Raw genomic sequence first — 57,671 nt, forward strand, 5'->3', positions numbered from 1 at the left:
GATGTTACTGAAGTAGTCGTTGAGAAAACCGCCAGTGCACTTAAGTCAACAGAATCTTTTCAAAAATATTTAGTATACATAGTAGATATTTTAACTATTGCAAAAAATATTTTTTCAACTAAAAAGTAGGAGAACTCCTGCTTTTTTTTTATACAAAATTATGTAAACGGAGGAATTGATATGATATGGAGTTTAAACGAGCTTTACACGTCCTTTGAGAGCAAAGAATTTAAAGATGATATGATTTCTTTTGAAAATTCCATAGAATATATAAAAGAATGGACACTAGAGAATTGTAAAACTTCAAATAATCCTAAAGAAAAAATAGAATCTTATATTGATTTCGAAAATAAATTTAATGATCTTGTTAATAAACTATATAATTATGCAGAGTTATCCACAAGTGTAGATACAAAAAATGAGGTTGCAAGCAAGATATCAGAAAAAATAGCTTTTAAACTGTCGGAGCTAGCTAGACCTTCTACTATATTTTCAAAATGGTTAAATTCAATAGAAGATTTAAATTCTATAATTGAAGATTCCCCTCTTTTAAAATCACATAGTTATTATTTAAAAGAATTAGCTAAAAACGCAAAGTTTTTGCTTAGTGATACCGAGGAAGAACTCATAGCTAAAATGAAAAATAGTGGATCAGATGCCTGTTCTAAACTTCAAAACGTGTTATCCTCAAATCTGCTAGTTGATATTACTATAAATGGTGAAGATAAAAAACTTCCGCTATCTATAGTTAGAAATATGGCCTATGACAAAGATAAGAATATACGCAAAAATGCCTATGAATCAGAACTTAAGTCTTATGATAAAATAGCAGAATCCTCTGCTTCCGCCTTAAATTCCATCAAAGGTGAAGTTATTACATTAAGTTATGCTCGTGGATATGAATCAGTTCTGCAAAATACACTTGAAGATTCTAGAATGGATAAGGAAACCTTAGACGTTATGCTAAGCGTTATGATGGAAAGCCTTCCTTCTTTTCAAAAGTATTTTAAAAAGAAAGCGGAACTATTAGGACATTCGAGTGGTCTTCCTTTTTATGAATTATTTGCACCGTTAGGAAACGTCAATATGCACTTTACCTTAGACGAGGCAAGAGTGTTCATAGTTAAAAACTTTAGAGCCTTTAGCGATAAGCTGGCGAATTATGCTGATAATGCCTTTGAGCATAACTGGATTGACTCTGCTCCAAAGGAAGGTAAAGTAGGTGGTGCATTTTGTGAAAACTTGCATAGCATTAAAGAGAGCAGAATTTTGTCTAACTTCACTGGAAGTTTTAATGACGTATCAACTCTTGCACATGAACTAGGTCACGGGTATCATGGTTTATGTTTATCTAAAGAATCTGCATTAAACAGTGATTATCCTATGCCTATTGCAGAAACTGCCTCAATTTTTTGTGAAACACTTATAAGTAATGCAGCAATAGCTACTGCCACGAGTGAAGAATCCTTTGTAATACTTGAAAATGATATATCTAGTAGTGCTCAAGTTATTGTAGATATTTTAAGTCGTTACCTATTTGAAACCGAACTTTTTAAACGCCGCGCGAATGGTTCACTCTCTGTAAATGAATTAAAAGAAATTATGTTAAAAGCTCAAAAGGATGCTTATGGCTCGAGTCTTGATGAAAACTTTTTACATCCATATATGTGGGTATGTAAACCTCACTATTACGATGCTTCCAGTAATTTCTACAACTTTCCTTATGCCTTTGGCTTATTGTTCTCAAAAGGTTTATATGCAAAATATCTAAAAACAGGAGACTCATTTATTCGTGATTACAATGCTTTACTTTCAGCTACTGGGAAAAACAATTTAGTAGATGTGGCAAAAATAATGAATATAGATCTTCATTCCATTGAATTTTGGAGAAGTTCTCTAAAACTTATTGAGTTAGATATAGAAAAATTTATTAATATGAAGTAACAAAAATAAAGTAGGTAATATAAATATCGTTTATATTACCTACTTTATTTTTATTTATCTTTCAACATAATAAGCCGATCTTTAATTTTTTTCTCATATCCATTTTCAGAAGGCTTATAATAGCAGGCCTCAAGTAGATCATCAGGCAAATATTGCTGCTTCACATAATTTCCTTCATAGGAATGTGGATACAAATATCCTACTCCAGCCCCCAGCTTCTTTGCACCTTTATAGTTTTGGTCCCTTAAATAAGAAGGAATACTTCCTATATTTTTTTCTCCTATATCTTTAAGCGCATTGTTAATAGCCATGTAAGAAGCATTACTCTTTGGCGCTGATGCTACATAAATTGCAGCTTGTGCAAGTATTATTCTTGCTTCTGGCATTCCAACAAACTGAACTGCCTGCGCTGCGTTATTTGCAACAACCATAGCAATAGGATCTGCATTCCCCACATCCTCAGATGCAGCTATTACGATTCTCCTTGCAATAAATTTAGGATCTTCACCTGCATATATCATTCTAGCAAGATAATGCACGGCAGCATCAGGATCAGAACCTCTCATACTTTTAATGAAAGCAGATATTACATCGTAATGTTCATCTCTATTCTTATCATACTGTATATGCTTCTTTTGTAAACATTCCTCTGCAACATCAAGGGTTATGTTTATTATCCCATCAATATCTCTATCTGTTGTTAGTACCGATAATTCCAGGGCATTAAGCGCACGTCTTGCATCCCCATTTGCCATGCTAGCAATATAATTTTTTGCATCTTCTTTCAAACAAATATTAGTATTCCCGAAGCCAGCTACTTTATCAACAAGCGCCCTTGAAATAATACATTTAACATTATCTTCATTTAATGGTTCTAATTTAAACAACATAGACCTAGATATTAATGCATTATTAACTTCATAGTATGGATTCTCTGTGGTCGCTCCAATTAAAATTAATGTACCCTTCTCAACGAAGGGCAATAACGCATCCTGTTGGGCTTTATTAAATCTATGAATCTCATCTATAAATAATATTGTCTTAACGTTGTACATTCCTAAATTATTCTTAGCCTGAGTTACCACTTCTCTTAATTCCTTTAATCCGTCTGTTACTGCATTAAGTCTAACAAAATTAGATTTTGTAGAATTCGCAATAACCTTAGCTAAACTAGTTTTGCCAGTACCTGGTGGTCCATAAAGTAGTAAAGAGGTTACTTTATCAGCTTTTATAGCTCTCCATAAAAGTTTTCCCTTTCCTAAAATATGCTCTTGACCAACATAATCTTCTAATTTACCTGGTTTTAATCTTTCTGCAAGTGGTGCTTCTTTTAATAAGTTCTTTTCCGCTTGTAATTCAAATAAATCCACATAATCACCTTCAATTTTTTCGTTTTGTTTATTCTACTTTCTTATATCCTTCATCATTAACTTAAGGATTTCTGTTTTATTTTTTCTGTCATCTCATGTATTTTTACTATTCCAACTTCTCTTAATTTTTTATTTTCATCTTCAATGCTCTTTGTTTCCTCAATACCCTGCATAATAGTATTCCAAGTTTTCTCGAGTGTTTCAATTTTTACGCTTGTTCCTCCTGCAAGTTTTGCTATATCAACACTTTGCATTCTTATATTTTCAGCATTTTTCATTAATAATTCATTGGTAGTTCTATCAAGCTCTGCTAATGAATCTGATACTAACCTTTGCTTTTTTAGAGCAATAGCTTGAATTATTCCATTTTTAAATACAGGGATAGTTATTATAAAAGCAGAATGTACTTTAGATATCAATTTATAATTTCCCCTTTGAATCATTTTAATTTGAGGCGCCGTCTGTAGTGATACCATCTTAGCCATTTCCAAATCATATATCCTCTGTTTTAACATTTCAACAGTTTCTTTAGCATTTTGATAATTTATCACATTTATTTGTTCCCCACCCGCAGCTAGTGATTCAAGCTTTGGAATATCCTCGCTCTCATATTTCTCAGCGACCATATTACCTGCAGTGATGTATTTTTCTAATTCTCCATAATAGTCAAAGTTTTGATTATACAAGTTTTCAAGTAATAAGTTAGAGCTATTTATTTCCCTCTTATATACACTAAGCTGCGTATAAATCTTGTCTATCTCTCCACCAATGGTTTTATATTTTCCCATCATTTTGTCAATTGCCTGACTTGGTTTACTAAATATCTTAGCAAAAAATCCAGTTTTTTCTTCCTCAAAATCTTGCTTATCAAACTTTTTCATTATACTTGTAAGTTCTTTTATCATAACACCCGAGTTTTCAATGCTATTGGTTTTGATAGAATTTAATATTTGATCTGCAAATTTTGATATTTGTAGTGCTGGTTCATTACCAAATTCTAATACAGCATTTGCATCTTTAATATTTATTTTAGATGCAATTTGAATAACTTCTGGTGATGTTTTAAGCTGCTGCATTATGCTTGTGGCCCTTTTCTCTATTAAATCATTTTCAATGCTCTCATCTTCTATTGTAAGTACTTGATCGACTTTTTCCATAATTTCACTCCTCTTATATATTGGGACTTATTTTACACCTTATATATTTTTAAAATTAACTGATTATATATATTCACTAAGAATTAAATAAATTTTTAAAAAATCCTTTTTTCTTATCACTATTTTTTTTAAAATGTAACTTAAAACTAATATTCTCAAGTCTATGAATGTCATACTGCTCAGGATCAATAAAATTTTCTATGTCATTATATCCTGAAGGGTTATAAATAATAATATCTACCCCCATGGAATCCATAAAAGAAAGCATAATACAATCTTCAAAAGATAATTTTCCATTTTCTTCATTATTATAAATCACAATCTTTGGAACCTCTTCTGGGTAATCGAATGATTGCAAGAGTTCTAAAATTTTCTTATCTAAATTTATTAATACTGAAAAAATATCCACTTGTAAATCCCTTAAGTCTTCATGTTCAACATTTTTTATTATAGGATTAAGGCACAAATCTTTAATTTTTTCTGCCATATTCCTCTGAAGTCCAGACCTAAGATCTTTATATTTCCACCAAGATGAATTAATCATTTCCGTAGTATTAAACTTTGAAAAAACATTATCGGGATATACTTGATCAAACTTTCCATATTCTAAATGTACAACATCCATTATAGGTAATTCATTATAGAATTTAGTAAACTTCTGGGTTATTACCCCGTTAATCTCTTTCCAATAGATATCAATGTTTTCATGTATACCACAAATTTTAGAGAAAATATTTGGTATAACCACAGTTGATCCTTTAACATTAAATCCTTCCCTTAAGTTTGCTTTTTCCTTAATCCATATATATATTTCCTCATAGGTAGTATTAAGGGTAACTGCCTCAACATTATAATCTGCAAACTGCCAAGGTCTGTAAAACCCACAATCATCTGTATATAAAGTCTTATCAAGCTCCTCCTTCGCACTAAATGCAGTAGTTTTAATCCTATCATCCATATTACTTGGGAAAGGTTTTATCTCGGCCTTTACATTATAGACAATCTCCCTAGAAAAGGAATTGAATTTATCGATTTCTTTAAATGTCCCAGAATTTTCAGGATTAAAATATAAAATATCACAACCGAGTGTTGATAATAATATCAAATAAAATACCTCTGCTTTTGAAATATCACCATAAAAAATTATCTTAGGATTAATCCTAGTATAATCAAATTTTTCGAATAATTCTTTAGAATAAGTATACAACCAATGCATATTATAATTTACAATTAATTTAATATCATCATTATTAATTAACTCATTACTCTTAATATAATATTCTATAAGACCCTTCAAATTATTCTCAATTTGCCTGAGCAAAACTTTGCTCTCAATCTGAGGGAAAAATCCATTATCACTTATTAAATTTATAATTAAAGAAACATCTATAACTTCCGCCGAAAATACCTTTATCCAGATATCATTTAATACATTTTGTAATCTTATACTAATGTCCTTATTAAGCCCTTCACTAAATCTAATGTAAGATGGACCAACCTTCCTTAATTCTTTATCTAACCTATATAAATTTTCATAATACTCTTTCTCACTATTTTTTATACCAATAAACCTATAAAAGTAATTAGGCACAGTAACAACATTAGAATTATATTTAAACCCATTCCTTTTATATATTTCTGTTTTTAAACTACTTATTATATCTTCATTAATCTCTAAATTTACGCTATTAATCTCTAAGTTATTCAAACTATTCTTTTCCATATTCACCTAACCTTTTCAATATGCATTTCCTTGCAAATATAGTTTATTCATCAATAATAATTATACCATATTAAGCTCAAGATTTTTCAATCAAATATACTGTATGGGAAATAATATACCTAATGCACTAGTTGACTTGGAAAAAGTTATAAAAATACAATTATGTATTAACCTATTGTAAATAAAGTAATTATTTGTTAAACTGCCTAAGTGAGCTGTTACAACTTAGAACGGCTCATAAATATTATAATTTAATTTTGGGAGGTAACAAGTATATAATAAAGTGTTTCGTAGACTAAGTGATATTATAAATAATTGAATTTAGTTTCTATAAATTATAACAAACAGGAGAAAATATGAATAGTAAAGGTAAATTTATTAAAAATTCTGCAATATATACTATCGGAGATTTATTACCAAGATTAATCTCAGTGTTTATGATTTCAATATATACAAATGTGAATTACTTAAGTGCGGACCAAAAGGGAATAGTAGATTCAATAATGCCTATTACATCTATATTTTCCACATTATATTTATTAGGATTAAATGGAGCGCTAAATAGATTTTATTATAGCGATAAAGATGAGGAAAAGAGAAAGGTACTTATTAGTACTTTATGGATATTTTTATTTGCGTATACTTTGATATTAAGTGTTGGTCTAATTCTATTTGGACGAGGACTTAGCAATTTAATATTCAAGGATATACCATATAACCCATTTTTTAAATTAATGATTGTAAATTGTTTTTTTTCTACTTTTACTATAATGCCGTTAACTCTTTTTAGGATGAAAGAACAGGCAATTAGATTTGGTGTTTTTAACATACTAATGACACTTTTAAATGTGGGTTTTTGTATTTATTTTATTGTTTTCTTAAAACAAGGAGCAGCAGGAAATTTAAACGGGTATATATGGTGTAATTTTGTGTTTGCGCTTGTATATTTAGTAGTAACATTTAAAGATCTAAGTTTTAAATTTTCTTTACCTATTTTAAAAGAAAGCTTAAAGTATGGTATTCCTCTCATTCCGCATGCTATTGGTGGATGGATTATTAATGCTTCAGATAGGTGGTTTCTCCAACAATACAAAGGACTTTCAGAGGTGGCTATTTATTCATTAGCATATCAAATAGGCTCAATATTGGATTTCTTAGTTGGAGCAATAAACAAAGCATATGTACCGTTCTTCTTTAAGACTATAGCTGATGATAAAAATAATGCTAGAACAATATTTGAGGATATATTAAAATATTATTCAGTCTTAATACTTTCATTAGGTTTAGGACTAGCTATATTTGCGAAAGAAGCAATTTTAATATTTGCTCACAGTAATATTTATATCGTAGCATATAAAATAGTCCCTCTAATTGCAGTAGTATCAATTGTACATGGATATTACTATATGAGCGTAAACAGTATTTTTTATACAAAGAAGACTAATTTTCTAGCAACGGTAACAGCTATATCAGCAATTATTAACGTAGTACTTAACCTCATATTAGTCCCCAAGTATGGGATGTACGCAGCCGCATTTACAACACTAATAGCTTATTTATTTTCTTCTATAGCCACATATATTGTTGCACAAAAATGTTATTATATAAAATGGCATTGGGAAACTATTATTATGAACATGGCAGTATGTTTGGGTGCGTATGTTATAAGCACAATAGATTTTGGTAATATATTTATAAATATAACTTATAAAATTGTTATATATTTAGTGTATATTTCCATATTGTTTATGTTTAAGATACTTTCTTTTAATAAGTTATTATACTATAAAAATAAGATTTTAAAAAAATAAGCAAGAATTTATGCTTCATGAAAAAGACAACCTTTATTCAAATAAAATACATATTCTATGTGCTCGACACAAAAATACACGCTAAAATATGTTAGAATTAAAAATAATATAGTATTAATATACGATAAAAAAGGTTCTATTTTGAACCTTTTTTATTTTTTATAGTTATATTTACTTTAACAACATTTATAAACGGGGCAATATTTTTTCTAATCTACTTATTAATACACTAGATAAAATCCCAATAAAGTATCCTGTAACAATCGCTGCAATTAATAACACTGGTAAATACACATATATTCTTAAGTCATTAATTATAAATCCCGCTACTAATAACTGGCCTATATTATGAAATACAGCCCCACAAACACTAATTGTAGGTATACTTATGTATTTTTTTAGATACTTATAAAGTAGTATCATTATTATATTACTAAGTATTCCTCCAGCAAGACTAAACATAAATGCTGGCATACCTCCTCCAAATATAGAACCTAATAAGGTTCTTAAAAACATTATTAGAAATGCCTCTCTCCATCCAAGTAAAATCAATGCAACTAAGGATATTGAATTAGCAAGACCTAATTTTATACCTGGGAATAGAACCGGTATCTGGGCTTCTATTAAATAAATAACTAAAGCTATTGCAACTAATGTACTAAGCAAAACCATTCTTTTAGTTTTTGTCATATTTACACCTACATCTTTTTAATTTTAAAATGTCCCACCATCTATGCCATCATTTTTTTCTGCCTGAATATTAATTATAAGTTTATAAGGCAAGCATACAATTATCTCACCTGGCTTTGAAATCCATCCACTTTTAACACATTCCTTATGAGGACAATCAGCATCTTTTACACTAATACTATTATGTTTAACCGCTATAACATTATAATGACCATTATCCGTTTTTAAAGTAAATTCTTGTGGCTCTACTACCTTACTTAAATCAATAGTTTTAATTACCGAGCCTGCACGCTTAATAACTGCAATATTTTCCGAACCTTTAATTGAGTTTTTGTATATTAAAGTAGCACCTGTTGTTATTAACACAATAATTAAAAGTACTATTCCAACTATCTTATCGCCCTTTTTCATAAGTAAACCCCTTGCTTGTTAATTTAAAATTGTCTTTAAGTCCTGGAGTAACGTATACTTTTTTATCCTTTGTTACAAAAATAGCCTCTACACCTTTAATAGACTCTACCAATTTAAGACCTTTATCGAGCCCCATGATATAAGTACTTGTAGACAGCGCATCTCCATCTACTGACTTATCTGATACTATAGTTGTACTTATAAGACTTTGCTGAGCTGGATATCCAGTCTTTGGATCAAATATGTGATGATACCTTATGCCATCCTTTATAAAAAATCTTTCATAGTTGCCTGATGTAACTATTGATTTATCAGTAACACTAATCGTTCCCAAGTATTCACCACGTGTACTTAATGGATTTTGTATTCCCACATTCCAATCTTTCCCTTTGGCGTTTTTTCCTATAGCATAAACATTACCACCTAAATTTATGATAGCACTACTAATTTTATTATTTAATAAAACCTTTTTAACCTCATCAGCAGTATATCCCTTTGCTATAGCACCGAGGTCTATCGCTTGATTTGTTCGTTTTAACTTAACTGTTGAATTTTTCTTATCTAAAACAATATCTTTATAATTAACTAACTTTAATTTATCATCAATTTCAGTTTTTGAAGGTAGTCTCTCCTTATCTGTTCCTATACCCCAAAGCCCTACAATTGGCTCTATTGTTGCATCAAGAGCACCACCAGTTAATTTACTATATTGAACTGATTTTTCTATTACCGAATATGTGTCTTCACTAAGTTTTTGTCCTGAAATTCCAGCTTTCGCATTTAATTTAGAAATTTCAGAAGTTTTAATGTTAACAGACATTTTACTTTCTATATTACTTATTCTTTTTAAAACCAACGCTGTTGCTGTTCCCGCATTTTTACCATATATCTTAAAGTTCATAATTGTCCCCATCATATATGTTTCTTTTTCAACTGGTTCATCATTTGTTTCACAAGATATTAAGAATGTTGGAATAATTAATAGTAGAAGTAAACAACTAATTTTATGTAATTTTTTTATGTTAACTCACCGCCTCAAACTTGTCTTTAAATATATTATACCATATATATAATTCAAATAATCTCTCTCTATTTTTTGAATTATATATGATATAAACTAAACTTAAAAACGCTGAAACAAAGTTCCAACGTTTTTTTTTGATAATTATAAAGACATAATAATTCGTACTATTTTTTTCATTTAGACCTAATTATCCCTTTGATTTTCATTTAAAATATTTTCAATTTCTACTGCTATTTCACGCCCCTTTTTATAAGAATTAAATCTATCTTTTGATATAGAGTCTCTATATGTGTCCTCACCAGAAAGAAAATCAATAATTCCTTTTTTTGCACTAGACACATCGCAAACATAACCTATTCCAATAACCTCTTCTAGCTTTGAATAATCCATTAATATTCCTCCTTATATATCTTTATACACTAAGTATTATAGTTATAAACTTCCCAATTTATAACTTTTAATGTATTAATATTGAGACCTTTATAAAATATACTCCTTTTAACGCCTTAATATGTTATAAATTGCATATATAAAAAACATGTGTTATACTAATTTAAAATTTACAGTATTTAAGTACTTTTGAAGTACAAGTTTTCTATATATAATGTACTAATTTATGGGAGGTACTTATGGAAAATAACCTTAAGAATAATTTAAGAATAAACATGCTTAATATAAGAAAGAATATGCCTGATCATAATGTATCCGCTTTTAGTCTAAAAATTATGAACAAAATTATGGAACTACCTCAATTTATAAATTGTAAAAACATAATGTTGTACATAAGTTTTAATAATGAGGTGGATACATACAAACTGGCTACCTGGTGCCTTAACAATAATAAAACGGTGATTGCACCATATTGCATAAAATCCAGTCATAAAATAGTACCTTTTATAATAAATAACCTTACAACTGATCTTACTAAATCTACCTTTGGTGTTATGGAGCCAAAATGTGATATATTAATGAAGGCAAATATTGAAAATATAGATTTAATAATAGTTCCTGGTGTAGTATTTGACGAAGATTGCAATAGAATTGGTTTCGGTGCTGGCTATTATGATAGATTTCTATCTATGAAAGCAAAAAACACGATTACTATTGGTATAGCTTATGACTATCAAATAATTGATAAAGTTCCAATTGATGAGTATGATGTGCCACTCAATTTCATAATAACTGAAAAAAGAATAATATCTTTGAAATAGAAAATTATAGACATTCTTGTAACATAATTACTATATTTAATTATACTGATGTTGGAGGTGATCCCTTTGGGAAAAAAAATAGCTGCTTTTTTTGATATTGATGGCACCCTTTATAGGGAAAGTTTAATGACAGAGGTATTCAAAAAATTAATTAAAAGCGAACTAATAGAAAATGATAAATGGTACAAAGAAGTAAAACCCTATTATATTAAATGGGATAAACGAATAGGAAATTATGATAATTACCTACTTAAAATGGCTGATATTTATACAGAAGCTATAATTGGACTTCATAGGTCTCAAATCGAGTTTATCGCTAGTCAAATTATAAAACAAAAAGGAGACAGGGTTTATACCTATACCCGTGATAGAATTAAGTGGCATAAGAGTCAAGGCCATATAATTATCACCATATCAGGTAGTCCCATCGAGCTCGTACGTGAAATGTCTATAAAATATGGATTTGATGATTACGTGGGAACAAAATATGAATTAAACGAACATAATATGTATACTGGTGGCATTGTTCCTATGTGGGACAGCGTTAGTAAAAAAGCTTCAATAGAATACTTTGTGGATAAGTATAATATTGATTTGAATAAAAGTTATGCTTATGGAGATACTTCAGGAGATTTCACAATGTTAAACTTAATTCGTCACCCTGTAGCTGTAAACCCTACCAAAGAACTTCTAATAAAAATTCTAGACAATAATGAGTTAAAAGAAAAGATTAATATAATGGTAGAAAGAAAAGATGTGGTTTATAGGCTGCTTCCAGAACATATCCACATATAAATTTTTTTCTTATAATGCCCTAATATTACAATTTTTAAGAGAAGCTAAATGACTTCTCTTAATTCATAAGTTATTTTCTCATAATAAATACTTCCTTATAATTTATATCCTTGTATACTCTTTCCAATTCATTAATAAGCTTTGTGTCTTTATAGTCATAGATTGATATAGTAGTGTCTGTACCCCTTTCATACAAACAAAGCTGATTTTTAGATACTTGAATTGAATATATATATTTACCCTTGTCATCTCTTAACCGAATATCATAATCGCCACCATTTGCTTTTTGAGTACTTTTTGTACAACTTAGAGTTTTAATATACTTCACTATACTTTCCATATCTTGTTTTTTCGTGACTGTTTTTGTCCTACCTAATTCTTTATTTTCACTTCGTATAGTGTAATTGGAAAATTCAATACTTTTAGCTGAGGCCATTGGAATATTCTCAAATGGCGTTACCATTTGTTTACTCTCTTGTTTCGCACATGCAGTAAGTAAAAAAATTAACCAAACACCAATTATAATAAGTGTATACCTCTTTTTCAAAACAGTATCCCCCTCCATTTTATATTTTTCAGTAACCTTACTTAATCCTTTTTTTCCTCTTTAACCTGCACATAAAAAGATAATACTGCCGCTACTAGTATGACGAGGCATACTAAGTCATAAAGAATAGAAAACATTGCAGATTTAGGTCTATTATCAAAAACAAGATTAAACATAAGCATAAAATTAAGGCATAAACTTAGAATCAAAGCTAAGTTTATATTAGATTTCTTTTTAAACATAAGTTGCACCTCCATACCTATTAGTTAAATTATATCATCATATGGAATCTTATGTATATATTTTGAAAAATGGAATAGATAATTTAAGTCTAATTTCAAAATTTAAAGTAGTATATTGTATATACAGATACTTCAAATCAACTTAGGGGCACATAACAATGTTATGTACCCCTAAGTGTCTTTTTGATGCCTATTTAAAATCGTATTTATATCAGTATGTAATTTCTCCGAAGAACTTGCAATACAAGACGCCGAAGCTATTAAAATTTGATTTAGTAATTCTTCATTTGCATATATAAAATTATCGTAAGCTTGCCAGGACAGATAACAATTAATAATTGTTATTTCCCCCAGAGAACTACCCAGAGGTCCAGGCTAGCGAACCTGAGGCAGGACGCCGAATGTGAGCACGTAACAATTAATAATTGTTACGCCCCCCAGAGAACTACCCAGAGGTTGATAATATTATATTTGTAAATGATTAGAATTACTTAACCAAATTTCCTAGTTTCAAGTTCGTTTGCAAGGTCATAGGAGAAATTTAATACTTTTACCTTATATCTCTTTTAATAAATTCGCCATTTCTATTGCAGTCACTGCAGCATCATAACCTTTGTTTCCTGCCTTAGTACCAGCTCTTTCAATAGCCTGCTCAATATTTTCAGTAGTAAGCACACCAAAAATAACTGGAACTCCTGTCTCAAGTGTTACACTTGCAATTCCCTTAGTAACCTCACCAGATACATATTCATAATGAGATGTTGCTCCCCTTATTACTGCTCCTAAACATATTACAGCATCATACTTACCAGACTTCGCCATTCTTTTTGCAACTAGAGGAATTTCAAAAGCTCCAGGTACCCATGCAATTTCAATTTCTTCCTCTAAAGCGCCATGTCTCTTTAAACCGTCTAGTGCTCCTGATAATAATTTTCCACCTATAAATTCATTAAATCTTGCTACGATAACTCCAAATTTTAAACCTTGTGCTACTAATTGACCTTCATAAACTTTCATTTGTATTCCTCCGATTAATTTATTATTTTATATATTATGTTTTAATTTATTGATTATTACTTCATTATGTTTTTTAGCTACTAATATAAATGTCCCATTTTTTCTTTTTTAGTTCGTAAATAAAATTCATCTTTTTCATTATGATTCATAACGATAGGTACTCTTTCAACTATATTAATACCGTAACCTGAAATGCCTGTTATTTTATCAGGATTATTAGTCATAAGTCTTATCTTTGTAGCACCTAATAGTTCTAATATTTGAGAACCTATACCATAATCTCTCATGTCAACAGGGAACCCTAAAGCCAAATTTGCCTCTGCTGTATCCATTCCTTTGTCTTGAAGATTATATGCCTTAAGCTTATTAATTAATCCTATTCCACGACCCTCTTGTCTCATGTAAAGCATAATTCCACAATCCTCTTTTGAGATAGCTTTCATTGCTGCATCATATTGTTCTCCACAATCACATCTCATAGATCCAAGCGCATCGCCAGTAAGACATTCAGAATGTACCCTAACAAGTACTGAATCACTCTTTTTCACATCACCTTTAACTAATGCTACATGATGTTCTCCATTTATCTTATTTACAAATCCGTATATAGTAAATTGTCCATATCTAGTTGGCATATCTGCCTGTGTAACCATTTCCACAAGGCATTCAGTTTTTCTTCTATAAGCAATTAAATCTACTATTGTAATTATCTTTAAATCATGTATTTTTACATAATCCATAAGCTGTGGAACCCTAGCCATTGATCCATCTTCATTCATTATTTCACAAATTACACCTGCAGGATATAACCCAGCAAGCCTTGCTAAGTCCACTGCGGCTTCTGTATGACCACCTCTTTCTAGTACTCCACCATCTTTAGATGCCAAAGGAAATACATGACCAGGACTATTAAAATCTCTCGAAGTTGCATTAGGGTCAATTACCTTTAATATAGTAGATGCTCTTTCTGCGGCAGATATCCCTGTAGTTGCAGTTACTTCATCGATAGACACAGAAAAAGCAGTTCCATGTACATCAGTATTGTTTGCAACCATTGGATTTATATTTAATTTATCTAGCCTTTCTCTAACTATAGGCATACATATAAGTCCACGTGCATAACTTGCCATGAAATTTATATTTGCCTGAGTAGCTTTCTCGGCAGCTATTATTATATCTCCTTCATTTTCTCTGTCCTCATCATCTACAACAACAACCATTTTACCATTTTTAATATCCTCTAATGCTTCTTCAATAGTACTAAATTTATACATTTCTCCACCCCTTATTCATTATCATCTGCGATGCTATTATCATTTTCAATGCTGCTATCATTTTCAATACTGTAATATCAACTATCTCTATACTAATAAAATTTATGAAAATCCATTTTTCTCAAGGAAATCCATACCAATAGAACTCTTCTCTTTTGGTGTTTCTCTATATTGTAATAGTTTCTCAACATATTTTGCCATCATATCGCTTTCTAAGTTAACCACTTCTCCTATCTTCTTAGTTACTAAAGTAGTTTCACCCTTTGTATGAGGTATAATGGATACTTTAAAAATATTTTCATCTACATATGCAACAGTTAAACTAATACCATCAATTGCTATTGACCCTTTATGTACAATATACTTTAATATATCACTAGAAGTTTCCACAGATACCCATGTGGCATTTTCCTCAATTGTTAAATCTACAACGGTTCCAAGTCCATCAATATGACCACTTACTATATGACCACCTAGTCTATCACTAGCCCTAAGTGCCCTTTCTAAATTAACACGTGAACCTTGTTTTAGTCCTCCTAAATTACTACATCTCATAGTCTCCGCCATTACATCTACACTAAAGCTATTTTGGCTAATGTCCGTTACGGTAAGACATACTCCATTAGTGCAAACACTATCACCAATTTTCATGCCACCCATAATTTCCTTAGCATTTACAGTAATTCTTCCAGACTTACTCCCCTTTGCTATAGATTTTATATTACCAATTTCCTCGATTAAACCTGTAAACATCCGTTCACCTCCCTTGTAACCATTAATTAATTATTTACTTTTTGACGTAAGCTTCTATCATAATGTCTTCGTCAAATCTAGATACCTGCGTATCTTGCAACATAATAGAATCTTTTACAAGACTTATTCCTTTTCCACCTACTGTAGTTTTGCCTGAAGTTCCCCCAAATATTTTAGGGGAAATAAAAGTAATAACTTTATCAACAATACCCTCATCTAATGCAGAATAATTTAATGTACTTCCACCCTCAAGTAGAATACTATCTATTCCCATCTCACCAAGTACTTTCATCAAATAGTTTAAATTTACCCATTTATTTTCACTAGGAGTTACAATAACTTCGGCGCCTTTTTGTTTAATAGCACAGATTTTAGTATCACTTGCGGATTTCGTTGTAACAATAATAGTTTTTGTTTTTTCGTCACATTTTAATACCTTGGAATCTAATGGTATTTTTGCAGTGCTATCTATAATTATTCTTACTGGGTTTGTGCTTATTTTACCTTCTCTTCTTGTGGTAAGCTCTGGATTGTCATTTAAAACAGTCCCAATTCCCACCATAATTCCATATACCCTATTCCTTAATTCATGCACATATGCTCTAGATTTTTCATTACTTATCCACTTTGAATCCCCAGTTGTTGTTGCTATCTTACCATCTAATGTCATTGCAGTTTTCATAATGCAAAATGGTTTTTTCGTTGTTATATATTTTATAAATATTTCATTTGTTTTTCTTATTTCATTCTCAATTATTCCTGTAGTAACCTCTATACCCGCTTTTCTAAGGATTTCTACTCCTTTACCTGCAACTAGTGGATTAGGATCTATCATCCCAACTATAACTTTAACTATTTTATTTTTAACAATAGCCTCTGCGCAAGGTGGTGTTTTACCATAGTGTGCACAAGGTTCTAGTGTTACATACATTGTTGCACCTTCTACATCCTCCGTGGCATTTTTAAAAGCGTTGACTTCCGCATGTGGTCCGCCAAAATGTTCATGGTATCCTTCGCCAATTATTTTGTTGTCCTTTACAATAACAGCACCAACCAGTGGATTAGGATTCACAAACCCAACTGCTTTTTTAGATAATTCAAGTGCTTTTTTCATATAATAATTATCCAAATTATCACCTTCCTATCTATATATGTAAATCTTAAAACAAAATATGTACAATCGCAAGAAAATGATTATCACTATCAACTACACGAAGTATATTAGAGTTTATACTTAATGTCAAGGACACTCCAGGTAATATATTCCAAGTCATATACATTATATTGTCAATTTCCTTCTAAATATTAGTACATTTTTTTATAGTTTTTTGTTTTTAATCTATATACTCAAATAAAATAATAAAAGCCCTGAAAACAATGTTTTCAGGGCCTAATAAGCTAATTATATATCTAGTCAAACATCATAAAATGCTGCTTACTAAATATATTAGAATTAAAATACAAAAGTGTTTTATAACTACATTATATAGTTTATAAATAAAAATCTTTTATATCTATCATCGTTCTCCTTCTCTCATCCAGACTTTACTGTCGGCTCTGGAATTTTACCAGATCTACCTTTCGGCTCGCGGGCTATACCGCCGGTGGGGAAATTAACCCTACCCTGAAGGATCTATTCAATTTTCAATTTCAGAATAACACTTTGTTATTTCAGTGTCAAGTAAATATTTACACAACTATTTTCAATTTTCGCTTTACAATGTTAACGTGATAAAGTAAAATGATATTAATAGGAATCATAAAGGAGTGTTCAAAATGAAAATTAAATTTAAATTATTAACGATGGCAATACTTTCAACTGTTATTTTAACTGCTTGTGGAAACACCCCTACGACTGATAATTCACTTACAGATATAAAAGCTAAAAAAGAACTAGTAGTTGGTCTTGATGATAATTTCCCACCAATGGGGTTTAGAGATAAAAGTGGTCAAATAGTAGGTTTTGATATTGACATGGCAAAAGAAGTCGGCAAACGAATGGGTGTTAAAGTTACCTTTAAACCTGTAGAATGGGACGGCATTATATTGAGTTTAAACAATAAAGATATTGATCTTATATGGAATGGATTAACCATAACAGATAAAAGAAAAGAGCAAATTGCTTTTTCTAAAGTATATGTTCAAAACAAACAAATAATTATTGTAAATAACAAATCAACGATATCCAAAAAAAATGCTTTGACTGATAAAACTGTAGGATTACAACTTGGAAGTAGCAGTGAAACCGCTCTTGCTAAGGATGTTGCACTTTCTAAATCAGTAAAAGAAATTAAAAAATATTCAAACAATACAGAGGCACTACTCGATTTAAACGCTGGGCGTATCGATGCTGTTGTAGTAGATGAGGTAGTTGGAAGATACTATGTTAGCAAAAAAACTGGCATGTATAAAGTGCTTAATGAAAATCTAGGCGTGGAAGATTATGGAGTAGGTATCAGGAAAAATGATACAGCCCTTACTACAGAAATAAATAAACAACTAGAGGCAATAAAGAAAGATGGAACTTCCAATACTATTTCAAAAAAATGGTTTGGTAAAGACATTATTTATAAATAGTAAATTACTACTCAAGCATTCTTTCTTTAGGATGCTTGAGTTACTAACAATAATATTGATTATTTTAAAGGAGTGTTATATTTGGCTAATTATATAGACATTACATCTTATATTCTAAAAGGGGGTCTCCTTACAATTGAGGTATATGTTGCAACAATAATATTTTCTATACCTCTTGGAATACTAGGTGCATTAATTAAAGTTTCAAGTTTAAAAGTACTTAACAAAGCCGTGGACATCTACACTTGGTTATTTAGGGGAACCCCATTACTTCTTCAACTTTTTTTCACATATTTTGGACTACCCATTATCGGAATAAAACTTTCTCCTTTTGTTGCAGCCGCTCTTACTTTTTCTTTGAATTACGGAGCTTATTTTACTGAAATATTTAGATCCGGCATTCAATCTATAGATAAAGGACAATATGAGGCTGCAAAAGTATTAGGCATGAGTTATAGACAAACTATGACAAAAATAATACTGCCTCAAGCTTTTAAACGAATAATTCCACCTATGTGTAACGAGGGAATTACTCTAATAAAAGATACAGCTTTACTCGCTGCAATCGGACTTCAAGATATACTAAGAGCTGCTAGAGAAATTGTAACTCGCGATTTTACAATTACCCCTTTTATTATTGCCGCAATAATATATTTAATATTTACTTCTGTAGTTGTAATGGCTTTTAAAAAGCTTGAAAAAAAATATTCAGTTTACGAATAAAAAAGCCCGCTACATATAAAGGATGGTGCTAATATGGATTTTCTTAAGATATCTAATATAAATAAAAGTTACGGTGAAAACCAGGTTTTAAAGAATGTATCCCTAACTCTAAAAAAAGGCGAGGTAATATCAATTATCGGCCCCTCTGGTTCTGGAAAAAGTACACTACTTAGATGCATAAGCTCCCTTGAACATATGGATAGTGGACTTATAGAATTCAATGGTGTTACTATTGCCAATGCTCAAGAGAAAATTAATAATGTCGAAGTTATGAATGCTTATAAAAAAATAGGTATGGTATTTCAAAACTTTAATTTATTCCCTCACAAAACTGTGCTTGATAATATAATTGAGGCTCCTATTATAGTAAATCACATAGACAAAAAAGCTGCTATAGAAATCGCAAAAAAGCTACTTGTAAAAGTTGATTTATTGGATAAAATTGATGCTTATCCTTGCACCCTCTCTGGTGGTCAAAAACAGAGAATTGCTATCGCTAGGTGCCTTGCTATGAATCCTGATTTAATTCTATTTGATGAGCCAACCTCAGCATTAGATCCTAAACTTGTAAGCGAAGTATTAAAGGTAATACGGTCTCTTGCAATTGATAAAATCTCTCTAATAGTAGTTACTCATGAAATGCAGTTTGCTCGAGAAATATCAGATAAAATTATATTTATGGAAAATGGAGAGATATTAGAAAACTCCACTCCGGAAGTTTTATTTACTAATCCTAACAATGAGAGAATAAAACATTTTTTGAGTTTGTCATAAAAAACCATATAAAGAAAACAGTAAGTAAGTTTAATTAATAATGCTTACTGTTTTTTTTCGCTAAAAATATATGGTTATAACTTTAAATTCCCGGGAAATATCCTTTTTTCATTATTATTTTACAAATTCAAAATAAAATGTCACACCTATTTTTTAGTATCAATTAATTATAAAGTAAGATATTTAAAATTGTAAAAATTAACTAAAAATCATATTGATTTTGTGAACAAGTGGTGATATAGTTATTTTATATAAATATAAAACATTTTATATTTATATATACTTATTAATCTTGATACAATTATATAATAAAAGTAGGGGGTTTTAAATGAAATGTAAACGGTTTAAAAAATTGATATCCTGCGTTATGACAATGACCATAATGGCCACCATGCTAACTTCACCAAGCGATGTTTTAGCGGCTGAGACAAATAATATAGGGACATTAAAAGAAGCTAAAACCAGGGTGTCTGTCCATGATCCTTCTATTGTAAAAGATGGCAACAAATATTATGTTTTCGGTTCTCATATCGAGGCAGCAAAATCAACAGATTTAAAAAATTGGACTAAATTCACTAATAGCTACACTACTCCTAGTAATGTATTATTTGGAGATTTATCAAAAAATTTAGCTGGTTCTTTTGCTTGGGCTGGTGAAAACGATGGTGACTGTTTAGGAGGACATTCCGTATGGGCTCCATTTGTTTTCAAAAACGAAAACTATGTAAACAGCAATGGAACAAAAGGCGCGTATATGATGTATTATTGCACATCTTCTACGTATAAGCGTTCAGCTATAGGATATGCTGTATCCCAAAAGATTGAAGGGCCATATACTTATGTTGATACCATTATGTATTCTGGATTTACTAAAAAAACTGCCCATGATACTAATAGTGTAATTGATACAAAATATACTAATACAAATATTAAAAAACTCATAAATAATGGCAAATTAGCAGGTACTAGTCCTAATTGGTTTACAAGTGATGGATCCTACAATACTAGTAATTCTCCAAATGCAATAGATCCTGCTTTGTTTTATGATACTACTGGAAAACTTCATATGGTATACGGCTCTTGGTCTGGTGGAATTTTTGAACTTGATATGGACGACACCACCGGTAAGGCAATTTATCCTGGTAAAGAAGGAACTTCCTTAGTCGGAAACACTATTGACAGATATTTTGGAACAAAAATAGCTGGTGGCTATACAGATTCAGGTGAAGGGCCATTTGTTGTATATGATAATAGTACAGGATATTATTATTTATATGTAACTTATGCAGGTTTAAGTGCAACAGGTGGTTATAATATAAGAATGTTTAGATCAAAAAATCCAGACGGTCCTTTTGTAGATGCCGCAGGAAATAATGCTGCATTAAAGAGTCAAATAGATAATTCCTCAGTTGGAATTAAACTTATGGGCAATTACAAATTTAGTTGTTTAGATGTTGGCTACAGATCTTGTGGTCATAATTCTTCATTCATTGATTCAGATAACCAGATGTACCTTGTTTATCACACAAGGTTCGATAATGGTACAGAAGACCATGAAGTAAGAGTACATCAAATGTTCAAAAATGAAGATGGATGGCCTATAGAAGCACCTTATGAATATAATGGTGATGTTATTTCTAAAAATGGGTATTCAATGAATGAAATGTCTGGTACTTATGAATTTATTAATCATGGTACTTCTAATAGTGGGGCTTCAATGCTCAGTACATTATCAGTAAATTTAAAAAATAATAATACTATAACTGGTGATGTAACAGGAACTTGGAGTAGTAATAATGGCTCATATTACATGAAGTTGATTATTGGTGGAGTAACTTATAAAGGGGTATTCTTTAAACAAAATGATGAATCTAAATCTAACTCAAAGGTAATTACATTCAGCGCTATTGGTAGCAATAACCAATCTATTTGGGGTAGTAAGATGGAAACGGATAATCAAACAGTTAAGTATGAAGCTAGTCGTTTACAAGATAACATTCCAAGTAGCGCGAAAGTAGATATAACATTACCTAAAGCCGGTGTTTATGATACAAAAATCTCATGGACTTCAAGTACCCCTAGTGTTCTTGATAATAAAGGAAAAGTAAATGCGCTTGATAATGATGTAGATGTTACACTAATAGCCAAAATATCTAAAGGTAAATCCGTAATTACTAAAGAATTTAAAGTGAAGGTAAAGGGAGAATTAATGAGCTTAATGTGACACCGATTTATAAATATGACTTTAATATATCAAAGCACTTTACTCTATGGAATCTGAAACAGCAACATCAGGAATAATAAGTAGTCTGCTTTCACTATTAATCATAAACCTTAGCTTTCTTAGTACTAGTTTGTAAATATAATTCAACATATCCACAGGTTACTATTTGGGCCCTTGGATATGTTGTAACCTCCAAATTTTTTTATTACCTTGTAAATGCAGCTATGCACAAACATAGTTGACCTATACTTAAAATCAAAAATTCAACCGTCGCCATATACCATTCCCCAAGAACTATCACTTGAGTAATAATGCTCATAAATAACAATACACCCATAATAACAGAGACTACCCAGAACTTACTATTCCCTTTTCTAAAACTTAAGATAGCTGATATAATATTTCCAAGTCCAAATAATACTATTGTTATAATACCAGGGACGATCCAATTATCAAAAGGAACTTTAGGTAACCATTCTTTTGGATACTTGGTAAACATTCCACCCCTTGAACTTATCATCATTCCTCCAATATAAATAGCACTTAATGCTAAAACTAGGTCATAAAAACCTAGCAGATTTATTTTTATTTTTTCTTTCATTGTATATTTCCTCCCCTAAAATAATAACCTATATAAAATCGCAATAATAAAATTCATTTATTTATACTCTTTCTAGCCTTAAATTTAGAATAATTAAATTCATACCAAGAGCGCTTCTGTGATAAATCCTTCTGAACATTTTTTAAATAATTATTAACTTCATTGGCTAGCTTAATATTAGGATCATTTTTAAGTCTTACTATTTCTGGAATAGCGTCATAGGATAAATTTTCCAAATAAAGAACATCTATCTTCTGAGTTTTATAATATATATCTATATTCTTTCCAGCAATAATTTTATCCACATTTACAAAGTTTAATAAGACATACATAATTAAAACAACTACTATTAAAACCTTATTTAGTTTCATTTTTCTATTCCAAATACCAATAAGTGCTACTATAAATAGCATAAACAGCATAAGCATAAATATATGCACAAAAATCCTTAAATATGTGAATCCATAAATTTGTTCATATAAAGACATCTTGAAATGAGCTGAAAATAACATATTAACTGTAAAGCCCACAAGTAAAGTTAATAATACATTAGATATTATATTTGTAACCTTGTTATATATTTTGATATATTTCATACTGCAGAGTAATATTGTAAAATTAATTATCGTAACAATAAAAAGCTCAAAGAATCCTTTTCTTGCATACTGTGAATATGTGAATTTAAGTGGAAGAAAGTTACTAGCCCCACCGTAAAGATATGTAAACTGGACTATTGAAAATAAAAGGTACACTATATTTATCATAAATATAATTGTTAATACAGTGACTGGCTCCCATAAAACATTTTTTTTAATAGCTGCTTCCTCTTCGTAATTATATTTAAAACTCCATATATATGAAAATATAATAAAGAAAACAATAATAACAACTAACAAATGATTTATAATTTTCCATACTTTTATATTCTCAAATACACTTGAAATATTTATTATATAATTCTTGAATACCATATCTGCTGACGTTAATAATATTAAAATAACAATTAATAATGGTATGGAAATAATCAGTCCTCTTAAAATATTTCTGTTCATAGATCTTTTTTCTGCATTTTTCACATTTATACTTCGTTTAACAAATATAAAAGGTTTTAAAGCATTTTCTGGAATAGCTTTAATTACTCTGCTTAGTGATTTTAATATTATCCCTTTAGAATCCCATTTTATATTATCATACCTAATTAATATAGTACTTAGAGTCATAAGTACCAATATCATAATTGCATTAAAACAGTTTAAAATATTATTTGAATGAATAGCATAATTTAATGTAAGTAGTAATGTAGGAACAATTATATTTAAACCAATATTTTTTTCAAAGAAAACCTTCTCCCTAATACTCCATAAGAAAAAGCACATAAACATAATATAAAAAATAGGAATCGAGATACCTATTTGTTTATTAGTAAAAAAAACATCATAAATAATTGCTAAAATAATTGTTATACCTATAGTATATTTTTTTTCATTTAGGCTAATTTTCGAATCTATAATTATAATTTCTTGCATTTGTTTTTCCTTTGATACTTTGATATATTTACTCTCCATTTTCAACCTACCTCCATAATTTAGTATTATTGTTAATAACACATTAATATAATATATCTTATATATATTATATTTTTTACAATTTCAATCATACTACTATATTAATCATTAATCAATACATTTTTATTGTTATTCGATAAAATTATATTGAATAACATTGTTTGTTAAATTCACAATTATACAATATAAATAATGTTTTATAATTATATTAACAACCAATATAAGTGTATCTTTTAATTGTTGATTTTGATATAATGTTAATTGATACTTATGAATTTTGATAATTTTATATGTTTTATGTAATATATATTAATTAAATATTTCTAATAAAATAAATTTTCAGTATAACATAGAGAGGATGATTAAATTAAATGCTTTATTATTTAGTGAATTCTATGAATTTGGGATTGAATCAATTTTTTATTATTATTTCAAAATCTTCAGACCCTACTTTCCAGGTTTTTATAAGCGCATTGGTTTTTATTGTACTATATCTTTACAATAATAAACTTGAAGCCATTTGTTGTGTATTTAATATTGGAGTTACTGGTTTTACCAACTTAGTGCTTAAAAACATAATAAAAAGACCTAGGCCCATTGGAATACAATTAATTGAAGCTCATGGCTATAGTTTTCCTAGCGGGCATTCCTCTATTTCTACAGCTATAGGTATTGTTTTTATTTACTTTATAATTAAACGAATGAAAAATAAAAAAATTGCATATTTAATTAGTGGTTTTTTACTTATATATTTAATTCTTGTTGGAATTAGCAGAGTTTATGTTGGTGATCATTATCCAACAGATGTTCTTGGAGGATGGGTTATTGCCATAATATGGTCATATATTTCTATTGCTGCTTATAATTTTTGTATGAAAAAAGGTGTAAATAATTATTTAGATAAACATTTTACTTTTAAACTTAAAATGTTTAAAAATAAATCAATGTTTATGTAAATATAAACTAAAATAAGCTAACAAAATGATAAATCATTTTGTTAGCTTATTTTTCGTTAGAACATCTTTAAATTTTTATACCATTAATCATTTAACTGTATTTCCCTTTTGATTCTTTTTCTGAGTTTTGTCTTTTGTATCTTTTGAACCTGATCTTTTTTCTGTACCTTTCTTAGCCATATTAATCATCCTTTCAAAATGTATTCCGTCTATTATTATTTACATAATATTTGATTTAATACTTTTAATCTATTGATTAACATGAATAAATTTATTTGTAAATTTCCATGTCAGCTATAGCCTTTTCAACAAGTTTATCAATATCTAAGACTGATTCAGACTTAGTTATCTCAACTAATCTTGGTTTTGTTTTGGGATGTTTTGGAACAAAAATTGTGCAACAATCCTCATAAGGTAGAATTGAAGTTTCATAAGTATCTATTTTTCTTGATACCTCTATAATATCAATCTTATCCATAGCTACTAGCGGTCTAAACACTGGTCTATCAGCCACATCATCACTTACTACAAGCCCTTCCATAGTTTGACTAGCTACTTGCCCAATGCTTTCCCCTGTAGTTACTGAATTTATACCATATTTATCTGCAAGTGCACATGCAAGCCTCATCATAAATCTTCTCATTATTATTGTTAATTCATCTTCTCTGCATTTATCTATAATTTCCATTTGAATTTCAGTAAAAGGAACTACATACAGCGTTAATTTTCCAGTATATCCTTTTAAAATATTAGTTAATTGCTTTACCTTATCCTTTGCTCTCTCACTAGTATAGGGATGACTATGATAATAAACTGCATGCACTTCTACTCCACGCCTTGCCATCATGTAACCTGCTACAGGCGAGTCTATACCTCCCGATAACATAAGCATAGTGCTACCATTCATTCCATAAGGTAATCCACACACGCCCTTTATTCGTTTTGAATAAATATATGCCATTTTTCTTATTTCAATATTTATAACACATTCTGGATTATGCACATCTACACTTACGTTTTCATTATTTTTTAATATGCAGCCCCCTACTTTTCTACTTACATCCATAGATCCTGGTTTAAAGCTTTTGTTTGCTCTATTAGTTTCTACTTTAAATGTTTTAGCTGGGCTACCTACCATTTCTAAAACTGCTTGCTTTTCGATTTCTTCTAAGTTAGCTTCAACTTGCGTAACCTCACATACTTCCATTACTCCAAAAACATTTTTAACCTTGTTTATAATAGTATCTAGTTGCTCTGAGTATATAAACCATCTTCCTTGGTCTTCAACAAATTCGTATTCTAATCCTTTAATTACATTTTTTATATTATCTTTAAGTTTTTTTTCAAATTTACCTCTATTGAGCCCCTTTAAAAATATCTCCGGCGCAAATTTTACAAGTATTAATTTTCTCATCTTTTGACACTCCTCGTTTCTTATAATTGTATTTTCATCTAATCCTTAGCTGATTTATCTTTTATTCATTTTTCTTAAAAATTTTAGTGACTTATTTAATTCGATTATAACATAGTCTACTTCATCTTTATTATTGTATTCAGAAAAACTAAATCTTATAGTTCCTACTTGCTCAATTTCACTCCTACCAATAGCTTTTAATATTTCACTGCTTTTATGGCTTTTCGCTGAACATGCAGAGCCTGTAGACACATATATGCCCTTTTGTTCTAATGCATGAAGAAGTACCTCTCCTTTTACACCTTTAAAGGTCACACTTAAAATATAAGGTGTAAAGTAAGGTTCTAGTGGACTATTGATTAAAATACCATCTACCTCTTTAAGTTTTTCTATAAAATATTTTTTTACCTCTAAAACTTTATTAAAATTTTCATGCTGATTTTTAAATACTATCTGTGCCGCCTCATCAAAACCCGCAATACCTGCAAGATTTTCTGTACCGGATCTTAAATTTTTTTCTTGACCTCCACCATTTATTAGGCTAGTAGGTATAAGTCCTTTTTTTATATATGCAAATCCGACCCCACGTGGTCCGTGTATTTTATGCGCACTTGTAGATAATAAATCAATATTAGACTTTTGTACATCAATAAAAATTTTCCCATAGCTTTGTACTGCATCTACATGAAATTTAACCCTACTACTTTTCCCTTTAATTAGTTTTCCTATTAACTCAATATCCTGCACTACTCCTATTTCATTGTTAACATGCATTACACTAACAACTTGAGTATCCTTAGTTATACTTCCTATAAGAGCATCTATATCAATCCTACCACTATCATCTACATCAATATAAGCAACCTTTATTCCTGAATCTTCAAGGGCTTTAAAAGTGTTAAGTATACTTGGATGTTCAATTTTAGTAGTTATTATATCAGCATTTAATTTATTCGAAGATGGTTTAGCAAACCCTTTTATAAGGAAGTTATTACTTTCACTGCCACCTGATGTAAATATTATCTCCTCACTACTAGCATTTATGCTTTTAGCAATACTCGTCCGCATCTCCCTAAGTTTTTGCTCTGCCTTAAACCCTAAACTATGTGCTGAAGATGGATTACCATAATAATTTCTCATAGTACTCCCGAGTGTCTCAATAACCTCCTCATAAGGTTTAGTTGTTGCACTGTTATCTAAATATATTTCCATGTTTTTATCTCTCTCCTCTTAATATCTAGTGTATATCTTCATTAACGCTTCAATCCTCTTCATTTACGATATTATACTAATTCTTAGTATTTCACTCTACTTTGTTTAATTATAAATTTGTTAATTATTAATGTCAATAACTAAAAAGCTAAGCATAAATTACTTTCGTATGCAATATCTAAAGTATGTAGATTGTTAGACGATAATATAAAATGATACTTACTTTACTTAATTTTCATAATATATAAATTAACTACAAGGGGGATAACTTTATGACAACAAATGTTAAAAGAATAAGCATTTATGATCTAAAACCAAATATGATTTTAGCTGAAAATTTAATGTTAAACGGCCTAACCTTAGTTGCAAAAAAAACTACACTAAATGCTATTATGATTAAAAAGATAATTGAATTTTACCCATCTAACACTATATATATATATGTGAATCAAGAAAAGACCCTAACCCCAAGTGTTCAAGATTCAAACGAACTGAGTTTAAATAAAACTGAAATTTTATTAAATAATTTTTCAAATAACATATACAAGTTTTTAAATAACATCGATGGAAACTCCAAATTGGACTTAACAGAAATAAGAATTATGTCTAAAGAAATTTTAGATAATAATAATGATTACATTTCTATTTTAAAAAGTATAACAAATTCTAGAAATATAGATGAGTACCTAACTCGGCACTCTGTAAATGTTGCTTTTTTAAGTTCTATATTAGGTAAATGGCTTAACTTGCCTCAAAAAGATTTAACGCTTTTGACATATGCAGCCTTTCTTCACGATATCGGCAAGGTAAAAGTTAACCAAAAAATATTAAATAAACCCTCAAAACTTACAAAATTAGAATTTGAGGAAATAAAAAAGCATTCAGTTTACTCTTATGAGCTTGTGCGCACTATTCCTTATTTAGACGAATCCGTAAGTCTCGCTGTACTTATGCATCACGAGCGTTTAGATGGTTCCGGATATCCTCTTCATTTAAAAAAGGATAGAATTAATATTTTTGCAAAGATAATCGCAATTACCGATACATTCGATGCTATGACATCAGACAAAGTCTATAGTAAAAAACAAAACCCCTTTAAAGTATTAGAAATAATGCAATATGAATGCATGGCTACACTAGATTATAATTATTTAACTACTTTTATAAACCAAATGTTAAATTACTACACAGGAGAGATGGTGAAACTTAGCGACAATCGTATTGGTAAAATAGTAAAAACAGATATAAATAATATTTCTAGTCCTCTTATATCAGTAGATTCGATTTTTATAGATTTAAAAAATGAAAAAGACTTATTTATTACAGATCTCGTACCTTAGGCTATAAAGACATTAAAAATTTTAGATTCAATGATTGACCATTTTTTAAAGGAGAGATAACTATGAAAATTACCGGTATAAAAAAGAGTGTCCTCGCTGATATGTCTTTGCTAATAGTGGCATTTATTTGGGGTGGTGGTTTTATAGCTGTAAAAGGGGCTTTAGATAGTGTTTCCCCTTTTTATATAATGGCAATACGTTTTAGTATTTCAGTGCTAATCATGTTATTAGTTTTCAGAAAAAAGATTAAGTATATTACTAAAAACTATCTATTTATTGGAACTATAGTTGGACTTCTTCTATTTTTAGGCTTTGCTGCTCAAACTATTGGTATGAAATATACAACCGCTGGTAAAAATGCTTTTTTAACTGGTACTAATGTAGTTATTGTCCCCTTTCTTTATTGGATAATTAGTAAGAAAAGACCAGATGCTTTTTCACTAATATCTGCTTTTTTATGTTTTATTGGTATAGGTATGCTTACCTTAAATTCCGGTATACATATTGGCCTAGGGGACGGTTTAACATTATTATGCGCAGTATTTTACGCGGCTCATATTGTTTCCGTTGGTTTTTTTACAAGAAAGGTTGATGTTATTTTGCTTGTAATAATACAGTTAGGCGCTTGCGCACTATTCTCAATTATAGCCGCTTTAATTTTTGAACCAATGCCTCAATCATTAAATTCAGGTACAATATTTGCACTTATCTATTTGGGTGTTTTTAGTACTATGCTTGCATTTATTGTACAAAACGTGGCGCAAAAATATACAACATCCACCCATGCTGCTATTATTTTATGTTTAGAATCAGTTTTTGGTTGTATTTTATCTGTTGTAATGCTTCATGAAATATTTACATCAAAAATGATACTGGGATGTTTAACTATATTCCTTGCAATTATAACAACTGAGACTAAATGGAAGTTCTTAAGATCAAAAAAAATAAAACCAACTAATATGTAATTAGTAGCCACCTGCTTATACAAGATGTGGCTATTAATTACAACCCTCTTATACTTCTTATATTTCAATAATATGATATCTAAACGCATTTATAACCGTAGTATTATTATATCTCCTTACCCTGTCTTTTTTCCCATAATCCAAATGTTGATGACCATAGAAAAAGTATTTTGGAGAATATTTGTCTATTATATTTATAAATGTTTCAAATCCGGTGTGGCAAGGGTCTTCTCCATCTCCCATGCCTTTTGCTGGTGAATGTGTTACTAATATATCAAATCCTTTTTTTCTCCATAAACACATTTTTAATTTTGAAATTCTTTTTTGCATTGCCCTTTCCGTATATTGAAAAGGTCCTTTATTATAGGCAATTGATCCACCAAGTCCTAGTATTCTAATATTTTTATATACTATTACCTTATCATCAATAGGTATACATCCACCTGGTGGTTTTTCTAAGAAAGATCCATCATGATTACCATTAACATAAAATATAGGTGCTTTAATCATATCAGCTAAAAATTCTAAATAATCTGCTTTCAAATCTCCACAAGAAATTACAATTTCAATATCTTTAAATCTTTCATGATCAAAATGTTCCCAAATATAATCATCTTCAACATCTGAAACTAATAAAACCTTAATTTTAAACACCTACTTATCTTTCGAATATTTTGTTCAATTCTTTGGAATTTCTCCAACAACATTATCTACAAACCATTCCATATATAACATATCCTCATAATTTCCTATGTCACCATCATCTATTCTAATTTGCCCTGCCCTATCGAATATCGGCCCAGCAAAAGTATGAAATTTGTTTTCAATAATCATCTCTCGCATTATATCTACTAATTTTTGAGTTTGAATTGGAACATTATGCTTAGAATATATAATATCCACAAGTTCCGAGTCCATGCCCCACCAAAAGCTTACACGTTTAGATTCAGTACTAAAAATTCCCTTAAAACTACCATTTACGATATTTCTAAGTATTTTCTCATAAAACTGACCCCAATCCCATGTAATTAAAGCATAATTTACTTCGGGTATCCATTTTGTCTCATTTTCATTATATTTTAACGAGTATAGCCCAAAATCTCTTGAGCCTTTACCTAAAGCTATTAGATCATTTTGCATTATGAGGTCTGCTCCACGACTTTGAAGTTCTTGCATTAATTCTTTTGAATGACTTACATCTCCCATTTGATTAAGCCATGAAATTAAAACCTTTGCATTAGAATTTACAGTTTTAACACCAAGTGCAAAAGCATTAATTCCCGTTATAATCTCTGTTTCATTATAGGTATCTATATATCCTATTATGTTTGATTTAGTAATAGCGCCTGCTATTAGCCCTAGTAAAAATCTTGGTTCATGAGACCTTCCAAAGTAAGTACTTACATTTCTATATGCTTTTACTGGGGAACAATTAAAGAACTTAACATTGTCGTACTTAAGGGCCGCTCTAAGAGTTATATTAAGATACGATGGACACGTAGTAAATATAATATCATAATCCTCTTCACACAATTTACTTAGCCTTTCATAGTCAGCCTCATCATCGGTAGCATTAAAGTTATCTATAACAAAAGTCTCTATTTCACTACCCAATTGTTGCTGTGCATATATTCTTCCTAAGTTATGGACATAACTCCAACCTGAGGTATCAATGGTTTTTTCAAAAACAAAAGCCACCTTTAATTTTTTAGAGGTCGTCACTAGATTTGTAATTGATGTTATAACATTTTTCTTATGGACATCAAAGGGCTCAGTTTGAATATCAACAGCATTATTTTTTGTAAGTATCCTAAGCTCAGCTAAAAATTTCTCAACTCTTACTTTTCTTTTTGTTTCTATGAATTCATTTGAAATACCATATATTTTTACATATTCTAGAAACGCATCTCCAGTAGTAATGTCAAGTTTATCTCCCCCTAATTCATAAAATGTGTTCCTAAAAGGGAAATACACATTTTTTATAAAATGCTTATATTTATTTGAAAATAAATAAAGCTTTGGGTTATATTCATCTAAATACTTACCGAGTAGAGTAAAACTACCTTCCTTTGAAAACCAAATATCATTTATGCCTGTCTTATTATTAAATTCTAAAAATTCGTAATATATTATATTATTTAAATCATTCTCATCTCTTTTAGGAACTAGCCGAGTAACCTCTCCATCTATTGAATAAGCATCTACATATTTAAGTATACTTACACGCTTGTTTCCTTCCATAACATAGAATTCATTCATGTACTCATATATTTTTATAGGGTCATCTATTCCATCCTTAATATGATAAGCATACACAGCCTCCCATTTTGAAGCAAACTCGCTAGAAATACTAGCTAGAGGGAGAAAGTTATTTGCGAAATCTCTACTTCTTGTATAGAAATAAGTTCCTACTATCTTTTTTAGTGGAATATTTTTTAAGCCCAAGGGTATTTCTGCTACTATGTCTATTTTCTTTAAAATACTATCTAATGATGATATATGTCCTGAGTTTCCTCTTAATATGTCTGCACTATATTTAGCTTTAGCTAATCTATTTGCTTTTTTATACTCATCAACAGATGAAAAATTCATCATACACTCACTCCCCTACTTTTTGACTCATAATAACTATTACCACAATAATTCATTATTGTATATATTATAGTATATTAAAAAATTTTTTACCATTAATTAAAATATATATTGCTATATCTATAAAAATATATCAGGTTATCTTAAGTTAACAATCTATGAAAGTTGATTAATATATGAATTGAAAGAATTATAATGTTATAATATAAATAAACTTAAAATTTGATAAGAAGGCGTTTACGTGAAATGGATACGAAAAGATGTATTTAATTTAGCAATACCAATAATAACAGAACAATTATTTGTTATATCGCTTGGTATGATAAATACTATGATGGCAGGGCATATAGGAGCAGAAGCAGTTTCTGCAATTGGAATGGTAGATTCAGTAAATAATATTTTTATAGCATTTTTTTCTGCCCTTGCAATTGGCGGCATGGTCGTTATAGCTCAATTTATTGGACAAGGAAATATAAAAAAGGCTAATGCTGCAATGCAGCAAGCTCTATTTTCAGGACTTATAATTACTTTCGTTATAACTATTATAATGTTTATATTCCAAGGTCCTTTAATTGCCATGTTATTTGGCTCAGCCGACCATAAAGTAATAAGTAATGCCCATACATATTTAGGCATAACTTTACTTACTTATCCACTAATAACAATTGATTTGATATCGAATGGACTTCTGCGTGGAGCGGGAGACACAAAAACTCCTATGAAAATCAGTATTTTTATGAATATTATAAACGTAATCTTAACATACACTTTTATAAATATACTACACATGGGAATAATGGGAGCTGCCCTTGGCATCGCCATTGCTAGGGTTAGTGGAGGCATTATTATCTTATTTGTACTTTTACGTGGTTCAAAAATTTTAAAACTTACAAATGTAAAAGGGTTCAAATTTGATAAGTCATTATTAAAACTCATATTTGGCATCGGAATACCTGCGAGTATAGAGTCGCTACTTTTTAATGGTGGAAAGTTAATCACTCAAATTTATATAGTAGATATGGGAACTGTAGCAGTTGCCGCGAACGCTATTGCTGGCTCAGTTGCAACGATGCTTAATGTTCCAGGAAATTCACTATGTATTGCAGCCACCGCTCTTGTTGGAAACCATATGGGAAGAGGAGAAAGTAAAGAGGCAGGAAGTGATCTCGCATATATTACAAAACTATCGACTTTTGCTTTAATTGCTATAGCATTAATATTCATACCATTTGCAGGAAAAGTAACATCACTATTTATTACTAATAAGGAAATAATACACTTAGCCTCAACCGTCCTTATAGTAAACTCAGCATGTATCCCCTTATGGTCTATCTCCTTTGTTCTTCCTGCAGGGCTAAAAGGTGCAGGCGATGTAAAATATACACTGGTAACTTCAATTATAGGCATGTGGTTATTTAGAATTACTTTAGGTTATTTACTAGGCGTTGTATTAAAATTTGGACTTGTAGGTGTATGGTTAGGCATGATTGTTGATTGGTTAGTTCGTGGCACGCTCTATCTTATCAGGTTTAAAAAAGGAAAATGGAAAAGTAAAACTGTAATAAAACTGCAGACAACCTCCTCATATTAATATTACAGCTACCCAGGAGATAATTTAATATTTTGTTAATATATAGGACTATAAAACATGTTATAATTAAATAACTAATAAACCCAAATAAAGAACTTTAAAGGATGGTTGAACTATGAACATAGCTTTCTTTCTTACACCTAAAAATGAAGTTATTTATGAAAAACCAAGTTCTACAATGAGACAAGCTTTAGAACGAATGGAGTACCATAGATATACTTCTGTACCCTTAGTAAATGAATCTGGTCACTATGTAGGTACTTTAACTGAAGGTGATTTATTATGGAAATTAAAGAACACTCCAAATTTAAGTTTTAACGAGACAAATAAAATTTTAATTGGGGATATACCAAGACATGTTAAAAACAAATCAGTATTAATTAATGCAGATATAGAGAGCTTAATATCGTTAGCAAAGGATCAAAACTTTGTTCCCGTTCTAGATGATAACGGTGTTTTTATAGGTATAATTAAACGAAGTGATATAATGACTTATTGTTATAATTTATTGTACAAACATGATGAATTTAAAAATTTGATTTAATCCATAATATTAAACAAAACACCTACTCTTGCACAAATGGCTAGAGTGGGTGTTTTAATTTTATAGTAAGCTTGCTGCTTCTTTGTCTATAATAATAGTTACATCATTGTGAAGTTGAAGAATTGAAGCAGGAATACTCGGATTAATTTTTCCATTAACTGCTTTTGCTATAGCTTCAGCTTTATTTAATCCATTTGCAAGTAGAATTATTTTTTTAGAGTTCATTATTGTCTTTATACCCATGCTTATCGCTTTTACTGGAACATCCTCTATTGACTTAAAAAACCTAGAATTAGCTTCTATTGTTTGTTCATTAAGATTTACTAAATGCGTCTGCGCTTCAAAATTTACATTTGGTTCATTAAACCCGATGTGTCCATTTCCACCTATACCTAAAACTTGCATATCTATGCCACCAAGTGTTTTAATTTTATTTTCGTATAGCAAACAAAAATCATTTACATCCTTAACCATGCCATCAGGCATATTAATATTATTTTTACTTATATCTACCTTATCAAATAGATTCTTGTTCATAAAACTATAATAACTTTGTGGATTTTCCGGGTCAAGTCCATAATATTCATCTAAGTTAAAAGTTCTGACCTCTTTAAAATCCACTTCTTTTTTATTATACAACTTAACTAATTCCTCATACATGCCTAAAGGAGTATCTCCAGTCGCAAGTCCTAAAACACTATCCGGTTTTAATGTAACCTGACTTGTTATCATTAAAGCCGCTCTTTTACTCATTTCCTCATAATTATCTACAACTATTATTCTCATATTGGCACCACCTTATAAAATTACTCAAAATATCACTTTTAAGCTTCGTACACTACTTTTCCTTCAACTATTGTAAAAGACACATCGATATCATCATTAAAAATTGCTATATCCGCATCATACCCAATTTCTAAACTTCCCTTTTTGTTATCCATATTAATTACCTTTGCTGGATTAATTGTTGCCATTGCAACAACATCGTAAATTTTTAAATCACTGTTTCGCAGCATATTGAGTATTGCCTTGTTTAGAGTCAAAACGCTACCTGCCAGTGTTCCATCCTCAAGTCTTGCAGCTCCATTTTTAACTATTACCTTTTGTCCTCCAAGCTCAGACACACCACTCTTAATACATCCGGCTCTCATAGAATCTGTTATAAGAACCATTCTATCCGTGTGTACAAGATTTATTAGTATATTAAAAATTGCAGGATGAACATGTATTAAATCTGCTATTAACTCGCAGGATATATCACTTGTAAAAATTGCACCTACGATCCCTGGTTTTCTGTGATTAAATGGAGTCATTGCATTAAAAATATGCGTCGCATGTGATATACCATCATCAATTGCTTTCATAGCTTCCTCAAAACTTGCATCAGAGTGACCTATTGATAATGTAATTTTTGAATTAGCTTTTACTTTTTTTATAAAACTATGATCTATATCCTTTTCAGGTGCAAGGGTTATAATTTTAATAATATCTAAGTAATCCTTTATAATATCATAATCGGGCTTTACAATATTATTTGCCTTTTGAGCCCCTTTATACTTTTCATTTATAAAAGGTCCCTCCACATGTACTCCTAGAATTTTTGCTCCCCTAGTCTCTATTCCCATTTCTTCTCGAACAACATCTAACGCTTTATATATGCTGGAGGCCTCCATAGTCATTGTAGTAGGCAAATAGCCAGTCACTCCATTTTCAGCTATGGTAGTACCTATAATTTTAAGGGCCTTCTTTGTAGCATCCATAGTATCATAACCACCACTGCCATGAATATGAATATCAATAAAACCTGGCGATACGAATCTCCCCTTAGCATCTATAACATTTATTTCTTCCCTGCACTCTTCTTTATATTGATGGAAGTTATCATTATCTATAATGCCAATAATTTTTAGATCAAAGACTATTACGCTATTATAAATAATTCTATCTTTCATAATAATTTTTCCATTAATTATAGCTTTAATATTAATCACCCCATCAAATATTTTAGTCTTTTTTATTATTATAATTTTTGCTTTACTTCATACTTATTTTAATGTTATTTGATATTTATACTTATCACTTCTATATATTGCTTTGGTATATTCGATTGGGGTTCCATTTTCTAAATATGTGGTTCTCCTAAATGTTAACGCCAAAGCATATTTATCTTGATTTAGAAGCTCGCTGTCATATTCATTAAGCATTATAGGTTCAATTATTTGCTTAGCCTTATAAGGATAGTATCCGTATTTTTCACGAAATATACTAAACAATGATTTCCCCTCTACCATATCTCTTGTCATTCCATCAAATAAGCAATACGGAAGCCATGCTGTTTCAATTGCTACCGGTTGCTGATCTGCAAATCTTAATCTTTTAATTTCAATAATTTTATTTTCTTTTTCCGGCATTTTAAGTTCAAGCATACATTGCTTTGTGGCATCTATAATATCAAAAGATAATATTTTAGTTTTTGATATTATACCATTATCCTGCATTTGCTCACTAAAACCTTTAAGAAGTGAAATCTCACGATTAACCTTTGCAATAGACACAAACGTCCCTTTGCCCTGTTGCCTATAAATAAGTCCCTCATTTACAAGAGACATAATAGCCTTATTAACTGTCATTCTACTAACACCTTGTACTTTGCATAATTCTCTTTCTGTTGGAATTGAATCTCCAGGCTTTAATACTTCATTTTCAATCATTTCTTGTAATATTTCTTTTATTTGGTAATGAAGTGGTATAGGATTATCCTTCGAAACTTTTTTCAAAATTTTCCTCCTCACTTACAACTAAATTTATTTACATAACACTAGTTAACATGTTGTTATGTTGTATATACCAATTATATTTCAAATCTACTATTAATGCAAGCTTTTTATTTTAACATTAATGGAAATATAAAATGGAATAATTATTGTGGTGTTACAAAAATGTAAGATGAAAGAGCAAAATGTAAGCCGAAGCAATGGCGGTGTATTTTGATTCTTTGTATACTAAGAGTATAAAATACATTCAAAACAATTAATGCTAACGAGAGGTATTTATTTTTAATTGCTTTATAGAATACTTATAATTACCTATTATTAGAAAAGTATATTAAATGAAAGGGTGATAAATATGAATAAAAATAATTACATTTTACAAACAAAAAATCTTTGCAAGACTTTTAAAAAGCAGTGTGCGGTAAACAACATTTCATTATCCATCGAGAAAAATTCTGTATATGGATTGCTAGGACCAAATGGTGCCGGAAAATCAACTTTATTAAAAATGATTACGGGAATGCTTCATCCAACATCCGGAGAGATTATATTTGAGGATCATGCGTGGAGTAGGAATGATCTTTCTAATATAGGAGTTTTAATTGAATCTCCACCTCTTTATGAAAATCTTACGGCGGTAGAAAACCTCAAAGTTAGAACTATTCTTTTAGGACTTCCAGATTCTCGTATTAAAGAAGTACTGGAAACGGTTGATTTGAAAGACACAAATAAAAAGCAAGCAGGACAGTTTTCTATGGGAATGAAGCAAAGGCTTGGAATTGCAATTGCACTACTAAATAAACCCAAATTGCTAATTTTGGATGAGCCTACAAATGGCCTGGATCCTCTTGGAATACAAGATTTAAGAGAGTTAATACGTTCTTTCCCAGCGCAGGGAATGACAGTTATTCTATCTAGCCATATATTAAGTGAGGTTGAATTGATTGCAGACCACATCGGTATCATCAGTAATGGCGTACTCGGGTATAACGGCAAAATTAATCCTGGAGAAGATTTGGAAGTGCTCTTCACAGAGGTTGTGAAAAAAAACCGAATGGAGGATTTATAATGCTTAAATATTTACAGGCTGAAAATTTGAAATGTAAGAGAACATTTATAAAAAAACTGATTTTTATCGCACCTATAGTTCCTTTGTTAGTTGGATTTATGACTGGAAGATATTTTGAAACCAATAGCTTCAATCAGTGGTACACGCTGATACTACCGGGATATATTTCAATAATGGCAGTAATGACTAACGAAAAGGATCAAAAAAAGTTACACTATAGGGCTGTATTTGGTCTGCCAATTTCTTTAAAAAAAGTGTGGATTTCAAAAGTTTTAACAAACGGGATTTATATGACTTTCTCATGTATGGTTTTTATAGTTGGAATTTTTTTAGGAAGTTATCTAAGGATCACGCCTGTACCGGCTTTTAGTGCACTTGCCGGAGCTGCTTTGATTGCAGTTACATCTTTATGGCAGATTCCACTTTGTATGTTTTTAGCGAAGAAACTTGGAATGCTAGGAACAGTTTTGATAAACGTTGGAGTTGGAACTGTATTAAATGTTATGGCTGTAAGTACATCAATGTGGTGGATTTCTCCTTATAGTTGGACGACACGTATTATGTGTCCCATTCTTGGGATTTTGCCAAATGGAGAGCTAGCAATCATAGGAGATCCACTGCGAAATCCAGGCGTGATTCCAATTGGAATTATTTTGTCCATTATTCTGTTTGTTTTGCTAATGATTGTTACTGCTAATTGGTTTGAAAAAGAGGAGGTTAATTAATATGATTGCTTTACTTAGGTGTATAAAATCGGATTTTTACAAATTAAGACATACTTCTATTCCATGGATTCATTTACTTATTCCACTAGCAGGAGCATTCATGTTTTTGGCGTATTATAGAATATCTTCATTTGACACAGTAAAAAAAATAAGTGGGTATCTGGAGACCCTAGCAATTGCATTTCCTTTGCTGATAGGAATAATCAGCGGGATAGTAATTGAGCAGGAAGAGCAAGCTGGAAATTTTCAAACACTACTGTGCAATACAAAATCAAAAAACACCACGTATTTGAGTAAGCTAATTGTTTTACTTTTATTGGGAAGTTTTTCTATTATACTTGCTGTAGGAATCTTTGCACTTGGATTCCAAACAATGCCCAATATATTTTACTTGAAAGCCGCAGGAGCATTAGTGATTGGAAACATATTTCTTTATATCTTGCATGTGTTCATAAGTCTTCAATTTGGAAAGGGTGCCTCTACAGGGCTTGGAGTTGCAGAAAGTCTGATTTCTGCTCTAATGCTTACTGGTCTTGGAAATAGAGTATGGCATTTTATCCCATGCGCATGGGGTGTAAGATTTTGCGATTACCTCGTTGTAGAGTGGGCCAATTATTCTACAAGTGCTATTGTAGCGGTTGATACGAAGCAAGGAGTGTTTATCATGTTATTTGCCATATGTATAGCCTTCGCTATTAGTTTATTTTGGTTCAAAAAGTGGGAAGGAAGAAAGTCATATGAATAAGGAGGATTTATTATGAAAACAAAAAAAATATTGATCCCTTTGCTTGCAGTTTTGTTTTGTACACTAGTAATAGGGTATTTTGCAAAAGATACTATAATTAAAAAAGTAATGCATTACCAAATTAAAGATAAAATTGTTTGCAAGGTCAATGCTAAAAATGCTACTCAAATAAGTTATAAAGAAGTAATGTATCAAATTTCAAATGTTTCATTGGATCCATCTAAAATCGGGGGATGGAATGGAGTTATTAACCAAGTAGCAGTTATTGATAAAAATAATTGTATACTTGAACAAAAGGAAACTGATTCATCTGCCCAGTTAACGATAAAGAATATAAAAAAGGATATTCCTAAAGATGCAAAATTTATTGTCTCTTTTCAAAGTGTTTGCTCAATAAAAGGTACAGACACTAAAGACGCCATTGCCGTCCAAGTCAATAACAAATTTTACAAAGCTGTTCCAGTAGGAAGCGCATCTACTGACAAAACAGACATCAAATTATTTACTGAGGAGTTGCATTAAGTTTTATTTTTACTAATAAAAAAAGATTAATATGAAAATGAATTTTTTCATATTAATCTAATATATGTCATCTATCTAATTTATAATAACCCCAGTTGCAGGTTGCAGAACAGTTACACTGCATGTAGCTTTTTTAGTTGTATCATCCATTGAAGTTGCAGTTATCGTCGTAGTTCCTCCAGAAGTTGGTGTTACCCTCCCGTTTGAATCAACATTAGCGACAATTGGATTACTACTAGTCCACGTAACACGCTTTACCTTTTGATTTTCTGGCGTAACAATAGCTGACAGATTTACAGAAGAATCCCCTAATTTAAATTTTAAACTATTATGATTTAGGATAATGTTATCTACCTGCTCTGGTACATAAACTATGCAATAAACTAAATGATTTCCTTCAACTGATCTTCCGATAATGCCTGTTGTTCCGGCCTTTATTGCAGTTACTATTCCATCATCACTTACACTAGCTACATCTTCATTTCCACTACTCCAAATTATTGTTTTATTTGATGCATTTGTTGGAAGTATATCTGGCTTTAATGCTAAAGTGCTCTTAATCTTTAAAGTCTCACTATTTTTATTTAATGTCATTTTTGCTATATCTTGCTTAGTTACATTTACAACACAAGCATCCATAATTCCTCTATCAACTGTAGTCGCAATAATTAATGTCATGCCTTCAGCTATTGGTGTTACTACACCTGTAGCACTTACTACCGCTATATTCTCATTACTACTACTCCATGTTACTGCCTTATTTACAGCATTACTTGGATTTATAACTGTAGTTAATGTAAATGGAGTTCCTACAATTGCTGGATTTACATTTGGTTTTATAGAAATACTTGTCGCATGTACTTTAAGATCCCCAGATACAGGCCCAATTACATTTACACTACATGTGGCTTTTTTAGTCTTATCATAAACTGAAGTTGCAGTTATAACTGCACTGCCTCCAGACATTGGGGCTACCTTACCATTTGAATCAACATTAGCTATGCCATAATTACTACTAGTCCACACAACACCATTTACCGAGAGATTATCTGGCATAATTTTGGCAGATAGTGTAACCGCAGCATCACCTAATTTAAGTTTTAAACTATTTTGATTTAAGCTAATACTATCTATTACTTCAGGTACATACACTAAGCAATAAACTAAATAATTACCATCCACCGTTTTACCAATAATCCCAGCAGATCCGGATGATAATGCAGTTACTACCCCTGTATCGCTTACCTTAGCTACCTCCTCATTCCCACTACTCCAAATTACTGCTTTGTTTAAAGCATTACCCGGAAATATGTCTGGCTTCAATGTCAATGTACTCTTGATTTTTAAAGTTTCATAATTCTTAGTTAAAGTCATTCCTGTTACATTCTGCTTAATAACATTAACCAGACAACCATCCATATTTCCTCTATCCACAGTTGTTACTACAATTAATGTAATCCCTTCAGCTATTGGGGTTACGACGCCTGTAGCACTCACCGTAGCAACATTTTCATTACTACTACTCCAGGCTACTGCCTTATTTACAGCATTACTTGGCGATATAACCGGTTTTAATGTAAAGGGAGTATTTCCTATTAAATCTCTATTATGCTCATTCAAAGTGATTCCTGTTGCATGTATTTTAGTATCTATTATAGGTCCGTTAACAGTTACACTACATGTAGCTTTTTTAGTTTTATCATAAACTGAAGTTGCAGTTATTACTGCATTTCCCCCAGCCTTTGGTATTACCCTACCATTTGAATCTACATCAGCTATGTTGTAATTGCTACTAGTCCACGTAATATCCTTCAACGAGAGATTATCTGGCAAAATTTTAGCTGACAGCACTGTGGCAGCGTCCCCTAAATCAAATTTCAAACTGTTTTGACTTAAGGTAATGCTATTTATTACCTCCGGTACATAAACTAAGCAATAAACTAAATGGTCTCCATCCACAGTTCTACCAATTATTCCTGCAGAGCCGGATGTTATTGCCGTTACTATTCCAGTATCACTTACTTTAGCTACATCTTCATTTCCACTACTCCAAATTATTGTTTGGTTTGTTGCATTACCTGGTTGTATATCTGGCTTTAATGTCAATGTGCTCTTAATTTTTAGAGTTGCACTCTTTTGAGTTAAAGTCATTCCTGTTACATTCTGCTTAGTAACATTAACGAGACAACCATCCATATTTCCTCTATCCACAGTTGTTGCTACAATTAATGTAATACCTTCAGCTATCGGTGTCACGACACCTGTAGCACTCACAGTAGCAACATTTTCATTACTACTACTCCAGGTTACTGCCTTATTTACAGCATTACTTGGCGATATAACCGGTTTTAGTGTAAAAGGAATATTTCCAATTAAATGTTTATCATGCTCATTTAAAGTGATTCCTGATGCATGTACTTTAGTGTCCGTTATAAGTCCGTTCACAGTTACATTGCACGTAGCTTTTTTAGTTTTATCATAAGTTGATGTTGCGGTTATTGTCGCAGATCCACCAGACATAGGAGTTATCCTGCCATTTGAATCTACATTAGCTATACCATAATTACTACTAGTCCACGTTATACTCTTCATCGAGAGATTGTCTGGCATGATTTTTGCTGATATCGTAATAGGAGTATCACCTAAAGCAAATTTTACATTGTTTTGACTTAAGGTAATACTGTTTACTTCTTCAGGCACGTATATTAAGCAATAAACTCGGTACTCTCCATCCACTGTTTTTCCAATAATACCTGCTGATCCTGGTGTTATTGCAGTTACTACTCCTTTATCGCTCACTTTAGCTACATCTTCATTTCCACTATACCAGATTACTGTTTTGTTTGAAGCATCTAGTGGAAATATTTTGGGGATTAGTGTAGTTGTTCCCTTAATTTTCAAAGTTACCATGTTTTGAGTTAATGTCATTCCTGCTACATCACTCTTTGTTACTTTAACAATACAGGTATCAATATGACCCCCATCTACTGTTTTAACTACGATCATCGCCGTACCTTCACCTATTGGAGTTACGATTCCAGATGCACTTACAGTAGCCACATCATCATTACTACTACTCCAAATTACTGCTTTATTTGCAGCATTAGCTGGTAATACAGTAGCTTTTAGACTTAAGGTTGGCCCCCCTACAATTAGAGTTTGGTTCCCTTGAGAAGTCGTTACGGTGGTGGGACTAATTGCTGATAAATTCACTGCAGCGCGAGTATTATAAACAGATACTTGAATTTGATATAATAAAGCTATTGTAAAAATTACTAATAAGTTTTTTACTGTAATTATTTTATGTTTTGTTATCAATTTTTCACTCCCTTTATTAAGACGAACGATAATTTTTTTATAAAATATATGTCTACTTATTTTAACATTATCTTCTATATATCGGTAATTTGTCAATATACTTTAATTAATTTGCTAGTGTATCTTTCTAACAAAAATACTCTATAAATCAAAAAGTTAATTTTATCCATTTCACTCTTGCAAACGTTTGCGCAACGTTATATAATAATGATGGCTGTATTAAAGAAAGGAGATTGCATAATTAAATTGGCAGGTTTTCAATAAAAATTGAGGAGTGAATTTATGAAGAATAAAAAAATTTCGTCGTTAATTTCTTTTGGATTATTTTTAGCTTTAACTTTCTCACCACTTCAAAACCTGAATTACTTTTCTAGTAATTCTACTGTTGTACATGCTGCAACCATTTCATCTTTACCATCTACCACTAAAGATGGAGCAATACTTCATGCTTTTGATTGGTCATTTAATACTATTAAGAATGAGTTACCTAATATTGCAGCAGCAGGATATAAATCCATTCAAGTTTCACCTGTACAAGGAACCAAAGACTCAAGTACTGATCCAACTAAATGGTGGTTATTGTATCAACCAACTAATCAAGCTGTTGGAAATGCGCAACTTGGAACTTTATCTGATTTTACAAAATTGTGTAGCACTGCAAAGACCTATGGAATTTCAGTAGTAGTAGATGTGGTTATGAACCATATGGCTAATAATGAAAATAAAGATCAATTAGATCCTTCTGTTGATTCAAGTTTCAAAAATTCAAGTTTATATCATAATCTAGGACAATGCTCAAATTGGAGTAACAGATATGACGTAACACAAAAAGGTATCGGTATGCCCGATTTAAATACTCAATCCACTGAAGTTCAAAACAAGGCAATTACTTTTTTAAATCAATGTATTGACGCTGGGGCTTCTGGATTCCGTTTTGACGCAGCTAAGCATATTGAAACAAATATAGGATTAGATGCAAGTCAGTCATGGTCTGGAAATTATTGGACTAATGTTCTTGGAAATTTGCATAATAAATCAAATATATTTGTATATGGTGAAATATTACAAGATGGAACAGTAGACAGTATTGCCGACTATGAAACATTTATGAACGTTACAGCTAGTAGCTATGGTGGTAGTGTAAGAAGTGCGATCACTTCAAACAACCTAAGTAATGCAGGTGGTATGGGTGGCCTAAATCCAACTACAAGTGTGGATTTTGTTGAAACTCACGATACTTATGAAGATGGTTCTACTCGTAGTTTAACAGATTTGCAAAGGAAACTGGGTTGGGCTATTGTTGATTCACGTGCTGGAACAACGCCTTTATTCTTTGATAGACCAACTAGTGCAATCGGATCTATTGGTGAATCTTTATGGAAAGATGCTGACGTTGTAGCATTAAATAAGTTCCATAATGCTATGGTTGGTCAAACCGAATATCTAAGATGGACAAACAATAATCAAACTATGTTAATAGATCGTGGAAAAATCGGTACAGTACTAGTAAACGCTGGTTCAAGTTCAAGTGTTAATTCTCCTACTAACTTAGCAAATGGAACGTATACAAATAAAGGCACAACAAATTGTACTTTAACAGTATCAAATGGGACAATATCTGGAAGCATTCCAGCGAATTCAATTATAGTTTTATACAATGATAGTACTCCAATTACTACACTTACTGCATCTGCAAATATAATAGCTGGAAATTATACCACTGCACAAAGTGTAATTTTAACACCATCAAAAACAGCAACTATCTATTATACAACTGATGGAAGCACTCCAACTTCAGCTAGTACAAAATATACTTCAGCAATCAATGTAGCTAGTAGCTTAACTCTCAAGTATATAGCTATAGATTCACTAGGAGTTTCATCACCAGTATATACAGAATCATATGTCATTAGCACATCTACTGCTTATACCCCCAGTTCAGGATATAAAGTAGACTATGACAGCAGTACACTATTACAAGGTAAGAGCTTTACCGTATACTATAATGGATCTTTAGCTAATTCTAGTAATGTTTCATTACATTGGGGCTATAATGGTTGGCTAGGTGTATCAAATGCAACAATGACCAAACGTTCAGATGGTTTTTGGACAGCTACTGTAACTATCCCTACCACAGCTACAAAGTTAGATTTTGACTTTACTGCTGGAAGTAGCTATGACAATAACAGCAGTAAAGATTGGCACTTACAAGTATGGTCAGGTTCTGTTCCAGTACAGGTTAGTCCAGCGCCAGTTGCTACTAAATCTGTTACAGTATATTATAATGGAGCATTGGCAGCTAGTGCAACTTCAATGACACTTCATTGGGGATATAATAACTTTACATCACCTACAGATATATCAATGACAAAGCAAGCAAATGGACAATGGGCAACTACTTTAACAATACCTTCAGGTAGTTACATGCTTAACATGGCCTTCAAGAACAATGCAAGTACATGGGATAGTTATAACTCTGTAAATTATAACTTTTCTTCAGCACAATAATATAAAAAAAACACTCTATATCACAGACTTCTGGGTCTGGCCTATAGAGTGTTTTCAACTTTTCTTATTATTAACTTTTTTTACTGTTTTAAATTTAAGACTTCATAGCTCTCATTGAATTAAGAACTGCAATCAAAGCAACTCCTACATCTCCAAAAACTGCTTCCCACATATTTGCCACTCCAAACACTGCAAAGATCAATATAGCTGCTTTTACACCTAGTGCAAATACAATATTTTGCAAAACAATCTTCTTTGTTTTTTTAGCAATTTTGATAGCCTGGGCAATCTTAGATGGTTCATCTGTCATTATTACTATATCAGCAGCTTCTATTGCAGCATCAGAACCCACACCGCCCATAGCAATTCCAATATCTGCTCTTGCAAGCACTGGCGCATCATTGATGCCATCTCCTACAAATACTATTTTTCCTTTAGGTGATTTTTCATTTTGAAGTTTCTCTAGCTTTTCTACCTTCTCATGTGGAAGGAGTTCTGAGTAAACTTCATCAACGCCAAGAGCTTTTCCGATATTATTCGCTATATCTTTATTATCACCAGTAAGCATTACTATCTTTTTAATACCCATAGACTTTAAACCTTTTATTGCAGATATAGAATCATCTTTTATCTCATCTGAGATTATAATATTACCAACATATTTATTGTCTATAGCTACATATATTATAGAACCAACATTTTCACCTTTAGTATAAGAAATTTTCTCACTATCCATGAGTTTTGAATTACCAGCTAGGACATATTTTCCTTTTACTTTAGCTCTAATACCTTTTCCAGCTATTTCTTCTACATCTTCAATATCTTTTTTGTTTACCTCTTTGCCATAAGCCTTTAATATAGATATTGCAATAGGATGATTAGAATAACTTTCAACAAATGCTGCATACTCTAATAATTCCTCTTCACTTAATTCTCCATTAACATGCATTTTTGTAACCTTAAATACTCCTTTAGTTAAAGTCCCTGTTTTATCGAAAACCACCATTTCAACACTATTAAGTGCCTCTAAGTAGTTTCCACCTTTAACTAAGATTCCACTTTTGGATGCTCCACCTATTCCTCCAAAGAATCCGAGTGGAATAGATATAACGAGTGCACAAGGACAAGATACTACTAAGAATACCAATGCTCTATATACCCATTGCGAGAAAGTAGCACCAGGTATTAAAATTGGCGGAATCACCGCAAGTAAAACCGCACTTATAACTACAATCGGTGTGTAATACCTTGCAAATTTAGTTATAAAATTTTCAGTTGGTGCTTTTTTACTACTAGCATTTTTAACTAAATCCAATATTTTAGCTAAAGTCGATTCGCCAAACTCTTTTTTCACCTCTATAGTTAACAACCCATTTTTATTTATGCAGCCTGCTAAAATTTCATCGCCAGCATTTACTTCTCTTGGAACTGATTCACCAGTTAATGCTGATGAATCAACTAACGAACTTCCTTCTATAACACTACCATCTAAAGGTACTTTTTCACCAGGTTTTACTATTATAATATCTCCAATGTGTACCTCATCAGGATCAACTTTTACTATTTCATCATTGATTTTCTTATTTGCATAATCTGGTCTTATATCCATTAGTGCAGATATTGACTTTGTTGATTTGTTTACAGCTACATCCTGGAAAAATTCTCCTACTTGATAAAAAAGCATAACCCCAACACCTTCTGGAAATTGCCCTATAGAAAATGCCCCCACTGTTGCAATTACCATCAAGAAATTTTCATCAAAAATTTCTCCTCTTAATATATTTTTTATGGCAACCACTAATACGTCTCCACCAATTAATAAATAACTTATAAGATATAATGAAAATTCAAACCAGTAATCTAATTTTAATATAACTGCTATAATGTAAATTACAAAACCTACAGAAAAACGTATAATTTTATTTTTATTATTTCCTTCTTCCCCACCAGCATGTCCATGATCATGATTATGGACATGTCCCTCATGTTTAACTCCATGGACATCACTTTGTATAAAATTAACGCCTGGTTCTATCCTCTTAACTATTTTTTTAGCTTCATCTATGCCTTCTGATATTTTATCCTCGCTTTGAAATTGTATCACCAAATTTTTACTAATAAAGTTTATATTCGCATCGGATACTCCATCTAACTTTCTACATTGAGTTTCAATTTTATTGGCACAATTTACACAACATAGACCCTCTAAAATGAATTCCCTTCTTATTATATCCTCCATTTTCTCTCCTCGCTTTCAAAGTTTTTACGTTCTTTTATATTATGAATTATTATTTATGTAATAGAATATTATCTAAGTTCTTTTATGTGTGTAAGTCCTTGATCAAATATTTGTTTAACATGCTGATCATCCAATGAATAATAGACAACCTTACCCTCACGTCTATACTTAACAAGTCTAGCATTTTTAAGTACACGCAATTGATGTGAAATAGCTGATTGAGTCATAATAAGAAGAGCTGCTATATCACAAACACACATTTCAGTTTCAAACAGCACACAAAGAATTTTAATTCTTGTACTATCTCCAAAAACCTTAAAAAGCTCTGCGAGATCTGATAAAGTCTCTGCTTCCGGTATTAATCTTCTTACTTTCTCTATCTCATCTTCATGAACAGTTGCGCAATGACAAAACTCTATATCTTTCTCCATCTATATTCCCCTTTCATATGAACATATGAATTGTTGTTCATACGTTTATTATATGATACCCAACAATACTTGTCAACATTCTCTTAAAATATTTTTTTACTTGGTGATTCCATTGTTAATACATCATGGGACAGTTAATAACTTTAGTATTATTAACCCTTGATAACACTGCGATAACTCGGGTTGACGTTGGGGGACACTTAATAACTATTCTATTATCAACCTACTAAATATTACAAAAAATAAAAACTCACATCATGTGTTTTTTCATGATGTGAGTTTTAAATTCGCTATTTTCTTACTCTAAGAATTACCTATATTACCTATACTCTTAATAATTTCAGAAATTATATCGATTCTTTTAAATGGTGTAATAAGATAATATCCATCTACATAATCATAAATTTCTCTTGCAATATCCGTAGATATCTTAATTGCAAGAATTGTAGCTTCCTCTTTTGAAATACCATTATATAGCTCCGTGATTTCATCAGAAACAGTTATCCCTGAAATTTCATTATTCATAAAACAAGCGTTCCTATGACTTACAATTGGAATAATCCCACCTAGGATTTTAGCAGGCAACTCCCTGCGTGCTTGTTTTAAGTTGTCTACAGCTTGCTTTGATAAAATTGGTTGTGTTAAAAACATAGTTACACCATTTTCTATTTTCTTTTTTGCGTGTTCAAGTTGACTACTAAAATTAATAGCATTTACATTTAAGGCACCACAAATATTAAAAGGTGATGAAAAAGTTGTCTCATTTAAATTAGTAATGTAATTGGCAAGTATTGCAGAATTAAAGCTAAACATTGCCTTAACCTCATCCCGCTCAGCTGTAGGCACCGGGTCACCAGTTACCACTAAAACATTATTTACTCCCTCAATGCTTAAGCCTAAAAGCAATGCTTTAGTCGCATTAATGTTTCTATCTCGACAAGTCATATGAGGAACAGTTGTAATGTCAAGTTCTCTCTTTAACTTACAAGCAAGTAGGCTACTATCTACTCTAACTCTTGCAACCGGACAATCTGCAATAGTTATTGCATCAACGCCTTGCTCCTTAAGACTTTTAGCACTATTCATAAAAAAATCTATCCCCGTATCCATAGGTGGGTCGAGTTCCACCGCAATAATCTTTTTACCAAGCTTAATTTTTTCGAGAAGAGAATTTTCAACTATAAGTTTTTCAAACTTAATTTTTTCGATCTTTATACTTGGAACAATTTCATTTGGAGATAGCCCTTCTATATTTGCTACAGTTTCCCTTATAAATTCTGGAGTTGTACCACAACACCCACCTATTATCGCTACACCTTGTTTTGCTATTTCTAACATTTGCCTTGCAAAATATTCTTTAGTATTATTAAAAAACGTACGATTATTTATTACAGTTGGATACCCCGAATTTGGCATAACGGAGATTGTTTTATTTTTTATATTAAGAGTTTTAATATATTTTAGTAAATGATATGGCCCCGAAAAACAATTAAAGCCGCAAGCATCTATACTTGATATATTAGAAACTTTCTCTATAAATTTTTCACCTGATATACCTATTCTTGTAAATCCTTCCGGTGAAACTGCAAGTTCCATCAAAATATACGCCTTTGGATTTTTTTCTTTAATATATTTAGAAATTTCAGGTAAATATTCATCACTACTAAAAGTTTCGAATATAAAGTGCGTTGCACCGAGTTCTAAAAATAAATCTACTATTTCCTTATATGCCTCCCATAAATCCAGCGTCTCTAAAAATGGGATTGGTCCAATATCCGCAAAAACCAAAACATCAGTGCCCTTTGTTGCCTCACTTGCTATTTCATATCCTTTTACAATCACATCTTTTACTCCATTAAAATCACTTTCAAGGCTAATTTTATTTGCACCAAATGTATTTGTTTTAATAGCCTTGCAACCAGCCTCTATATATTCCTTATGTATATTTAATATGGTATTTCTATCATAAATATTTGCAAGCTCACATTTTGATAATGGATTTTCTTTAATGCTTGCATAATATGTTCCCATAGCACCATCAAAAATCAGTGGTAATTCTTTAATATTCATATATTTCTCCTTTCTCTCAAATATAAAATCTTATATTCGATAATCATCAAAAATTTCTTTAGGCTAATTATATCAAAAAATTCTGATTATAGTATACTTTAGAAAAAGTAATAATTAAATCTTTAAAATACATTTTATATAATTACTCTACATATCTGAATTATTTTCTTGCATATTACCATAAATGAAGCGTAAGATAACATTAGGATATTAAATCAATAAGAATGACTCATAATTACGAAAAATATTTTCCTCACAATGTACATAAGTAAAAAATAAATCTTAAATGAAATGGGTGATATCGATGGCTAAAACAATAATAACAAAAAAAATTATAATAGTAGGTAGTGGCATTACAGCAATAACAGCTATTAAAGCAATTAGAGAAATAGATTTAGATTCAGATATATGTTTAATTGGAGAAGAAAAATTTTATCCATATACCAGAATAAAATTGTCCAAAAGTTTATTCGCAAATCTTGAGGAAAATAGCATACTTATTCAAAAAAAAGAGTGGTATGAACAAAATAACGTAAAAATATTAATTAATACTAAAGTGGTAAGTATAGATTCAAATTCACATGAAGTATCCTTATCTAATGGCAGTAACCTTAGTTATGATAAATTGTTAATTGCAAACGGTGCAAGTAATAATGTACCTCCAATTGATGGTATAGGTATGAACGGAGTATACACGCTTCGGAGTCTTAATGACGCTTTAAATATTAAGGAGAAACTTAATGAGAACACGAATGTAATAATTCTTGGTGGAGGAATACTTGGTCTTGAAATGGCCTTCATATTACATCAGCATAACATCAAAGTTACAATTGTTGAATTATGTCCAAGGCTTATGCCTCGCCAATTAGACGATAAAGCATCCGAAATATTAAAAAGTAAAATACAATCTTGTGGAATACAAATATTAACTAACACTTGTGTAAATAAAATAATAGGCACTGATAATAAAGTAGAAGGAATTCTTATAAACGAAGATGTAGAATTAAAATGTGACATAGTTATTCACTCAATAGGTATTAAGCCTAATATGGACCTAATTTTAAAGACTGATATTAAAAGAGAAAGAGGAATACTCGTAAACAATAAAATGGAAACTAATATAAAAGATATTTATGCAGCAGGTGATGTTGCAGAATTTGATAATCAAGTTATTGGACTATGGAATATTGCTATATCACAAGGAAAAATTGCAGGGTACAATATTTCGGGGCGTGATGCTATATATGAAAAGATTACTCCAGTAACAATGCTAAATGCTTTTGGTATTTCTTTATTTTCTATGGGATGTATAGAAGAATCAAACTCTACGAAAGTATTATCATGTGAAGATATTAATGGAAACAGTTATAAAAAGATATTTATAAAAAACAATAAGATTATTGGCGCAATTGTGATAGGTGATGCTAGAAGGTCACCACTTCTTAAATCTGCCATTGAAAAAGAATTACCATTAGATGGTATAAATTTATCTACTATATCCGTAGACGAGTTATTAGATAAATTAAAAAAGTAGATCAAAAATACAATACTTGTTTTAGACAAAATAAAAGCCAGGGTTTTTAATCATATAATGATAAAAACCCTGGCTTTTTATCGTTAAAACCATTTACCTACATCATTTAATATTTCAAAATTAGTTAAATCATAATGAAGTGGCGTTACAGTAACGTACCCAGCTTTAAAATATATTGTATCGGAATCTTCCTCATGAATATCTTTTGCCGTGCCCTTAATCTGATACTGAGTTTCATTATTTTCTCCAATAGATTCTACATATTTGTTATTGTACAATCTACTTCCAATTTTGCACACTTTAATTCCTTTTATTTCATTCTCTGCAAGCATAGGAACATTTACATTTAATACAATATCATTATTAATTTTATTTTGGGTAGCCTTAAGAAGTATTACTCTAGCGTATTTAGCCGCTATATCATAATTTTCAGTATTATCATCAAATTCTACTGAAACCGCCATTGCTGGTATTTTATATATAGTAGCTTCTATTGCTGCAGAAACCGTTCCGGAATATAAAACATCTGTACCTAGATTAAACCCCCTATTAATTCCTGATACTACCATATCTATTTTAGCATCAGTAAGTTTATTTATTGCGATTTTCACACAATCCGCTGGCGTTCCATCTACACTAAAAGCTTTTGCTTTTAATCCTTTGAGCTTAGTTTCTTTAACAATAAGTGGTCTTGTTAGGGTTATCGAATGCCCACATGCACTTCTCTCTTTATCTGGTGCCACGATAATTACTTCATGATTTTTTTCAAGTTCTTTAGCTAAGGCATATATTCCTTTTGCGTTTATACCATCGTCGTTTGTCAGTAACAATCTCATTTTCATTCCTCCAATTATTCACTATAATACATATAATTTTATAACATATATATATATTATAACAATAGATGTATATGGGCAAATATAACTTTATATTCTAATGTCCTACAATTTTCCATTAAATCATCTCCTGGGTCGTTAAAATCTTAAAAATAATCTCTTTCAAACTTTTGTTGACTATACCTAAGTTTGCTATTAAAATTATATACAAATAATATAATTTTAATTTTAGGATGTAGTTATTCGCTAATTGTATACAAAATACTAAAGAAGAAAGGATGATCTATTTTGAAAGCATCAACTAGTTTAAAAAGGCAAATCGGCTCGCTAGAAGCCATTACCATAGTTATAGGTATGGTCATTGGTTCAGGAATTTTCTTTAAACCTTCAATAGTCTTTAAAAATGCTGGTTCTCCACTTATGGGGATACTTGCTTGGGTAGCAGGTGGTATTATAACTATAGCGTCGGGCCTTACTATTGCTGAAATAGCAGCTGCTATTCCAAAAACCGGAGGTATCTTTATATATCTTAAAGTACTTTATGGCGAAAAATGGGCATTCTTATTTGGTTGGGTACAAACGGTTATTTATGTACCTGGATCCATTGCAGCCCTCGCAATAGTTTTAGCAACTCAAGCTACTAATTTTGTACCCATGAGCGGACTTTCGCAAAAATTATTTGCAATACTAATGCTTCTAATTATTACGACTGCAAATGTATTATCAACTAAACTTGCAAGCAAAATTCAGTTCATCGCAACTATTGCAAAACTTATTCCACTGTTTATTATCATTGCTTTAGGCATTATAAAAGGAACAGCCCATAATTTTTCCATGCCAGTAGGAACAACATCTGCCGGTGCTGGCTTTGGAGCCGCTGTGCTTGGAACACTTTGGGCTTATGATGGATGGGTAAGTGTAAGTAATATGGCAGGTGAACTTAAAAACCCTAAAAAAGATATACCAAAATCCATAATTATAGGATTAAGCATTACTTTAATAGTTTATGTTTTATTTAATTTAGCAATTATAAATGTAATTCCTATAACCAGTGTTATAAGTTCTAAAACAGTAGCATCAGATGTTGCATCCGTTTTACTTGGAAAATCTGGCTCATTATTTATTTCTGCCGGTATATTAATATCAATCTTCGGGGCATTAAACGGTTACCTAATGACAGGAGTTAGAATCCCTTTTGCTATGGCACAGACTAACCTTTTACCTTGTAGTAACTTTTTAGGAAAAGTTAACAAAAAATATCAGACTCCATTAAACTCTTATATTTTTGTGGCTGCACTTGCTTGTCTTTATATATTTAGTGGTTCTTTTAATGCCTTAACTGATCTTGTTGTTTTTGTTTTATGGATTTTCTTCACAATGGCAGTAGCAGGTATCTTTATATTAAGAACAAAACATAAAAATTTAGTGAGACCTTATAAAGTACCACTTTACCCAATAGTTCCATTAATCGGAATTATTGGAGGCTTATATATACTTATAAGTACTCTTTTAACTGATACTAGAAAAGCACTTATAGGAATTGTTATCACTTTAATTGGATTGCCTGTATACTGGTATATTAAAAAACAAAAATAAAGTAAAAGAACTTACTCTGGTTGATATTTAAAATTATCAAAATCAGCAAAGCAAGCATTCTTTTTTTCTAAATTATTGACTGCAAGTCCTATAAAATTTCCTGTATAACCTCCTGATAAAAAACTGATATCTTCCTTTACTAAAAATTCTTTTGTTTCTTGATCTTCCACACTAAATTGTGCATTAATTCCATTTACTTTAATATAAAGTTTTACTTTCTTACCAGTTACAGGTAATTTAACTGGTAAGATAGAAAAATCATCTTTTACCGCCTTCATTACCTGAACAATAATCCCCTTTTCTTCGTCATAAGAAAGATATAAATAAATATAATTCATTGTATCTAAATATAATATCATCCCTGCTAATTGTAGGTGATTTGTAGGATTAAAAGTAATTACAGTCTCTGCACTAAAATTAATATCACTCTGACGTATTGCAATGATATGTTGATCAAAAGTACTCTGAGGTGATTCAGCACCAGTTATACGTATTATGGATTTATCTGAAAGTTTGTTAAGCCAGCTACTGTTTGGAAATATTCTCAGAGTACTCCATTCACTATTTAAATTTTTTTTGTCAAAATCATCAAAGAATTTATTATCCTTTTTTTTAATAATTCCATTAAAACTCTTTGGAAGTTCAACATCTGTAGCAGGCGAATGTCCACCTTGAATAAGTCTGAGCCACCCATCCTTTGACCAAATAACTTTTTGCAATGCAGTCTCCCTTCCAAGGATAGGATATTTGCCCATTATAGGTCTAGTACACAAATGAGCTAAATACCACTCGTGTTCATCTGTTTCCACTAAGCTAGCATGTCCTGCACATTTAAGATATAAATTATGATTATCTCTAGAAGTTAACATAGGATTCTTAGGATCTAATTCATAAGGGCCAGTAATATTCTTTGATCGAACTACCGTAACCATATGACCCTCACCAGTTCCCCCTTCAGCTGTTAATAAATAGTAGTACTCTTTATGTTTATATATCTGTGGTGCTTCTGTTTTTCCATATTCTGTTCCATCAAAAATTTTATATGGTTTCCCAATCAATTCTTTTTTTTCATAATCAAATTTTTGAATAATAATACCAGCAGATTTATTATGTGTATTTAAACGATAATCCCATATTTCATTTGCTAACCACTTTTCACCATTTTCATCGTGAAATAAAGATGGATCAAATCCAGAACTATTTAAATAAATTGGATTGCTCCAAGGTCCTTTAATATCTTTTGATGTAATTAAGTAATTATTCACATCTTTAAATGGAACTTTTGTACTTTTGACATCTGTATATACAAGGTAGAATGTATCCTCGCAGTAACTTATATGAGGTGCCCATATACTGCATCCTGTAGGATTACCTTGCAGGTTAACTAATTCTTTATTTATTAATACTGATGTACAATAATTCCAATTCACTAAATCATTAGATTCGTAAACTCTTATCCCCGGTAACCACTCAAACGTAGAAACAACAATATAATAAATTCCCTTTGCTTTTAATATACAAGGATCTGGATTAAATCCCTCAAGAATTGGATTATGAATAGATTTCATAACTATTACTCCCTTTATTAAATATTCTTTTCTTGCAAACTCTAAATTATTTATAAGTATTATACCATTAGATACCATTTATTCTATCCTATAATTCGAATCTAGTTTAAATAGTTACTAAATGACTAATTCATTATTTAAATAGTTCCTTCATTTTAAAAAAGTCTAAAATAGTTATATAATTTTCAATACATATATTATATAATATATGTATTGAATGAATTCATAAAGGAGACCTAAATAATGATACATATTAAAAACCTTGAAGATAGTTTGCCAATATTTAAAGCACTTAGTTCAGATGTAAGAATTCAAATTCTTAATCTTTTATCAGAATATAAGCAACTTAACATGAATGATATCGCTAAAAAATTAAAGCTTTCTAATGGAGCAATCACTATGCATATTAGAAAATTAGAAGAATGTGGAATCATTAAAATTAATATTTTAACCGCTAAACATGGGATTCAAAAAATATGTTATTTACATGAAGATAAATTTATTATAGATATTGGTAAACAAGATATGGATAACTCATATGAATTAGAAATTGGAATTGGACAATATTCTTTTTACGAAATACAACCAACTTGTGGAATAGCTACAAAAGATAGTTTGATAGGAGAAGTGGATAATCCAAGTTATTTTGCTGACCCTGATAGAATCAATGCTGATATTTTATGGTTTTCAAA

50 protein-coding genes and 1 riboswitch (2 of these 51 cut by a window edge) are annotated in these 57,671 nt (G+C 30.7%); of the genes, 22 read left to right on the forward strand and 28 right to left on the reverse strand.

Features of this window, described 5'->3' with window-relative positions; all coding sequences use genetic code 11:
* Both A7L45_RS18095 and A7L45_RS18100 read left to right on the forward strand, forming a co-directional pair.
* Window positions 1-129: the 3' end of a hypothetical protein gene (locus tag A7L45_RS18095; RefSeq protein ID WP_071614078.1), read on the forward strand. Its footprint begins 213 nt before the window's first position; the window shows 129 of its 342 coding nt (coding positions 214-342); its start codon lies beyond the left edge, outside the window; it ends in the stop codon at window positions 127-129.
* A 51-nt stretch (window positions 130-180) separates the two neighbouring features.
* Window positions 181-1,944, forward strand: coding sequence for a M3 family oligoendopeptidase (locus A7L45_RS18100; protein WP_224616872.1), 1,764 nt, complete (start codon window positions 181-183; stop codon window positions 1,942-1,944).
* A gap of 50 nt (window positions 1,945-1,994) precedes the next feature.
* Here the strand turns inward: A7L45_RS18100 and A7L45_RS18105 are convergent, their stop codons facing one another.
* The 3 genes from A7L45_RS18105 to A7L45_RS18115 all read right to left on the reverse strand — a co-directional run bounded on the left by A7L45_RS18105 (window position 1,995) and on the right by A7L45_RS18115 (window position 6,194).
* Window positions 1,995-3,314, reverse strand: coding sequence for a replication-associated recombination protein A (locus tag A7L45_RS18105; RefSeq protein ID WP_071614080.1), 1,320 nt, complete (start codon window positions 3,312-3,314; stop codon window positions 1,995-1,997).
* 56 nt (window positions 3,315-3,370) lie between these two features.
* Entirely contained in the window at window positions 3,371-4,471 is a 1,101-nt protein-coding gene (locus A7L45_RS18110; RefSeq protein ID WP_071614081.1) for a toxic anion resistance protein, read from the reverse strand.
* A 76-nt stretch (window positions 4,472-4,547) separates the two neighbouring features.
* Window positions 4,548-6,194: a YceG family protein gene (locus A7L45_RS18115; RefSeq protein WP_071614082.1), complete on the reverse strand. Its 1,647-nt coding sequence runs from the start codon at window positions 6,192-6,194 to the stop codon at window positions 4,548-4,550.
* A gap of 356 nt (window positions 6,195-6,550) precedes the next feature.
* Between A7L45_RS18115 and A7L45_RS18120 the strand changes: the two genes are divergently transcribed.
* On the forward strand, window positions 6,551-8,005 hold the full coding sequence (locus A7L45_RS18120; protein ID WP_071614083.1) for an oligosaccharide flippase family protein: 1,455 nt from the start codon (window positions 6,551-6,553) through the stop codon (window positions 8,003-8,005).
* Window positions 8,006-8,191: 186 nt separating this feature from the next.
* On the opposite strand, the gene A7L45_RS18125 is transcribed toward A7L45_RS18120, so the two are convergent.
* The 4 genes from A7L45_RS18125 to A7L45_RS18140 all read right to left on the reverse strand — a co-directional run bounded on the left by A7L45_RS18125 (window position 8,192) and on the right by A7L45_RS18140 (window position 10,520).
* The gene (locus tag A7L45_RS18125) at window positions 8,192-8,695 is read right to left on the reverse strand and encodes a Gx transporter family protein (protein WP_071614084.1); all 504 of its coding nucleotides are present in this window, start codon (window positions 8,693-8,695) and stop codon (window positions 8,192-8,194) included.
* Window positions 8,696-8,719: 24 nt separating this feature from the next.
* Window positions 8,720-9,106: a NusG domain II-containing protein gene (locus A7L45_RS18130; protein ID WP_071614085.1), complete on the reverse strand. Its 387-nt coding sequence runs from the start codon at window positions 9,104-9,106 to the stop codon at window positions 8,720-8,722.
* On the reverse strand, window positions 9,090-10,007 hold the full coding sequence (locus A7L45_RS18135; RefSeq protein WP_224616870.1) for an FAD:protein FMN transferase: 918 nt from the start codon (window positions 10,005-10,007) through the stop codon (window positions 9,090-9,092). Before A7L45_RS18135 ends, A7L45_RS18130 begins: the two co-directional genes overlap by 17 nt.
* A 306-nt stretch (window positions 10,008-10,313) precedes the next feature.
* A complete protein-coding gene (locus A7L45_RS18140) occupies window positions 10,314-10,520 on the reverse strand; it encodes a hypothetical protein (protein WP_071614087.1) in 207 nt (68 codons plus the stop codon).
* Window positions 10,521-10,759: 239 nt separating this feature from the next.
* Between A7L45_RS18140 and A7L45_RS18145 the strand changes: the two genes are divergently transcribed.
* Both A7L45_RS18145 and A7L45_RS18150 read left to right on the forward strand, forming a co-directional pair.
* Entirely contained in the window at window positions 10,760-11,341 is a 582-nt protein-coding gene (locus tag A7L45_RS18145) for a 5-formyltetrahydrofolate cyclo-ligase (RefSeq protein ID WP_071614088.1), read from the forward strand.
* Between the two features lie 66 nt (window positions 11,342-11,407).
* Window positions 11,408-12,136, forward strand: a complete 729-nt coding sequence (locus A7L45_RS18150; protein ID WP_373687597.1) for an HAD-IB family hydrolase — start codon at window positions 11,408-11,410, stop codon at window positions 12,134-12,136.
* A gap of 70 nt (window positions 12,137-12,206) precedes the next feature.
* Here A7L45_RS18150 and A7L45_RS18155 read toward each other — a convergent pair whose 3' ends face one another.
* From A7L45_RS18155 to ribD, 6 genes are all read right to left on the reverse strand, one after another.
* Window positions 12,207-12,683: a hypothetical protein gene (locus A7L45_RS18155; protein WP_071614090.1), complete on the reverse strand. Its 477-nt coding sequence runs from the start codon at window positions 12,681-12,683 to the stop codon at window positions 12,207-12,209.
* A 41-nt stretch (window positions 12,684-12,724) separates the two neighbouring features.
* A complete protein-coding gene (locus tag A7L45_RS18160; RefSeq protein ID WP_071614091.1) occupies window positions 12,725-12,925 on the reverse strand; it encodes a hypothetical protein in 201 nt (66 codons plus the stop codon).
* A 555-nt stretch (window positions 12,926-13,480) separates the two neighbouring features.
* Window positions 13,481-13,942: a 6,7-dimethyl-8-ribityllumazine synthase gene (gene ribH / locus A7L45_RS18165; RefSeq protein WP_071614092.1), complete on the reverse strand. Its 462-nt coding sequence runs from the start codon at window positions 13,940-13,942 to the stop codon at window positions 13,481-13,483.
* 80 nt (window positions 13,943-14,022) lie between these two features.
* Window positions 14,023-15,216 (reverse strand): bifunctional 3,4-dihydroxy-2-butanone-4-phosphate synthase/GTP cyclohydrolase II, encoded by a 1,194-nt coding sequence (locus A7L45_RS18170; RefSeq protein WP_071614093.1) that lies wholly within the window; start codon window positions 15,214-15,216, stop codon window positions 14,023-14,025.
* Between the two features lie 102 nt (window positions 15,217-15,318).
* A complete protein-coding gene (locus tag A7L45_RS18175) occupies window positions 15,319-15,969 on the reverse strand; it encodes a riboflavin synthase (protein ID WP_071614094.1) in 651 nt (216 codons plus the stop codon).
* Window positions 15,970-16,003: 34 nt separating this feature from the next.
* Window positions 16,004-17,098 carry a bifunctional diaminohydroxyphosphoribosylaminopyrimidine deaminase/5-amino-6-(5-phosphoribosylamino)uracil reductase RibD gene (ribD, locus tag A7L45_RS18180; RefSeq protein WP_071614095.1) on the reverse strand — a complete coding sequence of 365 codons (1,095 nt, stop codon included), beginning with the start codon at window positions 17,096-17,098 and terminating at the stop codon, window positions 16,004-16,006.
* Window positions 17,099-17,491: 393 nt separating this feature from the next.
* Window positions 17,492-17,605, reverse strand: a riboswitch (FMN riboswitch).
* A 131-nt stretch (window positions 17,606-17,736) separates the two neighbouring features.
* Here ribD and A7L45_RS18185 point away from each other — a divergent pair.
* The 4 genes from A7L45_RS18185 to A7L45_RS18200 all read left to right on the forward strand — a co-directional run bounded on the left by A7L45_RS18185 (window position 17,737) and on the right by A7L45_RS18200 (window position 22,267).
* Window positions 17,737-18,546: an amino acid ABC transporter substrate-binding protein gene (locus tag A7L45_RS18185; protein WP_187350222.1), complete on the forward strand. Its 810-nt coding sequence runs from the start codon at window positions 17,737-17,739 to the stop codon at window positions 18,544-18,546.
* A gap of 81 nt (window positions 18,547-18,627) precedes the next feature.
* Window positions 18,628-19,269 carry an amino acid ABC transporter permease gene (locus A7L45_RS18190; protein ID WP_071614097.1) on the forward strand — a complete coding sequence of 214 codons (642 nt, stop codon included), beginning with the start codon at window positions 18,628-18,630 and terminating at the stop codon, window positions 19,267-19,269.
* A 33-nt stretch (window positions 19,270-19,302) separates the two neighbouring features.
* Window positions 19,303-20,043, forward strand: coding sequence for an amino acid ABC transporter ATP-binding protein (locus A7L45_RS18195; protein ID WP_071614098.1), 741 nt, complete (start codon window positions 19,303-19,305; stop codon window positions 20,041-20,043).
* A 328-nt stretch (window positions 20,044-20,371) separates the two neighbouring features.
* Window positions 20,372-22,267, forward strand: a complete 1,896-nt coding sequence (locus A7L45_RS18200; protein WP_071614099.1) for a glycoside hydrolase family 43 protein — start codon at window positions 20,372-20,374, stop codon at window positions 22,265-22,267.
* 205 nt (window positions 22,268-22,472) lie between these two features.
* On the opposite strand, the gene A7L45_RS18205 is transcribed toward A7L45_RS18200, so the two are convergent.
* Both A7L45_RS18205 and A7L45_RS18210 read right to left on the reverse strand, forming a co-directional pair.
* On the reverse strand, window positions 22,473-22,868 hold the full coding sequence (locus A7L45_RS18205; protein WP_071614100.1) for a hypothetical protein: 396 nt from the start codon (window positions 22,866-22,868) through the stop codon (window positions 22,473-22,475).
* Between the two features lie 53 nt (window positions 22,869-22,921).
* Complete coding sequence (locus A7L45_RS18210) at window positions 22,922-24,433, reverse strand: DUF4153 domain-containing protein (RefSeq protein ID WP_084647509.1); 1,512 nt, start codon at window positions 24,431-24,433, stop codon at window positions 22,922-22,924.
* Window positions 24,434-24,804: 371 nt separating this feature from the next.
* Here A7L45_RS18210 and A7L45_RS18215 point away from each other — a divergent pair, with 371 nt between their 5' ends.
* The gene (locus A7L45_RS18215; RefSeq protein ID WP_071614101.1) at window positions 24,805-25,389 is read left to right on the forward strand and encodes a phosphatase PAP2 family protein; all 585 of its coding nucleotides are present in this window, start codon (window positions 24,805-24,807) and stop codon (window positions 25,387-25,389) included.
* 271 nt (window positions 25,390-25,660) lie between these two features.
* Here A7L45_RS18215 and thiI read toward each other — a convergent pair whose 3' ends face one another.
* Together thiI and A7L45_RS18225 are read right to left on the reverse strand one after the other, a co-directional pair.
* The gene (gene thiI, locus A7L45_RS18220; RefSeq protein ID WP_071614102.1) at window positions 25,661-26,803 is read right to left on the reverse strand and encodes a tRNA uracil 4-sulfurtransferase ThiI; all 1,143 of its coding nucleotides are present in this window, start codon (window positions 26,801-26,803) and stop codon (window positions 25,661-25,663) included.
* A 54-nt stretch (window positions 26,804-26,857) separates the two neighbouring features.
* A complete protein-coding gene (locus A7L45_RS18225) occupies window positions 26,858-28,015 on the reverse strand; it encodes a cysteine desulfurase family protein (protein ID WP_071614103.1) in 1,158 nt (385 codons plus the stop codon).
* Between the two features lie 272 nt (window positions 28,016-28,287).
* Here A7L45_RS18225 and A7L45_RS18230 point away from each other — a divergent pair, with 272 nt between their 5' ends.
* Window positions 28,288-29,355 carry an HD-GYP domain-containing protein gene (locus A7L45_RS18230; RefSeq protein WP_071614104.1) on the forward strand — a complete coding sequence of 356 codons (1,068 nt, stop codon included), beginning with the start codon at window positions 28,288-28,290 and terminating at the stop codon, window positions 29,353-29,355.
* 62 nt (window positions 29,356-29,417) lie between these two features.
* Window positions 29,418-30,320: a DMT family transporter gene (locus tag A7L45_RS18235; protein WP_071614105.1), complete on the forward strand. Its 903-nt coding sequence runs from the start codon at window positions 29,418-29,420 to the stop codon at window positions 30,318-30,320.
* Window positions 30,321-30,377: 57 nt separating this feature from the next.
* On the opposite strand, the gene A7L45_RS18240 is transcribed toward A7L45_RS18235, so the two are convergent.
* Both A7L45_RS18240 and A7L45_RS18245 read right to left on the reverse strand, forming a co-directional pair.
* Window positions 30,378-30,974 (reverse strand): metallophosphoesterase family protein, encoded by a 597-nt coding sequence (locus A7L45_RS18240; protein ID WP_224616868.1) that lies wholly within the window; start codon window positions 30,972-30,974, stop codon window positions 30,378-30,380.
* A 24-nt stretch (window positions 30,975-30,998) separates the two neighbouring features.
* Complete coding sequence (locus A7L45_RS18245; protein ID WP_084647510.1) at window positions 30,999-32,915, reverse strand: BMP family ABC transporter substrate-binding protein; 1,917 nt, start codon at window positions 32,913-32,915, stop codon at window positions 30,999-31,001.
* A 238-nt stretch (window positions 32,916-33,153) separates the two neighbouring features.
* Between A7L45_RS18245 and A7L45_RS18250 the strand changes: the two genes are divergently transcribed.
* Window positions 33,154-34,503 carry an MATE family efflux transporter gene (locus A7L45_RS18250; RefSeq protein ID WP_071614106.1) on the forward strand — a complete coding sequence of 450 codons (1,350 nt, stop codon included), beginning with the start codon at window positions 33,154-33,156 and terminating at the stop codon, window positions 34,501-34,503.
* Between the two features lie 115 nt (window positions 34,504-34,618).
* Window positions 34,619-35,047, forward strand: coding sequence for a CBS domain-containing protein (locus A7L45_RS18255; RefSeq protein WP_071614107.1), 429 nt, complete (start codon window positions 34,619-34,621; stop codon window positions 35,045-35,047).
* A 60-nt stretch (window positions 35,048-35,107) separates the two neighbouring features.
* Here the strand turns inward: A7L45_RS18255 and nagB are convergent, their stop codons facing one another.
* The 3 genes from nagB to A7L45_RS18270 all read right to left on the reverse strand — a co-directional run bounded on the left by nagB (window position 35,108) and on the right by A7L45_RS18270 (window position 37,827).
* Window positions 35,108-35,833 carry a glucosamine-6-phosphate deaminase gene (gene nagB, locus A7L45_RS18260; protein WP_071614108.1) on the reverse strand — a complete coding sequence of 242 codons (726 nt, stop codon included), beginning with the start codon at window positions 35,831-35,833 and terminating at the stop codon, window positions 35,108-35,110.
* Window positions 35,834-35,871: 38 nt separating this feature from the next.
* Window positions 35,872-37,029: an N-acetylglucosamine-6-phosphate deacetylase gene (nagA, locus tag A7L45_RS18265; RefSeq protein ID WP_071615045.1), complete on the reverse strand. Its 1,158-nt coding sequence runs from the start codon at window positions 37,027-37,029 to the stop codon at window positions 35,872-35,874.
* A gap of 63 nt (window positions 37,030-37,092) precedes the next feature.
* The gene (locus A7L45_RS18270) at window positions 37,093-37,827 is read right to left on the reverse strand and encodes a GntR family transcriptional regulator (protein ID WP_084647605.1); all 735 of its coding nucleotides are present in this window, start codon (window positions 37,825-37,827) and stop codon (window positions 37,093-37,095) included.
* A 346-nt stretch (window positions 37,828-38,173) separates the two neighbouring features.
* On the opposite strand from A7L45_RS18270, the gene A7L45_RS18275 reads away from it, so the two are divergent.
* Genes A7L45_RS18275 through A7L45_RS18290 form a run of 4 tightly spaced genes read left to right on the forward strand, consistent with a single transcriptional unit; the run spans window position 38,174 to window position 40,879 of the window.
* Window positions 38,174-38,887, forward strand: a complete 714-nt coding sequence (locus tag A7L45_RS18275; RefSeq protein ID WP_071614110.1) for a lantibiotic protection ABC transporter ATP-binding protein — start codon at window positions 38,174-38,176, stop codon at window positions 38,885-38,887.
* Entirely contained in the window at window positions 38,887-39,612 is a 726-nt protein-coding gene (locus A7L45_RS18280; RefSeq protein ID WP_071614111.1) for a lantibiotic immunity ABC transporter MutE/EpiE family permease subunit, read from the forward strand. Before A7L45_RS18275 ends, A7L45_RS18280 begins: the two co-directional genes overlap by 1 nt.
* Window position 39,613: 1 nt before the next feature.
* Entirely contained in the window at window positions 39,614-40,357 is a 744-nt protein-coding gene (locus tag A7L45_RS18285) for a lantibiotic immunity ABC transporter MutG family permease subunit (protein ID WP_071614112.1), read from the forward strand.
* 12 nt (window positions 40,358-40,369) lie between these two features.
* Window positions 40,370-40,879, forward strand: coding sequence for a NisI/SpaI family lantibiotic immunity lipoprotein (locus tag A7L45_RS18290; protein WP_071614113.1), 510 nt, complete (start codon window positions 40,370-40,372; stop codon window positions 40,877-40,879).
* A 75-nt stretch (window positions 40,880-40,954) separates the two neighbouring features.
* On the opposite strand, the gene A7L45_RS18295 is transcribed toward A7L45_RS18290, so the two are convergent.
* A complete protein-coding gene (locus tag A7L45_RS18295; RefSeq protein ID WP_071614114.1) occupies window positions 40,955-44,197 on the reverse strand; it encodes an Ig-like domain-containing protein in 3,243 nt (1,080 codons plus the stop codon).
* Window positions 44,198-44,479: 282 nt separating this feature from the next.
* Here A7L45_RS18295 and A7L45_RS18300 point away from each other — a divergent pair, with 282 nt between their 5' ends.
* Window positions 44,480-46,705, forward strand: a complete 2,226-nt coding sequence (locus tag A7L45_RS18300; RefSeq protein WP_071614115.1) for a carbohydrate-binding protein — start codon at window positions 44,480-44,482, stop codon at window positions 46,703-46,705.
* A gap of 94 nt (window positions 46,706-46,799) precedes the next feature.
* Here A7L45_RS18300 and A7L45_RS18305 read toward each other — a convergent pair whose 3' ends face one another.
* From A7L45_RS18305 to A7L45_RS18315, 3 genes are all read right to left on the reverse strand, one after another.
* The gene (locus tag A7L45_RS18305) at window positions 46,800-48,944 is read right to left on the reverse strand and encodes a heavy metal translocating P-type ATPase (protein ID WP_071614116.1); all 2,145 of its coding nucleotides are present in this window, start codon (window positions 48,942-48,944) and stop codon (window positions 46,800-46,802) included.
* A 68-nt stretch (window positions 48,945-49,012) separates the two neighbouring features.
* Window positions 49,013-49,375, reverse strand: a complete 363-nt coding sequence (locus A7L45_RS18310; RefSeq protein ID WP_071614117.1) for an ArsR/SmtB family transcription factor — start codon at window positions 49,373-49,375, stop codon at window positions 49,013-49,015.
* 303 nt (window positions 49,376-49,678) lie between these two features.
* A complete protein-coding gene (locus A7L45_RS18315; protein ID WP_071614118.1) occupies window positions 49,679-51,445 on the reverse strand; it encodes a bifunctional homocysteine S-methyltransferase/methylenetetrahydrofolate reductase in 1,767 nt (588 codons plus the stop codon).
* Between the two features lie 304 nt (window positions 51,446-51,749).
* On the opposite strand from A7L45_RS18315, the gene A7L45_RS18320 reads away from it, so the two are divergent.
* The gene (locus A7L45_RS18320; RefSeq protein ID WP_224616866.1) at window positions 51,750-52,979 is read left to right on the forward strand and encodes an NAD(P)/FAD-dependent oxidoreductase; all 1,230 of its coding nucleotides are present in this window, start codon (window positions 51,750-51,752) and stop codon (window positions 52,977-52,979) included.
* Between the two features lie 83 nt (window positions 52,980-53,062).
* On the opposite strand, the gene surE is transcribed toward A7L45_RS18320, so the two are convergent.
* A complete protein-coding gene (surE, locus tag A7L45_RS18325; RefSeq protein WP_071614119.1) occupies window positions 53,063-53,815 on the reverse strand; it encodes a 5'/3'-nucleotidase SurE in 753 nt (250 codons plus the stop codon).
* A 288-nt stretch (window positions 53,816-54,103) separates the two neighbouring features.
* Between surE and A7L45_RS18330 the strand changes: the two genes are divergently transcribed.
* A complete protein-coding gene (locus tag A7L45_RS18330; RefSeq protein ID WP_253198617.1) occupies window positions 54,104-55,411 on the forward strand; it encodes an APC family permease in 1,308 nt (435 codons plus the stop codon).
* Between the two features lie 11 nt (window positions 55,412-55,422).
* On the opposite strand, the gene A7L45_RS18335 is transcribed toward A7L45_RS18330, so the two are convergent.
* Window positions 55,423-57,057: a glycoside hydrolase family 43 protein gene (locus A7L45_RS18335; RefSeq protein WP_216102189.1), complete on the reverse strand. Its 1,635-nt coding sequence runs from the start codon at window positions 57,055-57,057 to the stop codon at window positions 55,423-55,425.
* 165 nt (window positions 57,058-57,222) lie between these two features.
* Between A7L45_RS18335 and A7L45_RS18340 the strand changes: the two genes are divergently transcribed.
* Window positions 57,223-57,671: the beginning of an ArsR/SmtB family transcription factor gene (locus A7L45_RS18340; RefSeq protein WP_071614121.1), read on the forward strand. Its footprint extends 487 nt past the window's final position; the window shows 449 of its 936 coding nt (coding positions 1-449); its start codon is at window positions 57,223-57,225; its stop codon lies beyond the right edge, outside the window.

This window comes from Clostridium estertheticum subsp. estertheticum, assembly GCF_001877035.1.
Classification (GTDB): domain Bacteria; phylum Bacillota; class Clostridia; order Clostridiales; family Clostridiaceae; genus Clostridium_AD; species Clostridium_AD estertheticum.

What these genes read in the sequence shown, in the direction of transcription:
- A7L45_RS18130 (WP_071614085.1), bottom strand. Translation starts at nt 9,106, where the DNA reads ATGAAAAAGGGCGATAAGATAGTTGGAATAGTACTTTTAATTATTGTG.
- A7L45_RS18100 (WP_224616872.1), top strand. Translation starts at nt 181, where the DNA reads ATGATATGGAGTTTAAACGAGCTTTACACGTCCTTTGAGAGCAAAGAA.
- A7L45_RS18230 (WP_071614104.1), top strand. Translation starts at nt 28,288, where the DNA reads ATGACAACAAATGTTAAAAGAATAAGCATTTATGATCTAAAACCAAAT.
- A7L45_RS18280 (WP_071614111.1), top strand. Translation starts at nt 38,887, where the DNA reads ATGCTTAAATATTTACAGGCTGAAAATTTGAAATGTAAGAGAACATTT.
- A7L45_RS18335 (WP_216102189.1), bottom strand. Translation starts at nt 57,057, where the DNA reads ATGGTATCTAATGGTATAATACTTATAAATAATTTAGAGTTTGCAAGA.
- A7L45_RS18210 (WP_084647509.1), bottom strand. Translation starts at nt 24,433, where the DNA reads ATGGAGAGTAAATATATCAAAGTATCAAAGGAAAAACAAATGCAAGAA.
- A7L45_RS18135 (WP_224616870.1), bottom strand. Translation starts at nt 10,007, where the DNA reads ATGAACTTTAAGATATATGGTAAAAATGCGGGAACAGCAACAGCGTTG.
- A7L45_RS18125 (WP_071614084.1), bottom strand. Translation starts at nt 8,695, where the DNA reads ATGACAAAAACTAAAAGAATGGTTTTGCTTAGTACATTAGTTGCAATA.
- A7L45_RS18235 (WP_071614105.1), top strand. Translation starts at nt 29,418, where the DNA reads ATGAAAATTACCGGTATAAAAAAGAGTGTCCTCGCTGATATGTCTTTG.
- A7L45_RS18205 (WP_071614100.1), bottom strand. Translation starts at nt 22,868, where the DNA reads ATGAAAGAAAAAATAAAAATAAATCTGCTAGGTTTTTATGACCTAGTT.
- surE (WP_071614119.1), bottom strand. Translation starts at nt 53,815, where the DNA reads ATGAGATTGTTACTGACAAACGACGATGGTATAAACGCAAAAGGAATA.
- A7L45_RS18245 (WP_084647510.1), bottom strand. Translation starts at nt 32,915, where the DNA reads ATGATGAATTTTTCATCTGTTGATGAGTATAAAAAAGCAAATAGATTA.
- nagB (WP_071614108.1), bottom strand. Translation starts at nt 35,833, where the DNA reads ATGAGAATAATAGTTGTAGATAATTATGAGGAAATGAGTAAAAGAGCG.
- A7L45_RS18320 (WP_224616866.1), top strand. Translation starts at nt 51,750, where the DNA reads ATGGCTAAAACAATAATAACAAAAAAAATTATAATAGTAGGTAGTGGC.
- A7L45_RS18145 (WP_071614088.1), top strand. Translation starts at nt 10,760, where the DNA reads ATGGAAAATAACCTTAAGAATAATTTAAGAATAAACATGCTTAATATA.
- A7L45_RS18170 (WP_071614093.1), bottom strand. Translation starts at nt 15,216, where the DNA reads ATGTATAAATTTAGTACTATTGAAGAAGCATTAGAGGATATTAAAAAT.
- A7L45_RS18315 (WP_071614118.1), bottom strand. Translation starts at nt 51,445, where the DNA reads ATGAATATTAAAGAATTACCACTGATTTTTGATGGTGCTATGGGAACA.
- A7L45_RS18120 (WP_071614083.1), top strand. Translation starts at nt 6,551, where the DNA reads ATGAATAGTAAAGGTAAATTTATTAAAAATTCTGCAATATATACTATC.
- thiI (WP_071614102.1), bottom strand. Translation starts at nt 26,803, where the DNA reads ATGAGAAAATTAATACTTGTAAAATTTGCGCCGGAGATATTTTTAAAG.
- A7L45_RS18110 (WP_071614081.1), bottom strand. Translation starts at nt 4,471, where the DNA reads ATGGAAAAAGTCGATCAAGTACTTACAATAGAAGATGAGAGCATTGAA.
- A7L45_RS18300 (WP_071614115.1), top strand. Translation starts at nt 44,480, where the DNA reads ATGAAGAATAAAAAAATTTCGTCGTTAATTTCTTTTGGATTATTTTTA.
- A7L45_RS18140 (WP_071614087.1), bottom strand. Translation starts at nt 10,520, where the DNA reads ATGGATTATTCAAAGCTAGAAGAGGTTATTGGAATAGGTTATGTTTGC.
- A7L45_RS18305 (WP_071614116.1), bottom strand. Translation starts at nt 48,944, where the DNA reads ATGGAGGATATAATAAGAAGGGAATTCATTTTAGAGGGTCTATGTTGT.
- A7L45_RS18160 (WP_071614091.1), bottom strand. Translation starts at nt 12,925, where the DNA reads ATGTTTAAAAAGAAATCTAATATAAACTTAGCTTTGATTCTAAGTTTA.
- A7L45_RS18310 (WP_071614117.1), bottom strand. Translation starts at nt 49,375, where the DNA reads ATGGAGAAAGATATAGAGTTTTGTCATTGCGCAACTGTTCATGAAGAT.
- A7L45_RS18215 (WP_071614101.1), top strand. Translation starts at nt 24,805, where the DNA reads ATGCTTTATTATTTAGTGAATTCTATGAATTTGGGATTGAATCAATTT.
- A7L45_RS18275 (WP_071614110.1), top strand. Translation starts at nt 38,174, where the DNA reads ATGAATAAAAATAATTACATTTTACAAACAAAAAATCTTTGCAAGACT.
- A7L45_RS18115 (WP_071614082.1), bottom strand. Translation starts at nt 6,194, where the DNA reads ATGGAAAAGAATAGTTTGAATAACTTAGAGATTAATAGCGTAAATTTA.
- A7L45_RS18200 (WP_071614099.1), top strand. Translation starts at nt 20,372, where the DNA reads ATGAAATGTAAACGGTTTAAAAAATTGATATCCTGCGTTATGACAATG.
- A7L45_RS18195 (WP_071614098.1), top strand. Translation starts at nt 19,303, where the DNA reads ATGGATTTTCTTAAGATATCTAATATAAATAAAAGTTACGGTGAAAAC.
- A7L45_RS18255 (WP_071614107.1), top strand. Translation starts at nt 34,619, where the DNA reads ATGAACATAGCTTTCTTTCTTACACCTAAAAATGAAGTTATTTATGAA.
- A7L45_RS18290 (WP_071614113.1), top strand. Translation starts at nt 40,370, where the DNA reads ATGAAAACAAAAAAAATATTGATCCCTTTGCTTGCAGTTTTGTTTTGT.
- ribH (WP_071614092.1), bottom strand. Translation starts at nt 13,942, where the DNA reads ATGAAAGTTTATGAAGGTCAATTAGTAGCACAAGGTTTAAAATTTGGA.
- A7L45_RS18225 (WP_071614103.1), bottom strand. Translation starts at nt 28,015, where the DNA reads ATGGAAATATATTTAGATAACAGTGCAACAACTAAACCTTATGAGGAG.
- A7L45_RS18175 (WP_071614094.1), bottom strand. Translation starts at nt 15,969, where the DNA reads ATGTTTACAGGTTTAATCGAGGAAATTGGTAATATAAAATCTATAGCA.
- A7L45_RS18285 (WP_071614112.1), top strand. Translation starts at nt 39,614, where the DNA reads ATGATTGCTTTACTTAGGTGTATAAAATCGGATTTTTACAAATTAAGA.